Below are 53497 nucleotides of genomic sequence, written 5' to 3' on the forward strand. Positions count from 1 at the left end.
TAACGGCGCGATGATTGCTTATGCTGGTATGCAACGTTTGAAAAATCATGAGTTAATGGATCTTGGGGTGAAGGTTTACCCTCGTTGGCCTATCGATCAATTACAACCTATTGCTTAATAGTGATTATGTGTTGATCCGAATAAAAAGCGAGAATATATATTCTCGCTTTTTTTGTGTTTTTTCTGCATTTTCATTACTTTTCATTGCTTTTACGAGCAAATTTTCGCCATATTTTTTTTTCGTCACCATCGAGTAAACGACGAATGTTATCTTGATGACGAAAGAGAATTAAGCAAGAAAGCATGGCAACTGGCATGGTGTATTCGGGTTTTATCATCCATGTCATTAATGGTGCGATAAGTGCTGTGATTAATGATGCGAGTGATGAATACCCCGTGAGTGTTAACGCTAATATCCAAATAATAATTAAACTACCACTAAGATCCCAGCCGATTGGAGCTAATGCGCCAAGTGCTGTTGCTACCCCTTTCCCGCCTTGAAAATGAAAGAAAATGGGGTAGATATGACCTAGACAAGCGGCGATCCCTATGATGCCTAATAAGAATGGATTTAAGCCAAAAAAATAGCTTAACCACACTGGAATCATCCCTTTTAGAATATCGGCAACTAAAACTAATATTGCGGCAGTTTTACCTCCAAGGCGAAGTACATTTGTCGCACCTGGATTGAGTGAACCATGGGTTCGAGGATCGGGAAAATGGTACAGTTTTGAAATTAATACTGCACTGGAAATAGATCCTAATAAATAGGCCGCAATGATCATCAATAACGCTAATGGTGTCATGCAATATTCCGATTATTTGAAAGATAAGTGCTGCTATTTATTGTTGCTAAATGTTAGCTAGATCTTATCTTTATCAATATTGGTACTGATAAATATCAGCGTGTTTATGGCTGTGATATAGTCACGATTATGGTCAACATTGAGTATGTTGTTGGCCTGTTAGCATTTATCAATGCTAACTAATATAGCCTGATAATACGCGTTTTTGTGTGTATTAGGTATCCGACCTCTAACAAAATTAGCGATTAAATATGGACACGGTATTTATAGAACAACTCGACGTTATCGCCACTATTGGAGTGTATGACTGGGAGCAACAAATTAAACAAAAATTGGTAGTAGATTTAGAGATGGCTCACGATAATCGTCCTGCAGCTATGAGTGATGATGTTAATTTAGCGTTAGATTATTCGACGGTAAGTACTGCTGTTACTGAGCATATTACTCAAGGTCGTTTTTTGTTAGTTGAGCGTGTTGCTGAAGATATTGCTAGTTTGATTATGACGCGTTTTGCTGTGCCGTGGATAAAAGTACGGATCACTAAACCTGGTGCCATTGCTAATGCGCGCGGGGTTGGGGTTCAAATTGAGCGAGGCATTAAGTAGTGATCACCGCTTATATCAGCATTGGCAGCAATATTGATCGTGAATATTATTTACCAGCTGGCGTAAAAGCAGTTGCACAATTGGCCAGTTCATGGCGAATGTCACGTGTGTTTGAAGCTGAACCGGTTGGTTTTGACGGTGATAATTTTTTTAATAGTGTTATTGAAATAAAAACGTCATTGTCATTAGCTACTTTGCAGCTGTCATTGAAAAACATTGAGCGTCAACTGGGTCGACCTGAAAATACTCAAAAAAATCAAAGCCGTACCATTGATCTTGATATTTTATTGTATGGTGATGTTATCTGTGAGTGCTCACCAACAATACCGCGTTCTGATCTGTATAAATTTGCTTTTGTACTCTGGCCGATGAATGAGTTATGTCCTGAGTTAGTTATTCCCGGACAACAACAGACGATTGCTGAGTTATGGCAACATTTTTCACCTCAACAGTCATTATGGCCTGTTGAATAATATCGAGTAAACTATTGCTTGCAGCAATGGATATAACCTAAATTAAGGATAATGAATGAGTCACTTTGAAGCGATCATGCTTGCTCTATTACAGGGATTAACAGAGTTTTTACCTGTATCGAGTTCTGCCCATCTTATTTTACCGTCAGAAATCTTGGGGTGGCCAGATCAAGGGTTGGCATTTGATGTTGCGGTGCATGTGGGTACGTTATTAGCGGTAATGATTTATTTCCGTAAAGAAGTTGTTACGCTTCTTAGCGCATGGATAGCTTCAATTTTTAAGCGTCAACATAATGCTGAATCTAAATTGGCATGGATGATTGTTATTTCAACGATTCCAGCCTGTATTTTTGGCTTGTTGATGAAAGATTTCATTGAGATGTATTTGCGTTCTGCGTGGGTTATTGCTTGTACAACCATTATTTTTGGCTTGCTGTTATGGTGGGTTGATAAGCATGCGAAGCAGACCGATGATGAATATCAGACCACATGGAAAAGTGCAGTTTTAATTGGTTTAGCTCAAGCAGCAGCAATTATTCCGGGCACATCTCGCTCTGGTGCAACCATGACTGCGGCATTATATTTAGGTTTTACACGTGAGGCGGCAGCACGGTTCTCGTTTTTAATGTCGATTCCCATTATTCTGCTTGCGGGTGGGTACTTAGGTCTTAAATTGGTGACGGGGCCTGAATCAATTGATGTTAGTAACCTCAGTATTGGGATCGCGGTTTCATTTGTCAGCGCTTATGCGTGTATTCATGTATTCCTAAAGTTGGTGACCCGTTTAGGTATGATGCCGTTTGTTATCTATCGTTTAATCTTAGGCGTTGGTTTGATCTTGTTTTTATTGTCAAAATAATTTCAGATAAACGAGTGACAAAAAAGCCGACATTATATATGTCGGCTTTTTTGTGGTGACGTATTAGTTTCGAGTGCGTTGTAAATATTCATCAACCGCGAGTGCGCGGGCTTGTGCTAATTGATGTTTGATTTCAACGCCAGTGAACCCGGCTGCAATAATCGGAGCCACGGGGACTGCTTGAGCGATATCAAAAGTGGCGATAGTGATATCAGCTTGTGGATAGGCTGTATCTTCTAAACCTTGACGACCACGCGCATCTGCGCGACAACATATTGCCAGTTGTTCAATACGTTGTGGTTTTCGCCATGCGTCTATTTGATCAAAAATGGTAATAAAGGTGCTAGCTCGCATCTCTTGGGCGTGATGGATTTTAGTATGTTGAGCGCATACTAACAGTGCTAAATCACGATAATCATTGGGCACTTTGATCCGTTGACACAACTGTTTAATCGGTTTGATACCGTCACGACAATGGGTTTTATGATGGGGTAAATCATCTTTAGGGGAGAGTGCTTTGCCAAGATCATGCACTTGGGCTGCAAAACGGATGATTGTATCATCACTAAGTATTGCTGCTTGTTTTGCTACGAGCAGAGTATGAATGCCACAATCTATTTCTGGGTGCCATTTTGTCGGTTGTGGTATGCCAAATAAGGCATCGATTTCAGGCATAATTACCGCTAAAGCACCACATTGGCGTAATACGCTTAAAAAGATCTGTGGATCATTGCTTGAAAGCGATTTGTGCCACTCAAGCCATACTCGCTCTGGGGTTAAGTTGGCTAATTCACCACTGACCACAATTTCTTGCATTAATGCCATCGTTTCTGCGGCAATGGTAAAGCCTAAGTGAGCAAAGCGTGCGGCAAAACGGGCAACGCGTAATACTCGCAATGGATCTTCGCTAAATGCAGGTGAAACATGACGTAAGATCTTATGCTCGAGATCATATTGGCCATGGTAAGGATCGATGAGTTGCCCTTGTTGATCTTGGGCAATCGCATTAATGGTTAAATCACGTCGTAATAGATCTTGTTCGAGGGTAACATCAGCAGCTGCATAACAGCTAAAGCCAGTGTAACCATGGCCTGATTTACGCTCGGTACGTGCAAGGGCATATTCTTGTTTAGTCCGAGGATGTAGAAAAACGGGGAAATCACTGCCAATTTGCTCATAACCTAATTTAAGCATGGCCATTGGCGTCGTGCCAACAATAACCCAGTCTTGATCTGTTATAGGTAAGCCTAATAAAGTGTCGCGAACAGCACCACCGACAAGATAGGTTTGCAATGAAGACTCCTTAATACCACGCGGGCTAATAGTTGTAAGTCACCATTATCATTGCATGATAATGGTGATCGGTATTATTTTATTAACCAATATACACTGGTTTGTTGATGTCATCATGATAGCAAATATCGATCAGTAATGAGAGTTTGTCAGTACTAAGTTTTTTTATATTGTTGATGATGTTATCGATAATTTATTCCTAAATAATGTTAAGTATTAGAGTATAGATATGTACCAAGATTTTTTTGGCATAAACGAAGCGCCATTTTCAATTGTGCCAAGTGCCCGTTTTCTTTACCTCAGTGAGCGTCATCGAGAAGCGTTAACTCACATGTTGTCAGGGTTAACCGATGGCGGTGGTTTTGGGTTACTAACGGGTGAAGTTGGTACCGGGAAAACTACAATATTACGTGCAATGATTTCGCGATTACCGCAACAAGCACAAGTGGCTGTGATCCTCAATCCAGCTTTATCATCCTATGATCTACTGGCCACTATCTGTGATGAACTAGGATTATTTTACCGTGATGGAGCCAGTTTTAAGCAACTAACGGATATTATTTATCGGCATCTTATTGCTAATCATGCAGTGGGTAAGCAAACACTACTATTGGTTGATGAAGCGCAGCATTTAATGCCAGATGTGCTAGAACAATTGCGTTTGTTGACCAATTTGGAAACTGATAGTCGAAAATTATTAAAGGTCGTATTAATTGGTCAACCCGAATTACAGCAATTATTACAACAAGAACGTTTACGCCAATTAGCACAACGGATCACTTCCCGTTACCACTTGCTGCCATTGACCGAAACTGAAGTTAATGAATATATTCATTACCGTCTTAATGCGGTTGATTGTTTATATCCTGTCTTTAATACCAGCATTGTCAGTTATATCGCTAAACAAACTCAAGGTGTACCGCGGTTAATTAACTTGGTGTGCAATAAATCGATGCAGTTAGCGTGTCAGGGCGGCGTTCACAGTGTGACCAAAGCAATGGTGGTTCAAGCCTGTGAAGATATATTGAGTTGGCAAGTACCATCAGTGGCTTCGTCACGTTCACGTTTAACATGGCTGCCATGGACAATAGCAGCGGCACTGTGTGGTGTGATGGCAACGGTGGCATGGCAATATTGGCCTCAAATAAATACTCAGACACAACCTTTAGCCGCCACGTCTTCTTCGCCAGTGGCAACAACGGATACTGCACCGTTAACAACGGCAGTCGTCAATACTGAAACTCGATTAGTGACAGCGATTAATGACAGTCGTAACCAACGTAATGCGATGCAAAGTCTGTATCAATTATGGGGCTTTGATACTGCATTAAATCAGGCAACGTGCGCGACAAGCTCTCGCATTGCATTGACGTGTTTTTCTGGTTCAACGACATTAACGCGATTAGGATTGATTAATCGTCCGGTGATCGTGGCCCTTAATGATGGTAAACAGCAGCCTTTCTATGCGGTTGTGTATGCGATTACGAGTGATCGAATCGAGTTATTATTAGATAAACAACGTATTTCAGTGATGCCAGCATGGTTTGAAGCTCGTTGGAATGGTCACTTTAGTTTGCTATGGCGTCCACCGCTAGGAAATAAAACCACGATTCGTTTTGGTCAAAGTGGCGCGCGAGTCGCATGGTTAAATCAGCAGTTAAATACTTTCTTAGGTGATAATGGTTCACAGATTAGTTACTTTGATCAAACGGTATTGGATAAATTACGTCGTTTTCAACGTGCGCAAGATATTACTGCTGATGGTATTGCTGGCCCCATGACCTTAATGATTCTTGATGCTGCGCTTAATCTTCCTGGACCGACGTTACAACCGGAGCAAATCTAATGTCTCAGTTATTAACGGCTTTAAAACAATCAGATGAAAATAATGTGACTCAATTAAGCCGTGGGAATACTAATGGCGAGACTATGAAAATTGTGCATCCGATGCGTACTGTTAAGGCGCAACAATCGCGAATTAAGTGGGTGATGCCGATAATTATTGCTTTATTACCTGCCGCCTCGATTGTAGCTTATAAGGTTTATCAACAACACTCAGTTATTACAACGGCAGCGCTTAATCATCAACCAGAATTAAAGGCTGTAGCATTAGCTGTATCAACACATTCCGTGTCGCAACCACCGAATAAACAAGCGCTACACTTAACTCAAGCGACGGCGGATACCGATGTAATATTTATGGCATATCCCGATTTGGTTACTGAACCCTTACCGATCAGTGATAGTCTTTATTCTGCTTCTCCTGCCTATTCATTAAATGATGATAGCGAGAGTCAATATGCTGATCTTGGTCCAACGTATGATGATGTAGCCGTACAGTCGCCAGTTAAACATGTTACAAAAGCCGCTGCTATTTCTTATGATCCTTATAAGCTCGATAATCTTGATTTATCTGGTTTATCACCAGATATTGCCGCTAAACTTAAATCAGCAATTGTGGCGACTGATGGCGAACAATATCAAGATAGCGAGGTTGATCGTAGTAACGCTGATCGTAATGCAATCAAGCCTCATTCAACGGTAACTAAGGCACCTAAAAGTAACGTTATTCCAATTGGTTTATTGCCAAATACAGTGCAACGTCTGTTACCGAAAATGAATTTTAATCAACATATTTACTCTTCTACACCGACGAAAAGGTGGGTTAAGGTTAATGGTCATGAGCGCCATCAGGGCGATATCATCGCCCCTGGGGTTAAGTTAGTTAAGATTGAATCTCGCGATGTGATCTTAACGTTTGATGGTTATGAAATTAGTATGCCAGCGCTATCTGAATGGTAATTAACGCGAAGTGAAAATCAAAAAAGGCAGCCAATTGGCTGCCTTTTTTATTGGTATCTGACGTCTTTATAATAACATGCGCTGTTATTTAGGAATGTTTATGCCCAACCATTCGTACGCTTACGGCGACGGGGGGTAATATGGGGTAATAGCAATCCCAATAACAAACCAACCCCCGCTACGAGGCCGCCATAAGTAAACCATTTCATTAATAAATCATCTTTTTGAGTATCAATTTTGGCACGTAGGTTACGCACTTCATCTTGAGCGATGGTTAATTCATTTTGTAATTGGGTATTACGTGTTTCTAATGTACTAATCTGACTATTACGTTGAGCCAAAGCACTATTTAAATCACTGTGTTTATTATCATTCGTAGAGAGTGCTTCTACTAGCTTGGCTTTGACGGTGGTTAATTCTGTTTCAAGTACGGGCAGACGTTCTTGCAATGCAAGATCTGTTGAGATGAACTTGGATTCAATCCAGCCAGTACGACCTTTAGTATCTGTAATACGACTATAACCGTTATCTTTTTCTAATAGTGTAACGGGCGAGCCTGCATTAACACTACCGACAATACGGTATTGACTGCCCGGACCTTTTAATAGGTAAGTAAATAAGTTGTCAGAAATATAATGGGTTTGTTCAGCATTAGCTATCGGGCTAATTAGTGTAAAACATAACAAAAAAAAGCTTATGAGGTGCTTCACTATCGAATCCTTGATGAACCTGAAATGGTTAGAGGTCGAGGATAGTAAGGGCTTTGTAGGAAGGGAGCAAGAAAAGAGAGAGGGGATACCTCTCTCTTTGAACTCTGCCACTCTTTAACTAAATACTGCTTGTATAATGTAGAAGAAGATGATGGCAAGTAAAGCACCTGCCGGCAAAGTCACAATCCACGATGCAACGATGTTGCGAACAACACCAAGGTTAAGAGCCGCAATGCCGCGAGCAAAACCAACACCCAATACCGCACCAACAAGTGTTTGTGTGGTTGAGATTGGTAAACCCGTGCCTGATGCTAGTACAACAGTCGAAGCTGTTGCTAACTGAGCAGCGAAACCACGGCTCGGTGTTAACTCAGTGATGCCTGTACCTACGGTAGCCATTACTTTATGACCAAGAGTAGCTAAACCGATGACGATACCAACACCACCTAGTGGAAGGATCCACCATGCGATTTGGCTTTGAGTTGCAATTTGTCCAGAGTTCTCAATAGTTGAAACAACTGCTGATAGTGGACCAATTGCATTTGCTACGTCGTTTGAACCATGGGCAAATGCCATCGCACACGCAGTAACAACCATCAATACGCTAAATACACTTTCAACGCCAGCATAGCCATTACTATCCACTAGATCGTCATCAGTATATTTATGCTGAATGTAGAAGTAACCTACTATCATAACGATAAATGAAATAGCAATTGATGCAATCCAAGCTTCACCTGTCGTCAAATGCAAACCTATATGTTTCAAACCCTTCTTAATTGTTACCAATGCAATGACCATCGCTGTGATAAACATATAAACAGGAACGAAACGCTTTGCATTTGCCATCGGGTTATCAGTATCAAAGATTAGCCTTTGAGCACTGATGAAAATCAGATATGCAAATATACCAGCAATGAATGGTGTAACTAACCAGCTACCCACAATACCTTGGATTGAATGCCAATCCACTGCATTGGTGCCAACTGACACACAAGCAAAACCGATGATAGCACCGATAATTGAGTGAGTTGTTGAAACAGGCCAGCCCATAAAAGAAGCGACAAGTAGCCATGTACCAGCAGCAAGAAGCGCTGACATCATGCCAAAAACTAGGGTTTCAGGGTGAGCTGCATATAGAGAAGTTTCGATAACACCCTTGCGAATAGTATCAGTAACTTCACCACCTGCAAGATAAGCACCTGCAAATTCAAAAATCATCGCAATGATGATCGCTTGTTTTACTGTAAGTGCTTTTGAACCAACTGAAGTGCCCATGGCATTGGCAACATCATTTGCACCAATACCAATCGCCATCAAAAGACCAAAAAAAGCTGCCACTCCAATTAATAGAGTGCCGTAGTTAGCCAGGATTTCCATTGTAAAACCTTGTTTTGTTAAATTCCCGTTATTAAGAACGCGAGAGCATAATTTCTAAACGTGAGCCGACCCGCTGTGCTTGATCAGCAATTGCGCCTACCCACTCGAGAATTTTGTACAGGAACATGACATCCACCGGGCTGTGTTGGTCTTCGATGGACATTAATTGTTGACGTAAGATTATCTGCATAGCATCGGTATCGTCTTCGATAACATCTAGCTGATTAATCATTTCGGCAACAAGCGTCACTTCTCTGCCTTTGAAACCAGTTTCGAGTAATTCATCCAATTCATTGATTACACGACGAGCTTGATCAGCTGCGTCTAAACAACGTTGAATGTATGCCACGAAGTCTGGGTACATGATAGCAGGCATTTTTAGCTTACGTCCTAAGACTCGACCAGCGATGTCTTTAGAGATGTTAGCGAGTTTGTCCTGCTGAGTTAACAGTCCTAACATATCAGTACGATCTACTGGCATGAAAAGACCACGAGGAAGCTTCAGACGGATCTCACGCTTGAGTACATCCGCATCTTTTTCAAGTTGCGATATCTGTTCGCGTAAAACGGCCGCCTTTTCCCAATCTCCAGCATTACATGCCTCGAAGAACGGGATAAGCAGATCACAACATTCAGTTACGCGAATAACATGACGTTGTAGTGGTTTGATTGGGGATTTTGCAAAGAGCCCCATTATTGTATTTACTGGCATAGCCGATCAACCTAAAGAGCGCCCGAATAAGGCTAAATCTTGAGCGATGGTCATTGAATCGCGCATTTTAACGTATTAAATAGTATAGTGGAACTAGTTTTGATCAAGGTTTTATTGATATTTCTCACTTGCTCTGGAGTGAATAAGCAAATATCCTTGGTTTGCCACCGTTTATAGGTATAACTATGGAAACCGAGATAGAACTGAAGTTTTTTGTTTTACCAGAATTTTCAACTCAGCTAGTGGATAAAATTTCTGCGGCTAAAATTCTGCAACAGAGCTGTCGAGAGTTAGGTAATGTCTACTTTGACACGCCTGATCAAGTATTGCGCCAGCATGATATAGGTTTACGTATTCGTCGTTTTGATGATGTGTTTGTACAAACATTAAAAACGGCAGGTCGTGTTGTTGCTGGATTGCACCAGCGCCCTGAATACAATGTTGAAGTTAATAGTACTAAACCGAGTTTAGCGCTTCATCCCGTAGATGCTTGGCCTCACGACTTTGATGTTATTGCTGTTCAGCAGCAAATACAGCCATTATTTAGTACCGATTTTACACGTCAACAATGGTTAGTGGCGATGCCTGATGGCAGTCAAATTGAGTTAGCATTTGATCATGGTGAAGTGAGCGTTGATGATAAACGCTCGCCAATTTGTGAAGTAGAACTAGAGCTGAAGTCGGGTCAAACCGATGCTTTATTCACTTTAGCGCGCGAATTATGCGTTGATGGTGGAATGCGATTAGGTAATCTTAGTAAGGCTGCTCGTGGTTACCGACTTGCTGCTGATTATCAAGGCGATCCTATCAAGCCATTAGTTTTTGTTGATACAATCTTGCAAGATTCAGTTGAATCAACGTTTATTAAAACGCTTGAGCATGCATTAGATCATTGGTTGTACCATGAGCAAATTTACGTGGAACGCCAAGATCCACAAGCACTGGTACAAATATCACAAGCGTTGAGCCTATTGCGTCAAACATTTGCTACTTTTGGTGGCATTATTCCGCGTCGTGCCAGTGCCTTATTGCGCCAAGAATTACAATGGTTAGACGGTGAGCTTGATTGGCTAGAAGAAGCCAATAGTATTCAAGCGCTGAGTGACGATAAAGCTTATGTATTACGTAAGCTTCATGCTCGTAAAGAATTACAACAGCAATTAGATCTACGTTATCAGGAACTCCCTAATAGTGACGCGATGATCCAATTAATGCGTTCAGCACGTTATTGTGGTTTGTTGCTTGATTTAAGTCGTTGGATTTTAAGTCGCGGTTGGCAGCCATTTCTTGATGATAAGTCACGTACTAAGCTCGCTGCCCCCGTAAAAACCTTTGCCGATAATATGTTGACCCGTTCATGGTCTGAATTACTTGATGTATTCCCTGCTGAGCGTCAACTGAATCGGATTGATTATCTTGATCAAAAACCGCGTTTATTACGTAATTTGATGAGCGGTATCGCTTTTGCTGGTTTATATGATGAAGATCGTCGTATTTCTTTTAGAATGCCGTGGTTAGATTTATTACAAGGCTTAGAGGATTTACGTGAGTTAGAACCGATTCGACAGTTATTACCGTTATTTGAAGCGGATGACTTAGCGCAAATTGAAAAGTGGTTACAGCGCCAAGAAGAATCCTTATTACACGCCATGAGTCAGACTCGGCAGATCAGTATTGAGCTAACGCCTTATTGGCCATAATCGTAATACGTTATATGCAACAAGTTGGTATTAAATATTAACGCCTCGCTTTATGCGGGGCGTTGTCGTTTTTATAAGACAAATTATAGTATGCGGCGCAGATCATATTTTGAGGTGTCTTTTTTATTGAGGGCTAAATATTTAACGGTAAATGTCGATAAGCAATGAAAGAGAATAGAGCAATGATGCTTATTGATGAGATTACTGGCTTGCGGATGACACCTTCACGTTAAATGTGAATGGGTTAAGCGTTAGCGATATGGAGATAATAAATGGCAACACTAGAGTTTAAACCTTGGGAAAAGTGGTTAACGAACCTGAAATTAAGACCCAAACTTATTTTACTGATGGTGTTTAGTACATTATTATTAATTGGTAAACAGCTGTGGGATGCTGAATTATTTTACCAGTCTGTTATCGTGACTCAGCAAGATAAAGTCCAGCAATTAGCCCAGTCTAATGCTTTGATGCTGACGAGCTTAGCCACTACAAATCCTCCATTTTCAGCTTTAAATTCCCCTCAATTATCCACGGAATTGATTAATCATAGTGTGTATGTTGTTGAGTATCGCAACGACAACATGCTGGAAAAATCCAAAATAAATCAGGTTATTAATCTTAAACAGCCGCTGGAAAAAGGGCAAACACTGAGTCAACTTCTGCATGATACAAAGCTCAATAATCAGGCATTTACGCGACAAGATAATGACGGTTATGGATATATAGTCAAACTACCCGCGTTACAGTTAGCGGTTATTAGCTATCAATCAAATGCATTGGCCGCTGGTTATTATCAACAGTATTTAGTGCAAATTGTATGGCAAACATCATTAATGGTGGTGATTTTTGTGGTGGTGTTATTGCTCGCATCGCGGATTATGTTGCGTCAAATTGGTGGCTTAAAGCAAAGTATTCAGGCATTCGCTAATAATGATTTGTCACAGCCAATAGCCATGGCGTGTCGTGATGAGTTCGGTGAGTTAAGCCGTGAGCTTGAACAAAGTCGTTGTCAGCTAAAAGCGATATTTATTGCTCAGCGTCAGGCCGCCAGCGCACTGTCACAATCAGCGGAAATGATGTCATTAATGATGGAGCAAACGAAAGAATCGTCTCAAGAAGAGTTTGCTGAAATCGATCAACTTGCGTCAGCTATGGCTGAGATGACTTCGACAGTACAAACCGTTGCTGGTCATGCGCGTGATGCATCAAATGCGACCCTTAACACCTCAGAACAAGCAGCAACTGGGCAGCGGTTTGTCAGTCGAACCATGGTCACTATTAATCAATTATCGGATGATATTACCCAATCAGCGGCTGCTGTTAACCAAGTAGAAACCCGCGTCGATAAAATAAGTTCGGTGATTGTGACCATTCAAAGCATTTCTGAACAAACGAATTTATTGGCACTCAATGCGGCAATTGAAGCCGCACGTGCTGGGGATGCTGGGCGTGGATTCGCTGTTGTAGCTGATGAAGTCCGTAATCTCGCTCAGCGTACTCAAACCGCAACGGTTGAAATTCAAGATATGATCGCTCAATTACAGCAAAGTGCTCAGCAAGCGGTTAATTTAATGGAACGCAGTGTTATTGAAGCTGATGAAGGGGTTGATTTGGTTACTAATGCTGGTGGTGAGTTAAATAAAATTGTTGAACAAATTCAAGCGATTAATGACATGAATTTTCATATTGCAGCCGCAGCGGAACAGCAAAGTGCAGTGGCAGATGAGATGAATCTTAATCTGACGAATGTACGAGAGTTGGTTGATGGCTCGGTTGGTGTTGTTACTGAGTTAGCGCAAACATCAATTGATATGCAGCATCAAGCCAGTGATTTAGAAGCCAAAATAGACGCATTTAAAGTGTAAATAAAACGCCTTATATTGAATGGAATAAAATTATAACGCCCATCGTTTGATGGGCGTTTTTGTATGCTAAATTAGAGTTCTTTATCGAATTACTTGTTCAAGGACAGCGCATGGCGACCGAAAAATCACAACCTTATCCAAGCATTGATCATTGTAGTGATGTAGTAGCTGCTGCAAATTTAGCATGGGGAAAATTAGCCGATAAGCACCCACAACGATTGGCGTTATGGCAAGGTGAAGCCAAGCAAGAATTACATGTCATGTTGGGGCTGAGTGATTTTATTAGCACTTCTTTACAACAAGATTCGACGTTATTGGAATGGCTATTTGAGCAGCGAGAGTGCTGCTTAGAGATTGATTACCGTGAGTTATTGAGTCAGCAGCTAACACAAGTAACCGATGAACCGTGTTTAATGCGTAATTTGCGTCACTTTAGACGTCGCTACATGACGTTAATTGCGTGGCAAGATTTTAGTTATCGCGTACCTTTACAACACAGCCTCGCTAGTTTATCGCAATTGGCAGAAGCCTTGATCATGGAAGCATACCATTGGCTTTATCGGCAGTGTTGCACTGAGTGGGGCACGCCGATGAATGACCACGGTGAACCACAACCGATGCTGATTTTGGGTATGGGTAAGTTGGGGGGCGGAGAGCTGAATTTCTCGTCAGATATTGATCTTATTTTTACTTATCCTGAAAACGGTGAAACGGTTGGCGGTCGACGTAGCCTTGCAAATGCCCAGTTTTTTACTCGCTTAGGGCAGCGATTGATCAAAGCGCTAGATCAAGTCACCTTTGATGGTTTTTGTTATCGGGTTGATATGCGGTTGCGTCCTTTTGGCGACAGCGGACCGTTAGTGATGAGTTATGCCGCATTAGAAGATTATTACCAAGAACAAGGCCGTGATTGGGAACGCTATGCGATGATCAAAGCACGAGTGATGGGCAAAGAAAGTTTTAGCCAATATCAAGGCTTGCGCCAAATGCTTCGACCGTTTGTATTTCGACGTTATATCGACTTTAGTGCGGTTCAATCATTGCGACGCATGAAAGCGATGATTGGTAGTGAAGTTCGACGTCGAGGTCTTACTAATAACATTAAATTGGGGGCCGGGGGGATTCGTGAGGTTGAATTTATCGCACAATCGTTCCAATTAATTCGTGGTGGTCGAGAGCCGAGTTTACGTGGTCGCGGTTTATTACCGACTCTTGCAGCAATTAAAGAGTTAGCGTTATTACCGCCAGCGGATGTTGATACTTTAACGGCGGGGTATTGTCATTTACGTCGCTTAGAAAATCTATTGCAAGCGATTGACGATAAGCAAACTCAAACTCTGCCAGATAAAGCCCTTGATCAAGCGCGGTTAGCGTGCGCAATGGCTGAGCATGATTGGGCGGCATTAGTCATAACGACCGAACAACATATGGCTGCTATTCATGCTATTTTCGACGATATTATTGGTCATGATGATCAAGATAATCAGCAAGATGTTGCGACGCAATACCATGAAATGTGGTCAATGGTGACCAATGAGGATGTATTGCTCAGTATTCTGGCTGAATTAGAGGCGCCGGAGCAACATTTACAAGCTCAGAACTTAGCGGCTTTTAAGCATGAATTATCGAAACGTACCTTAGGTCCTCGTGGGCGTGAGGCGTTAGCCACCTTAATGCCTGAAGTTTTAGCGCAAGTGGTGTTACGTGATGATGCGGTACAGTTGTTACCGCGATTGACGAAATTGATTATTCGTATCGCGACGCGTACCACTTATCTTGAATTATTAACCGAACATCCCGTTGCACTAAAACAACTGATTCGATTATGTGCTGCCAGTCCAATGGTGGCAGATCAATTGGCTTTGTATCCATTATTGCTTGATGAATTGTTGGATCCGCAGCATTTATATCAACCAACACAACTCACGAGTTACCAAGATGAATTGCGTGAATATCTGGCACGTATTCCTGAAGAGGATATGGAGCAACAGATGGAGGCGATTCGCCAGTTTAAGCAAACCCAATTATTGCGTATTGCTGCCGCTGATATTGCAGGTGTACTACCTATAATGAAAGTAAGTGATCACTTAACGTATCTTGCAGAAGCGATTATTGCGGCGGTGGTCAATCAGGCATGGTTACAGATTGTAGCTAAATATGGTGAACCGAGTCATTTATCTGAACGTGAAAGTAAAGGCTTTGCGGTGATTGGTTATGGCAAAGTGGGAGGTTGGGAGTTGGGATATGGCTCTGATCTTGATTTGGTTTTTATTCATGATTGCCCAGATAATGTTTATACCACTGGCAGTAAAGAAATTGATGGTCGTCAGTTTTATTTACGGTTAGCCCAACGCATCATTCATTTATTTTCAACCAGAACCGCATCGGGGGTGTTATATGAGGTTGATATGCGGCTACGACCTTCTGGTGCTTCTGGATTATTAGTGACGACAATCAATGCGTTTGGTGAGTATCAGCAGCAACAAGCATGGACATGGGAGCATCAAGCTTTGGTTCGTGCGCGAATGGTGTATGGGGATGTGATATTACAAACCGCATTTGCCGATGTTCGTCAGCAAGTGTTAACTGTCGCTCGTGATCAGGCGCAATTAGCTAACGATGTTGTGACGATGCGCCACAAAATGCGTGCCCATCTCGGTAAGAAAAAAGCGGGTATGTTTGGTCTTAAACAAGACCAAGGAGGCATCACCGATATTGAATTTTTAGCACAATATTTAGTGTTGGCTTATGCCCATCAACAACCAGCTTTAACGCGTTGGTCTGATAATGTGCGTATTTTTGACTTGATGGCCAATTATGACATTATCGATAGCGCCACTGTGGCTCAATTACAACAAGCTTATTGTGATATGCGTAATGCCATTCATCGATTAAGTTTATTGGGGCTACCCGCTTATGTTGATCAGCAGCAATTTATTGGAATGCGACAGACGGTGGAACAGGTATGGCAGCAATGGCTTGAACCTTGTCAGGTTTAGTTGTGATCCCGATGCCCCTTGATTTTAGTTTATGCTAGTATTCGAACGTTGCCATATTCCCGGAGAAAGAAATGAAACTGACGCTGCCTGATTATAACCAAGCAGAGGTATTGATTGTTGGTGATGTAATGCTCGATCGATACTGGACCGGACCCACTGAACGTATTTCACCAGAAGCGCCGGTACCAGTGGTTAAAGTTGATCAGATTGAAGAGCGCCCTGGTGGTGCTGCGAACGTAGCGATGAATATTGCAGCGTTAGGCGGTCATGCTAAATTGATTGGCTTAACCGGTATGGATGAGCCAGCACGCGCATTGACTGAAAAATTGTCGTCATTGAATGTGAATAGTGATTTTGTCGCATTGGCACAATATCCAACGATTACTAAATTACGTGTGATGAGCCGTGGTCAGCAATTAATTAGGTTAGATTTTGAAGAGGGCTTTCAGGATGTTGATCCTGCATTAATACTTGAACGAATGCAGCCAGCACTAGCGAAGGCTAAAGCGGTTATTTTGTCTGATTATGCCAAAGGCGCGTTGGTACATGTGCAGGCGATGATTCAATTGGCGCGTGCGGCAAAATTACCGGTGTTAATTGATCCTAAAGGGGCCGACTTTGAACGATACCGTGGCGCGACGTTATTGACGCCTAATTTGTCTGAATTTAAAGCTGTTGTTGGCTGCGTGAACTCAGAGCAAGAATTAGTTGAAAAAGGCATGGCATTGATCGAAAAATTTGATTTTGAAGCCTTGCTGGTTACTCGTTCTGAACATGGTATGACCTTATTAGAGAAAGGTTGTGAGCCGTTACACATGCCTACCCTTGCGCAAGAAGTTTATGACGTAACAGGTGCTGGTGATACGGTTATTTCAGTTTTGGCTGCATCATTGTCAGCCGGAAAATCATTATCTGATTCATGTAAACTTGCGAATGCCGCTGCGGGTGTCGTGGTGGCGAAGTTAGGTACATCAACCTTATCGACGATTGAATTAACCGAAGCAATTCATGGTAGCCAAGACAGTGGTTTTGGGGTTATTTCTGAGTCAGCATTAATTGATGCGGTGAAAGCGGCGCGTGCACGTGGTGAAACCGTAGTAATGACTAACGGTTGTTTTGATATTTTGCATGCTGGCCATGTTGCCTACTTAACCGAAGCCGCGAAATTGGGTGATCGACTAATTGTTGCGGTTAATTCTGATGATTCAGTTAAAGGTTTAAAAGGCCCTGGACGTCCAGTGAATCCAGAAGATCGTCGTATGGCAGTATTAGCTGGATTAGGTGCTGTGGACTGGGTAGTACCGTTTACAGAAGAGACACCACAACGATTGATCAGCGAAGTGTTGCCAAGCATTTTAGTTAAAGGTGGAGATTACACCCCAGAACAAATTGCAGGTGGTAAAGAAGTGATCGCAGCTGGTGGAAAAGTGTTAGTGCTTAATTTTGAAGATGGTTGTTCAACCTCTAAAATTATTGAAGCCATTCGTGGTGGACGTGGTTAATCTTTGAATTATCGCCTACAAAAAAAGCGCCGTTAGGCGCTTTTTTTATATTGATATTAATGGTTTATTTAGTTTGTACTAAACCTGAATTAATATCTAACACATCTTGTTCGTTAAGTGTGCCTACCGCTTGCTTTAGTTGTAATTGTGCAAGAATGTAATCATAACGTGCATTTGCAAGTTCACTATTAGCAGAATACAAACTACGGGTTGAGTCTAATACGTCAACAATAGTACGTGTACCTACATCAAAACCTGCTTCCGTTGCCTCTAAAGCAGATTTCGCAGAAACAACAGATTGCTTATATGCATTGATTGAACCAATTGTCGCATTAATGTTGTTATAGTAATTACGTACATTTTTAACGATTAATCGGTATTGCGCTTCAAGATTTTCACTTGCCGATACATATTTATATTGGGCTTGTTTTACCTGAGAGGTGGTATTACCGCCACTATAAACAGGTAAGTCAATTTTAATACCAGCGGTTAGGTTACCTTGATCGGGTTTCATTTGACTACTGGTATCATCATATTGATAACCGGACTCAAACGATAATGTTGGTAGGTGACCCGAATCTGCTAATGAAATCTTATCACGAGCAATATCTTGACCAATACGCGACGTTAATAAGGTCAGATTTTCTGTTTCAGCATCTTTAACTAGGCTGTCAGCCGCTTGTTTTGGCTTACTGGCTGAGAAACTAGCAGTATTTAATGGATCTAATGATGAATAAGCATGACCAGTAATTTCACGTAATTCTTCATAGTTATTAGCAAGGGTATTTTTCTTTACAATATTTGATGCTAATACCGTGTCGTATTGTGCTTGAGCGTCATAAACATCAGTGATCGCCGATAGACCTACTTCAAAACGTTGTTTCATTTGTTCTAATTGACGACCAACCGCTGCTTTTTCTGCTTCACCAAATTTCAGGTCATCTTGTGCTTTTAATACATTAAAATATGCAGAAGATACGCGTAAAATAAGGCCTTGTTGAGAAACTGCGTAAGTGGCATCGCTTTGACGTGCTGTTTTTTCAGCAATATCAAGGCCAACCCAACTCGCACGATTATATAATGATTGGCTTAATGTAACACCCGCATTAAAACCGTTATCTTTGCTATCTTTGGCATCAAGGTAATAAGTATTGTAGCCTGCAGAAAGGTTAATTTGAGGCAAAAGCGTACTACGAGAAGAATTGATTGCTTCAAAAGCTGCATCTTTATCGGCCGCGGCTTTTAGAAGTTGTGGATCATTTTGCTTGGCTTGCTGATAAATCTGAGCGAGATCGTCAGCCGATGCTGATTGACTAATTGAGCCAATTGCAAGGCTAATAATGATTGGAAGCAATTTTTTCATGGATGCCTTTCCTGGTCTTGCTGACAAAAATGGGAATGTATAAATAGTGCAAGCGGCAGTTTACCTGAAGCAGGCTTGCTTGAAACTGATCATTACGTAGTTTTACTTAATGACTGTATTCTAACATTCAATAATAAACTTATTGTAATCGATTTAATAAACAGCGTGTCAAAAAGATACGTGATATTTAATTGTTTAAACACTAAAAGTGAAATATTACACTTAAAGTATGAGTGAAAGGAATATAACTTAATTTTGGTACTATCTCTTTGGGGATTGGTTAACTTTTAATTGGTATTTAGTGTCGATGGAGAAAAAGAATGGAGAAAAAATTAGACTGTTTACCTGTGTCTTCCGCTTTTAATGGTAACGATGTTGAGGTTTTATCAACTAAAACGGTGTATGACGGTTTTTTTAAAATGGTTAAATATCGTTTACGGCATAAGTTGTTTGCTGGTGGTTGGAGTGGTGAGTTTGAGCGTGAATTGTTTGAACGTGGACATGCCGCTGCGGTTTTACCTTATGATCCGGTACTGGATCAAGTGGTATTAATTGAGCAATTTCGTATTGGTGCACTGGCGGCTAATTGTCAGCCATGGCAGTTAGAAATTGTGGCAGGTATGCTTGATCATGAGAATGAGTCTCCAGAACAAGTGATACGCCGAGAAGCAACGGAAGAGTCGGGATTAGTTCTAGGTAAAACCGAAAAAATCTCCCGTTATTTATCCAGTTCAGGTGGTTGTTCTGAAATCCTTGATATTTTTATTAGTGAAGTTGATAGTCGTTTAGCCCAAGGGATACACGGGGTTGCGAGTGAATCCGAAGATATTCGAGTACATGTTGTTTCAAGAAATCAGGCTTACCAATGGTTAGAATCTGGTAAAATTGAAAATGCAGCGACAATTATCGCATTACAATGGCTGCAATTACATCATCAACGTTTGCGACAGGTATAAAATAAAGTATTGTATAATCCTAGGGGAATGATTTGAATAAAAGGTATACTGTTGATTTGACAAGCCTAATGCGCTTGTATGAAACTAATTATGCTAAACTCTTACCGCTATTGCCACGTAGTGATATGGTTGGGGATATGCTTGTATACCTCGTGTGTGATGATGTGTATCAGTTGGAAATTATTGAATCAACACGTTATACCACCGTAATAACCTTAGGTTTGCTTGAGAGTGAAAAGGTAGCTGATTATTTATCTCCCTTATTAACGGTACGGTTATATCATGATGCTAGGGTAGCAGAAGTGTGTGCTGTACAGCAGATTTCTCGACTCAAGCCAATATATGATTACCCAAACTTGCGTATGCACCAAAAAAATGAGAAACATCAAGTCAACCTTTTCTTAGGTGACTGGTTGAAGCATTGTTTACGCCACGGGCTTAGTAAACAATCCGTTTGTTAATTGAACTTAATTGCTCAGAATAGACAAGGTTTTTGACGTTTTGCAGACCTATTCGCTGCCGCAGACCAACCCCGAAAGTGTGGTTCTTCTGCAAATTACCGACACTCATTTGTTTGCCAATGGTTCAGGCACTTTGCTTGGCGTGGCAACCAAAGACAGTTTTCATGCCGTGCTTGCAGGGGTAGATATTGCCGCGCGTCATTTTGACGCCATCGTAGCTACTGGTGATATTTCTCAAGATCACACCCCTTATTCTTATCAGCGTTTTGCTGATGGTATTTCACGTTGGTCACAACCGTGTTTCTGGCTACCCGGTAATCATGATTTTCAACCAACAATGCAGTCCATTTTACCGAGTGAGCAGATTAAGCCACAACAACAGGTATTAGTGGGTGAGCATTGGCAAATGATTTTATTGGATAGCCAAGTAAAAGGTGTACCGCATGGTGAGCTAGATGAGGCTCAGTTAGTATTATTAGATACAGCTCTTGCTTGTTATCCTGAACGACATGCGCTAGTTTTATTACACCATCATCCACTTGAAGCTGGCAGTGCGTGGTTGGATCAACACAAACTACATGACAATAGTGGTTTATGGAATGTGATTGATCGCTATCCGCAAGTGAAAGCGATATTATGTGGTCATATTCATCAGGATTTAGATCGTACTTATCATGGTGTACGTGTGTTGGCGACACCATCAACGTGCATCCAATTTATGCCTGATTCTGATGATTTTGCTTTAGATCATAACAATCCTGGTTGGCGTTATTTAGAATTAACTAAAGACGGTCGAATAATCACTAGCGTTCATCGTATTAGCGGTGATCAATTTAAACCTAAACTTGATGCTGAAGGGTACTGATGCCATCGTTATTGATTTATTTACATGGCTTTAATAGTTCACCATCATCATTGAAAGCCCAACAAATGATAACCTATTGCCGTGAACATCGACCGGATATTAAGGTTATAGCACCGCAATTACCGAGTTATCCTGCAAAAGCGAGTCAATATCTGGCGCAATTGATTGAGCAATATAACGACCGTTATACCATCGGTGTTGTCGGTAGTTCTTTGGGGGGCTATTTAAGTGCCTGGCTCAGTGAGCATTATCAGTTGCCAGCAGTGTTAGTTAACCCTGCTGTTAAGCCTTATCAACTGCTAGTTGACTATCTTGGGCCACAACAGAATCCTTATAGTGGTGAAAATTATGTGTTGGAAATACAACACATTGATGAGTTAAAAGCTCTCGAAGTGATCAATATTACTCAACCACAACGGTTGTGGGTGCTATTACAGCAAGGTGATGAGGTACTTGATTATCGCCAAGCAGCATTAAAATATGCACACTGTAAGCTGACAATAGAAGCTAATGGTGATCATGGTTTTTGTGATTTTGAACGTTTTCCCGCCACCATTCTTCAATTCTTAGGGTTATAACCTGACTTATCTGTTCATTGAGTAATGAGATAGGCTACCCTATAAATCAAGTTATGCGTATTAGCATAAAATAGATACCTTGTTTACGCCTCTTTTTCATTATAAGAAAAGAGAGGCTACTCACTAATTGTGAGTTTCCGCTGGCTCTCGCTTGGCAACAACGCGAGGGTTACTGACTTTTTTTGCAAAATTTTCCCGTAAATTTCCGTGATATGACAGATCAAAGCTATAACGCTGGAGCCATTGAGGTTCTAAATGGCCTTGAGCCAGTACGCCGCCGTCCAGGTATGTATACCGATACGGTAAGACCTAACCACCTTGGCCAAGAAGTTATCGATAATAGTGTCGATGAAGCCTTGGCTGGACATGCCCGTAAAATAGAAGTCATTCTTTATGCCGATCAATCATTAGAAGTGATTGATGATGGCCGTGGTATGCCAGTAGATATTCATCCAGAAGAAGGTGTTTCTGGTGTTGAACTTATTCTTTGTAAATTGCATGCCGGAGGTAAATTCTCGGGCAAAAGCTACCAATTTTCAGGTGGTTTGCATGGGGTAGGTATTTCAGTTGTTAACGCCCTTTCTGATCGCGTAGAAGTGACCGTCAAACGTGACGGTCAGGTATATCAAATCGCGTTTGAAAACGGTGAGAAAGTCTCTGAATTAGAAGTAATTGGCACTTGTGGTCGCCGTGCTAAAGGCACCAAAGTCCATTTTTGGCCAAATCCAAAATATTTTGATAGTGCTAAGTTTTCAGTTACCCGTCTTAAAAGTAACTTGAAAGCAAAAGCGGTATTATGCCCTGGTTTAGAAGTTGTTTTCACTAATAAAATCACTGATGAAACAATAACCTGGTGCTATGAGGATGGTCTTAATGATTATTTAGCCGAAGGTGTTAAAGGCTATACCTTACTGCCAGAAGAACCGTTTACAGGTGTCTTTAGTGGTGCGACAGAAGCGGCTGATTGGGCGTTATTGTGGCTACCTGAAGGTGGCGAACTGATCACTGAAAGTTACGTTAACCTGATTCCAACTGCGCAAGGTGGTACGCATGTTAATGGCCTGCGCCAAGGTTTACTTGATGCGATGCGTGAGTTCTGTGAATTCCGTAATTTGTTACCGCGTGGAGTAAAACTTACCGCTGATGACATCTGGGATCGTTGTGCATACGTACTATCTGTTAAAATGCAGGATCCACAATTTGCAGGTCAAACCAAAGAACGCTTATCGTCACGTCAATGTGCGGCATTTGTTTCTGGTGTAGTAAAAGATGCCTTTAGTTTATGGCTTAATGAGCGTCCACAACTTGCTGAATTATTGGCAGAAGTTTGTATTGCTAATGCCCATCGTCGTATGCGAGCCAGTAAAAAAGTTGTTCGTAAAAAGATAGCTTCAGGCCCTGCATTGCCGGGTAAATTAGCTGACTGTTCCCAACAAGACTTAAATCGTACTGAATTATTCTTGGTAGAAGGTGACTCGGCGGGCGGTTCGGCAAAACAAGCCCGTGATCGTATGTTCCAAGCGATTATGCCGTTACGCGGTAAAATATTGAATACATGGGAAGTGTCATCTGATCAAGTACTTGCATCAGAAGAAGTCCATAATATTTCAATCGCATTGGGTATTGATCCTGATAGTGATGATTTAAGTGGTCTACGTTACGGTAAAATCTGTGTTCTTGCCGATGCGGACTCCGATGGCTTACACATTGCAACGTTGTTGTGTGCCTTATTTATGAAGCACTTTGAAGCCTTAGTACGAGCTGGACATATCTTTATTGCTATGCCACCCCTTTACCGTATCGATTTGGGTAAAGAAGTTTTTTATGCACTAGATGAAGCTGAAAAAAATGCCATTCTGGAGCGTTTAAAAGGCAAGCGCGGTAAGATCAACGTGCAGCGCTTTAAAGGTCTGGGTGAAATGAACCCACTGCAATTACGTGAAACTACCATGGATCCTAATACCCGTCGTTTGGTACAACTTACTATTGACGATGATAGTAAAACCAATGAAATGATGGATATGTTACTCGGTAAAAAACGCGCAGAAGATCGTCGCCATTGGCTACAAAGCAAAGGCGATATGGCGGAAGTATAATTCATCCCCACGTATATCATTTTTAAATCGGCAAACGTTATGTTTGCCGAATCGCATTATTTAAGACGGATTATCTCACGATGACTGATGTCTCTATGGATGGCGTTGAACAGCTTCCACTTAGAAAGTTTACTGAAGACGCTTATTTAAACTATTCCATGTATGTAATCATGGATCGTGCGTTGCCTTTTATTGGTGACGGCTTAAAACCAGTACAACGTCGTATTATTTATGCGATGTCAGAGTTAGGTTTGAGTGCTACTGCAAAATATAAAAAATCAGCACGTACTGTTGGTGACGTATTAGGTAAATTCCATCCACACGGCGATTCTGCGTGTTATGAAGCGATGGTACTTATGGCACAGCCATTCTCTTACCGTTATCCATTAGTGGATGGCCAAGGTAACTGGGGTGCGCCTGATGATCCAAAATCTTTTGCTGCAATGCGTTATACCGAATCACGTTTATCGCGTTTTTCAGAAGTATTATTAGCTGAAATAAATCAAGGCACAGCTGATTGGGTACCTAACTTTGACGGTACTATGCTTGAGCCTAAAATACTGCCGGCACGTTTACCTCATATCTTATTAAACGGTATTACAGGTATTGCGGTGGGTATGGCGACGGATATTCCGCCGCATAACGTGCGTGAAGTGGCTAATGCTGCTGTGCACATGATTGATAATCCCAATGCTGACCTTGAACAATTAATGGAATTTGTGCAAGGTCCTGATTATCCGACTGAAGCTGAAATTATTACTTCAAAATCTGATTTGAAGAAGATGTACGCCACTGGGCGTGGTAGCGTCAAAATGCGCGCTATTTGGCATAAAGAAAACGGTGATATTGTTATTACCGCGTTGCCTCATCAAACATCAGGTGCCAAATTATTGGAGCAAATTGCGGCGCAAATGCGTGCCAAAAAGCTGCCAATGGTAGAAGACTTACGTGATGAATCAGATCATGAAAATCCAACTCGAATCGTGATTGTACCGCGTACAAATCGTATTGATTGCGATCAGTTGATGAATCACTTATTTGTCTCGACAGATTTAGAAAAAAGCTTTCGTGCAAATATCAATATGTTGGGTCTAGATGGTCGTCCACAAGTTAAAGGCTTGGTGACAATCATTAAAGAATGGCTTGAATATCGCCGTAATACGGTACGTCGTCGTTTGCAGTATCGTTTAGATAAAGTGATTGCTCGATTACATATTTTAGAAGGTTTATTAGCGGCGTATTTAAACATTGATGAAGTGATTGAGATCATTCGTAGTGAAGATGATCCTAAAGCGGAATTAATGTCACGCTTTGCTTTGAGTATGACTCAAGCGGATGCAATTTTAGAAATAAAACTGCGTCAGTTAGCCAAACTTGAAGAAATTAAGATCCGTGGTGAATTAGACGAATTAGCTAAAGAACGTGAGCAGCTTGAAACGCTATTAGGTTCTGAACGTCGTTTAAATACCTTGATCAAAAAAGAAATGATCGCTGATGCTGAAAAGTATGGTGATGATCGTCGTTCTCCATTGGTTGAGCGCGCAGAAGCCAAAGCAATGACTGAGCGTGATTTAATTCCAAGCGAAACGATCACTGTTGTATTGTCTGAAAAAGGTTGGATCCGCCATGCGAAAGGGCATGACGTTGATCCTAATACGCTTAATTATAAATCAGGCGATAACTATCTTGCCCATGCGCGAGGTAAGAGTAATCAACCTGCGATATTCTTAGGTTCAGATGGTCGTAGTTATGCACTTGAATCTCATAGTTTACCGTCAGCACGTAGTCAAGGTGAGCCGATTACTGGCCGTTTAAATCTGACTCCGGGCACTCATATGCGTCAGGTTATGATGGCTGATGATGATCAGTTATGGTTGATGGCATCAGATGCAGGTTATGGTTTTATTTGTAAGAGCAGCGATATGGTATCAAAAAATAAGAGCGGTAAAGCCTTATTAACCGTACCTGAAAAATCACTAGTACTGCCACCTCAACCGATTGCTGATATTAACAAAGATCAGATTATGGCCATTACCAATGAAGGCCGAATGTTATTATTCCCAATTAAAGATTTGCCACAACTCGGCAAAGGCAAGGGTAATAAGATCATTAATATTCCATCAGCACGCGCAAAAGCGCGTGAAGAATTCTTATCTTACTTAACGGTTATCACCGCAGATAGCCATGTCACCTTGTATGCTGGTAAACGTAAGTTAGGTTTGAAACCAAGTGATCTTGAAAACTTCCGAGGTGAACGAGGGCGTAGAGGTTCAATGTTGCCTCGTGGCTTGCAACGAGTGACAGATATTGAAATTGATTCGCCACAGACAGCGACTGATGATCAATTAACTGACCGTTAATGTTGATGATATATACAATAAAGCCCTCATATTTATGAGGGCTTTTTAAATGATTTATATGCGTTAATTATGTTGCTAACGATAGCATTATGGTTACACATAACGAGTGTGATTTATTTATATTTACCCACACTTGAACGCTGAGGAGTATTGGAATGATTTATATTTTACGCATGATTGCGATTGCAATTTTTGCGATTGTAACTTTTGTCTTTGGTTGTGGTTATTGCTTATTTAGTCCACGTAATCCTAAACATGTTTATACTTTTGGACGACTTTTTAGCAAGATGTCACGCGTGGTCGGAATTAAGCTTGAAATCCGTTACGCTGAAGGTGCGGATCAAGTAGGTCCAGCGGTTTATATTGCTAACCACCAAAATACTTATGATTTATTTACTGTATCTGGTGCGATTATGCAGCGTACAGTAACGGTAGGTAAAAAAAGTTTAGTCTGGATCCCACTGTTTGGGCAACTATACTGGATCACAGGAAATATTTTAATTGATCGTGCTAATCGTAGTAAAGCGGTAGGTACAATTGGTCAAGTTGTCGATAAAATTAAGAAAAATAAAGTCTCAGTGTGGATGTTCCCTGAAGGTACACGTTCTCGTGGCCGTGGTTTACTACCGTTTAAAACGGGTGCATTTCATGCCGCCATCGGTGCTCAAGTTCCTGTTGTGCCAATTGTATGTAGTTCAACCGATAAGGTAAAACTCAATCGTTGGGATAATGGTATTGTAATTGTCGAAGTTATGAAGCCGATTGCGACGGTTGGTTTGGGTAAAGAAGATGTTCGTAACTTATTAACCCAAAGTCGTGATCTAATGGCAGTGAAGCTAGCAGAATTAGATCAAGAGGTTGCTCAGCGTAACAAACATTAATCGTATTTATTTAAACGTTTAATAATCATAGCTAAAAGATATAATATGAGCATCATTAACAAGGACATGTTTTATAAACATGTCCTTGTTTTGTTTTATTGTTACTCAATAACGATGAACAATATTTTGAGATAAGAGTAGAAGATAATCATGACTGAAGAATATGTTGTATTGGTAGATGAGCAAGGCCATGAACTTGGCTTACAAGAAAAAATGCAAGCTCACCGTGAGGGCGTATTGCATTTGGCTTTTTCAGTATTACTTTATCGTGATACTCCTTCTGGGCGTGAATACCTGTTACATCAACGCGCATTAGAGAAGTATCATAGTGGTGGTTTATGGACCAATACTTGTTGTTCCCATCCTCGTCAAGATGAGTCGTTTAGCCAAGCTGGCATTCGTCGCTTACAAGAAGAAATGGGCATTACGTTGTCGACTAAGTTAACCGATGTCGGTCAGTTTTGTTATTACGCAGAATTGGATAATCAGTTAATTGAACACGAGTTAGATCATGTGCTGATAGCTAATGGTGATGGATTGGTGTTTACGCCTAATGTTGCGGAAGTAATGGCTTATCGTTGGTGGTCTACGGCGGAGTTGAAATTACAATTACAGCAAGCGCCACAGCTTTTTTCTGCGTGGTTTGCGCAAGTATTAGCAGTAGTGGAACAATCGTAATTCTTGTTACGATGAAGAACAAAAAGCGATCACTGATTTCAGTCTCGTGATCGCTTTTTTGACGATTATTTACGTACTGCAATCGCTTCAATTTCAATTTTTACATCTTTAGGTAGACGCGCAACTTCAACACAAGAGCGAGCAGGGTAAGGCGCATTGTGTTCATCGAAAAATGCACCGTAAACTTCATTTACTGCACCAAAATCATTTAGATCTTTAACAAATACAGTCATCTTCACGATATCAGCAACACATAAGCCTGATGCTTCAACAACCGCTTTAACATTATCTAATGATTGACGTGTTTGAGCTGCAATGTCTTCTGCAACTTCACCTGTTAGTGGATTAACCGGGATCTGACCTGATGTTAGTACCATGCTACCAAGATCAACACCTTGTACGTAAGGACCGATTGCCGCTGGTGCTTGCTCTGTATGAAGAATTTTTGTCATGATTTATCCTATTTTATGATCATTAAAAGGCAAAATAATAGCCTTTAAGTGTTAATTAATATGGGGGCAATAACGCTTATATTCAACTAATGATCATCGTTATCAATAGCTATTTCAGCCCTAAGCGTTGTTTTACTACCTGTAGGCATTCGTTAATTCGAGTAATATCTTTTGGCGCAACCATGATGGTATCGTTACCGCCAATCGTCCCTAAAATATCCACATGGGGCTGCATGTCAATTAACCGTGCCACTAATTGTGCACTACCTGGGTGGGTTTTTATAACAACCACTAACTGGTTATGGCTGATAAATTCAACTTGTGACGCAATAGAAGCGTTAATTTTAATTGGCTCATTCTCTGCTGTAAGGCAATAAATTTTTTTCCCCGCAGCATTGGGTACTTTGGCTACCCCGAGTCGCAATAATAACCGTGACACTGTTGATTGACTGATATCGTGAAAGCCTAATTCAATTAACTGATACCGAATATCATCTTGCGTTGTAAAACTTTGCTGTTGTAATAAGCGTTTACATGCTGATGTCATATTATCATTACAATAATTATGGTCGATTGATGGGGGTTGGATATCCATTTGAGGTCATTCCTTGGCGAGATATGGATCAATAACGGATTAGACGATATAGGTCATCTTTAATGCGCACGTATGCATATTGATAATAGCAATTATAATATAGTGTAGATATGACCATTATCACCAAATAACAAACGTTATATGAAGTTACTCTAGTGAATGATAATAATGTGATGGGGGTTAACGTTATAGATTGTGTTGAGTTAACCGTTTCTTGAATGCAGATAAAAATACCCAGCGCATACTTATTATTCTTTCTCATTGAAAGTGTATTTGCTGGGTAGATACGTTACTTATCGACTTTTTAGTGATTACATTCAGTCACGATTTGACGTGAGAATACTTTTTCGCAGTATTTACATTTTAATTGAATATCTGCTTTTTTAGTCAGTACCTTAAAGCCACTATTAACGGGTTCACCATGTGAAATACAGTTACTGTTGGGGCATTTAAAAATAGCGCTGATAAATTCAGGCAGTGATAAATTAAGCTTTTTAACCACTTCGTAGTTTTCAATTTGATTAACAGTTGCTTTTGGTGCATAGAGCGCTAATTGATTGGCTTGATCTTCAGTGACAAACACATTTTCAATTTTGATTAGATCTTTAGTACCTAATGCTGAAGAGGGTAAATTAAGACCAATAGTGACGCGTTCATTCGTTCCTTTGATATTAAATAATTTAAGGATTTTAATGCCGACATTAGCCGGAATATGATCGATAACTGTGCCGTTTTTAATTGCTTCAACTTTAAGTTGGGTTTCCTTAACCATGATTGTCACGCCTCTTCTATAGGTTTTCATTAAGTACAAGAGCAAGTAGCGCTTGACGCGCATAAACACCATTTTCTGCCTGTTGGAAGAAGTAAGCATATTTGGTTTTATCTACATCAACGGTGATCTCATCAACGCGTGGTAGTGGATGCAAGACTTTTAGATTGTCGCGTGCACTTTCCAACATGTTAGCTGTTAGGATATAAGCTGCTTTCATATGTACATATTCAGATTCATCAAAACGTTCTTTTTGAACCCGTGTCATATAAAGAATATCTAATTCAGGAATAACATCTTCCATGTTGTTGTGCAGGCTATAACTGATACCTGCGTCATCTAACTCTTCGCAAATATAATCAGGCATTGCCAGTACTTCAGGGGCAATAAAGAAGAATTTAACATCATTAAACTTTGATAATGCTTGGGTTAATGAATGTACGGTACGGCCATATTTTAAATCACCAACAAAAGCGATATTAATGCCATCAAGTCGACCTTGAGTTTCATGGATCGTAAACAGATCGAGCAAGGTTTGGGTTGGATGTTGATTAGCACCATCACCGCCATTGATCACTGGAACACCATTAGAAAACTCAGAGGCTAAACGTGCAGCCCCTTCTTGTGGGTGACGCATAACGAATGCATCGACATAAGAGGTGATCACTTGGACTGAATCTGACAGTGTTTCACCTTTATTGGCTAATGATGTATTTCCTGGTGAATCAAACCCTACCACTGTACCGCCTAAGCGCTGAATGGCAGTCTCAAAAGAAAGACGGGTACGGGTTGATGGTTCAAAGAAGCAACTTGCGACGACTTTATTTTTAAGTAAGGTCGGGTTAGGTTCGGCTTTTAGTCTCGCAGCAGTGTCAATAATAAGCTCTAATTCAGCGCGATTAAGCTCGGAGATGGAAATAATATGCTTTTTAAACAGCGAATTAGCCATGGCTTCTTTCCCTATGATGGTTAAATTAAATTAAAAAACGGTTGTTATCATTGTGTTTGCCAAATTTTAGGCAAAAAAAAGCCCCCTATTAAAAGGAGGCTTTTTTTTGAAAAAGAATAAAAATAAAACAACAAACCATTATCAACGGATGATTACAGCGAATCAATTTGGTATTTATGATTAGGTTCATTTTTTATCTCTTGCTAGGCAAATTGGAAGGATTATACCGTCTATTTTTTGTTACGCAAGCGTTTGCGTTAACTATTTAATGTGCGGATTTTTATGCAATTTTAGGAATGACAGATTTTTGTGTTTCTATTTTTAGTATTTTGAAAAATAAAGTTTTTATATTATTTTTAATTTTATAGCTGCAATAATATGCAACTGCCGCTCTAATAAGCGGCAGAAGAATTAAAGGATATCGTAATTAGGTTGGTGGTTTAATTACCTAATGTAGCAACCATTACTGCTTTGATGGTGTGCATGCGGTTTTCTGCTTCATCAAACACGATTGAGTGGTCTGATTCAATCACTTCATCGGTTACTTCCACCCCTTTAGATAACATTGGGTAAGCTTGAGCAAGCTCTTTTCCAATAGTGGTATCTTCGCCATGAAAAGCGGGTAAACAGTGCATAAATTTCACATGCGGATTACCTGTTGCTTGTAACATTGCCATGTTTACTTGGTATGGCAACATTAAATTGATTCGCTCTGCCCATGCTTCTTTGGCTTCACCCATTGAAACCCAAACATCGGTATAAAGGAAATCACAGCCTTGAACTCCTTCTTGAACATCATCGGTCATGGTGATTTTAGCCCCAGTTTCAGCTGCAATTTCACGGCATTGAGCGACAAGTTCAGCATCAGGCCAGAAAGCTTTTGGTGCGACGAGGCGAATATCCATCCCCATTTTCGCTGCGCCAACCATCAATGAGTTACCCATGTTATTACGCGCATCACCAAGGTAAGCAAATGATATTTGATGTAATGCTTTACCACGGCCATGCTCTTGCATGGTTAAGAAGTCAGCTAAAATTTGAGTAGGGTGGAATTCATTTGTTAGACCATTCCATACTGGAACCCCTGCGTATGCGCCAAGTTCTTCAACAATATTTTGTCCAAAACCGCGGTATTCAATACCATCATACATACGGCCTAATACGCGAGCGGTGTCTTTCATTGATTCTTTATGGCCAATTTGAGAGCCAGAAGGGCCTAAATAAGAAACTTGAGCGCCTTGGTCAAAAGCGGCAACTTCAAATGCGCAACGAGTACGGGTTGATGTTTTTTCAAAGATCAGTGCAATATTTTTACCTTTAAGGCGTGGTTGCTCATAACCATTGTATTTCGCTTTTTTTAATTCAGCTGAAAGCTCAAGTAAATGTTGAATCTCACGAGGAGTGAAATCAAGTAATTTTAGGAAGTTGCGATTACGAAGATTAAAAGCCATGATGTATCCCTCTTAAGGTTCAGTATCTCTTCGACTGAATCTTGTTATGTTATGGTTTAGTTGCTCAATAATATTAAATGTTAATAATATGTGTATCTTATTTTTTGTTATTTGTGAATAAATATTCTACTTATCCGCAATAATATTTGTTCCAGCTTGGCCTTTTAGAATCTCTAATCCATCATGTAGCGCGCCGATACCGACAAATTTCCCACCTTGCTTGATAAATTCACATGATGCTTCAATCTTGGGTCCCATCGATCCAGCGTCAAAGCTGTACTGTGATAATGCGCGTGGGGTGGTACTGGTGATCGCTTTCTGGGTTGCTTTACCCCAATCGAGATAAACCGCATCAGTATCAGTTAAAATAAGTAACGCATCGGCATTTAATTGCTTGGCGAGATAAGCGGCTGACATGTCTTTATCGATTACTGCTTCGACACCGATAAGTTTGTTGTTTTCACGTTTAACGGGAATACCGCCACCGCCAGTACAAATAACCAAGTGATTGCGTTTAATTAGGGTTTCGATAGCATCGCATTCAATAATTCCAATTGGTTGTGGGCTTGGTACTACACGGCGGAAATATTGACCGTCAGCTTTAACTGTCCATTGAAATTTCTCGGCTAATTCACGCGCTTCAGCTTCTTGATATACAGGGCCAATAGGCTTAGTTGGATCAGCAAATGCTGGGTCTTGCGGATCAACGAGCATTTGAGTAAGCATGCAAGAGACATCTAGCTCTGGTAGTAAATTCTTAAGTTCTTGCATTAAAATGTAGCCGATCATGCCTTGTGTTTCTGATCCCAATACATCTAATGGGTAAGGCATCACTTTTTTATATTCCAATCCTTGAAGTGCCAGTAATCCTACTTGCGGGCCGTTACCATGAACGAGTACGACATTATATTGCAGTGCAATTTCCGCGATGGTTTTTGCCGCTGTCGCAATATTTTGACGTTGAATGCTAGCTTCTAAAGGCTCACCGCGACGTAGTAAGGCATTACCACCTAGGGCAACAACAACTGTTTGTTTCGTCATAGCCGTGTATCTCCTCGTTTATTAGAGGCTGGTCGATAGTCGCACCAGCCCTTTTTTATTGGGTTAAATACCATCACGCTCAATTGGGCAGCTCATGCAGCGTGCGCCGCCACGACCACGACCAAGTTCATCACCAGGGATAGGTAAAACAGTGATGCCTGCTTTATCATATTTTTCATTGGTATAAGTGTTACGCTCATAACCAATAACCACCCCAGGGCTAACAGTTAATACGTTGTTAGCATCGTTCCATTGTTCACGTTCTGCTTCAAATCCATCACCGCCAGTAGTAACTAGATTAAGTTGATCAACGCCCAAGGCTTTTTCGATAGCGTGAACAAAATAACTTTCTTCTTTAGCTTTAACGTTGCCATAAGCATCGCCCGTTAAGCTCCAGCATTGGACGTCTTTACGAATAACTTCTGGGTAAACAGAGAAGGTATCTTCACGCATATGTGTCATTACGGTATCAAGGTGCATGCATGAACGGTGCTTTGGTAATTCCATTGCAATGACTTGCTTGGCTTGACCGTGTTTAAATAGGCTGGCTGCTAACGCTTCAACCCCTTGTGGTGTGGTGCGTTCTGACATGCCGATTAACACGCTGCCTTTACCTAGCACTAAAACATCACCGCCTTCGATGGTAGATTTGTCATAAGCATTTTGCTCATCGCCAAAGTACTTAATGAAGTCTTGGCCTGCAAAAGTTGGATGCCAACGATAAATTGCCCGTAAATGGTTTGTTTCACGTTGACGTGCTTCTTTTGCCATTGGGTTGATAGAAACACCGCCATACACCCAACATGAGGTATCACGAGTAAATAGATGATTAGGTAATGGCTTGATAATAAAATCACAAGGCGAATGCATTTTTTGCATAATCGATGATGATTGCAGTGGCAATTCTGCGTAACTTAAACCACCTAATAAAATTGAAGCGAGTTCAGTATGCGGAAGGTCAGCCAAGAAACAGCGAATATCATTAGCAAAGGTATCACCAAAACGGTAATTTGATATCTGAGTTGATAGCAACCAATCTTTTGCTTCTGGAATAGCCAATGTTTCGCTTAACATATTTTGTAATAATAAAACTTCAACACCTTGTTGGCGTAAAGTATTAGCAAATACATCATGTTCTTGACCTGCTTTTTCAACAGATAAAACATCATCAAATAATAAATCTTGGCAGTTTGATGGTGTTAGATTATTTAAAGCCCGCTCTGGACGATGAATAAGTACGCGGCGTAGTTGACCTATTTCCGAACCCACATAAAAGTTACCCATAATAGTATCCCTCTATTTTTATGCCTATTAATGATGGCTATGTTTAAAGTTACGAAGCGTTAAATAAGTATTGGGTGTTGTTTATGTAATTGATTCTACGTGGTTAGTTTTATTTGTATAAGATCATTATCACACTTTAATTATTAATGACTTAGTTATGCGGTAGTGGTTTTTTACGAAAAATAATAATAAAAAAATAATGATATTTACTGATTTATTATGTAGTTGTCATGTTTTTTTAAGAAAAATCTTGTTTTTATATCATTGTTTTTAAAGTATATTTTATTTTGATATGAAATCTTATGCATTTTGTTTTTTAAATTAAGTTTTAATCGTGGCGAATATTATTCAAATAAGATGCGTAGATATATTAAATAACAAGTGTTTTTATTTTTTTTATAATGTCTTTAAGTGTTTTTTGTGATGGCTGTTTATTTTGTTATTTTGTTATTTTTTAAATTTAAATATGTTTTAAATTATATTTATTTGATGATTTTAAATATAATTTCTGTTTTATTAGAAGATTAGAAGATTAGAAGATTAGAAGATTAGAAGATTAGAAGATTAGAAGATTAGAAAAATAAATAAGGTTTAAAAAATAATTCTAAGTATTAATTAACCCATAAGATAAATAACCATGACGTTATTATTATTGCTAATAAAAATGTGACTATGTTTATAATAAGTAATAAAAAACCGCCCGTAGGCGGTTTTAATAAAGGATATAGATTTATAGGTTAAATTAGCGAGTTACACTAATATTACGCCAATACTTAAAACCACCATCGTAAATACAATAATAATGCCTAATAATGGTGCGACCCATTTTAGCCAACGGATATAAGGTACGCGAGCGATGGCTAATCCACCCATTACAACAGCTGAAGTTGGTGTGATTAGGTTGACTACGCCAGAAGCAGATTGGTAAGCCGTAACAACGAGTTCGCGTCCGACGCCTGAAAAATCAGCTAATGGAGCCATAATTGGCATGGTCAGCACGGCTAACCCTGAGGTTGATGGAACTAAAAATGACAGTAGTATTTCTAATATATACATCACATTGATAAACACGACCGCTGAAAGTCCGGTAACGATGTGCTCGGCTGAATTTAAAATAGTATCGGTGATCATACCGCGATCCATTATCACCACAATACCGCGCGCAATACCGATAATTAACGCGACTCCAAGCAGATCTCGCGCACCATCAATAAAGCTGGTTGAAAAATCTTCCTCACTCATTCGTGACACGAAGCCAATGAGAATAGAAACGCCAAGGAACATGGCTGATATTTGTGGCATCCACCAACCAGCAATAGCAACCCCATAAATCATTACCGCAAACGATAGTCCAAAGATAGTCAGAATAACTTTACGAGTGGTAGTGAATTCAAGCATTTGGTCCGATTGATTACTTAAAAAATGTACTTTATTTTGTTCATATTGGTCATACACAATTGATTTGGTTTTATCGTCACGCACCATTTTTGCATAACGCATGACATAACCGACACAGATTAACCAACCGACGGTTAGGATGATAATCCGTAACATAATGCCATCAGTGAACGGTATTCCTGCAGCGTTAGAAGCAATAACTGTCGCAAATGGGTTTATTGTCGAGCCCAATGTACCAATACCTGCTCCTAGTAACACCGTTGCCGCGGCGACGAGAGGATCAAACCGTGCCGCCATCATTACAGGTACTAATAAGGTATAAAAAGGTAATGATTCTTCTGCCATACCATAAATGGTACCGCCCGCGGCAAACAGACCCATCAGAATAGGGATCATTAACTCTTCTTTACCATGCAGGCGAGCGGTGACACGCTCAATACCAGCATCAATGGCACCTGTTTTTGTTACTAGCCCTAAAAATCCACCGATAATTAAGATAAATAATGACACATCAATAGCGGCGGCTTCATAAGATTCATGGTTATAAAAACCATCTATTGGTGCGAGTAATACATCAACAACGCCTTGGGGATTACTCTCAACTGGTTTATAAGTGCCTGTAATTGGAACTTCTTTACCGAGTTCAGCATTCATTTCACGATCGTATTGCCCCGCAGGTACAACCCATGTGAGGGCGGCAACAAAAGCAATTAACATAAATAAAATGGTATAAGCAGAAGGAAATTTTAATTGGGAAAAAAAGCTTTTCTTTTCGGTTTTAATCTCAGAGTGTGTCGTCATGGTTATCTCCTGCACCGTCGGTTAGTGACAACCATAAGGTGTGTTTGTCTGCATGAGTGAGAATGATCACTTATGAAAAAAGAGGGGCACAAACAATAAATGTAACTAATTGAAAAATAGTGCTACTTAATATCACGGTGGTAGATAGGTCATAAATAGTCTCATTGGGCTATGGGGCACAATGATTCTAAAGTGGAATTTGATTACTAACTCAACGATTGTTCACAAATTGTTTGCATTTATATTGAGTGATGAAAGTGCCATTTTAAAACGCGGGATATTAGTGTAAAAAAACTGGGTGTCTATGCGAATAATATTACAAAAGATTAATATATAGCGCAGAATTGCGGTTATCGCAGCATAGTCGGTATTATCGTGGTGGAATATTATGCATAGCGATGAGTACATTAGGCGTTGGCGTTAATGACTTAAGTATTGATTAAGATCAATTTAGACTAGGCTTGCGCGTAAGATATGGTAATTGAGTGCAAACCATGCGATATTTGCCAGCAAATTTATTCCATAGGTAGAGTGATACTATGTCTTACGCAGAATTGATTGCAGAGCAAAAAGAAGAAACTCGCGAAATTATTGCCGCGTTACTTGAAGATGGCAGTGAGCCAGAGGCGCTTTATACTATTGAGCACCACTTTTCTGCAGACACATTTGAAGAACTAGAAGCTGCTGCCGCTGAAGCATTTAAACTTGGTTTTAATGTTTTAGAAGCAGAAGAGCTAGAACTTGATCCTGAAGACGGCGGTGGCAAGGTTGTATGTTTTGATGCCGTAATGGAATCAGCTCTAAATGCCGAATTAATTGATGAACAAGCTGAAAAGTTAATGATATTGGCTGAAAAGTACAGCATCGATTATGACGGTTGGGGTACTTATTTCGAGTCAGATGAAGATGATGAAGAAGAGAGTGAAGACGAAGAATAAATCGTCATAACACAACTCTGTTCTAAAAAGCCGGCATTTTGCTGGCTTTTTCTACTTTTTGGCTGTGGTATCAAGCTTTGATATTGATGACATAATAGAAATTTACCCGTGATCACTGTCTGTAATCACAACGCGTGTAAATCTTTCCATTTATCCTCACACATTTAAATAATACTGAATATATTCAGTATTGGAGTGATTGATGACAATCTCACTTAATGGCCAGTGGTTGCTTGCGTGTGTTCAACGTACAGCAATTCAAGACCTTCATATTGATTTGCCGGGTGATGTTCATTCGGCATTATATGCAGCCGGAGAGATCCCTGATCCTTATTGGGCAACCAATGAAAAAAAAGTTCAGTGGGTCGGTGAGTGCGACTGGATTGTCAGCCGCCACTTTGAGTTAACTGCCGAACAACTGACGTGTAATGCCATGGACTTGGTATTAGATCAGCTTGATACGGTAGCTGAAATTCGTATTAATGGTCATACCGTTGCCGATTTTAATAATATGTTCATGCGCCATAAGGTGGATGTATTAAGTTGTTTACAAGTGGGCACTAATCGCATTGAAATTGTGTTACATCGTGCTGATCTAGCCGCTAAAAACCGTGCAGATAAATTACCGTTCCCAGTACCGTGGGCAAAGGGTAATAACCAAATTCCATTTATGAATACGCTGCGTAAACCACAGTTTCATAGTGGTTGGGATTGGAGTATTTGTCTGTCTGTTTTGGGCGTCTATGGTGATATTGTGCTACAGCCAATTGAGCATGTACGTATTAGTCATCTAGAAACTAAACAGAAATGGCACCAGCAAGAATGTGAGTTAGCGGTTACTTTACATTATGAAGTTGTTTCTGAAAAAGGACTGGCTAGTGCGTCGGTTACTTTTGATGGGCAAACCTTTTGTCTTACTCTCGATCGAGAGGCAACCAAAGCCAGTGTTATTTTCCGTATTGATAATCCTCGCCATTGGTGGCCTGCGGGTTATGGTAAGCAGCGGTTATATAAATTAGCGTTAGAAGCTGATGGCGTTGCGATAACTAAACAGATTGGTTTACGCAAGTTAGAATTAGTTACTGAAGATGACGATCATGGCCAAAGTATGGTGGTAATGGTCAATGATGTGCCTATCTCTGTTCGTGGTGCTAACTGGATCCCTCTGGATGCGATGCCTGCACGTATGAGTGAGCAACGTTACCGTAATTTAGTTACTGATGCTGCCGCTGCTAATATGAACATGCTGCGAGTGTGGGGCGGTGGAATGTATGAAAAAGACATTTTTTATAATCTTTGTGATGAATTAGGCTTACTCGTTTGGCAAGATTTGATGTTTGCCAATGCATTGTATCCATCAACCCCTGATTTTATTGCAGAAGTTGAACAAGAAGTTGAATACCAAGTTAGACGCTTAAAAGATCATCCAAGTTTAGTGCTATGGTGCGGTGATAATGAGGTGCTGGGGGCGATTGATCGTGATCCTGAATCGCGTCAGCATCGTGAAAAGCATCTGATTAATTATGATCGGCTTAATCGTGCATTAGCTGACGTCGTTGAACGTGAAGATCCCTCGCGTCGCTTTTGGGCTAGCTCACCGTGTAATGGTGAATTAAATATTATCGATACTTGGCATCATGATCCTCAACGAGGTGATATGCACTGCTGGGATGTATGGGATAGTGGTAAAGAATTTGATTCTTATCTGCAAGTAACCCCCCGTTTTTGCTCAGAATTTGGTTTTCAATCTTGGCCGTCATTACCGACGATAAAGAGTTATTTGCCTGAACAAGATTGGAATATTAGCTCGCCAAGTTTTGAAAGCCATCAAAAAAGCAGTAATGGCAATTCGATCATTACCGAAATGTTTACCCGTTACTTTCGGTTTCCGAATGGGTTTGTCAATATGTTGTATTTATCACAAGTACAACAAGCATTAGCGGTCAAAACAGCGGCTGAATATTGGCGTACTCAAAAACCGACTAATCGTGGCATGCTTTTCTGGCAATTAAATGACTGTTGGCCGGTAAGTTCATGGTCATCATTAGAATACAGCGGCCGGTGGAAACAATTGCATTACCATGCGCGTCGCTTCTTTGCGCCGCAAATTGCTACTTTTACTCGTGATCAACATGGGCTTAAATTACATCTTGTGAATGATGGCCGTAAAAATACCGAGTTAAAAGGTGAAGTGGTATGGCAAAGCTGGGAAGGGGAAATTCTTTATCGTGAGCCGATTGCGCAATATTTAGAAGCTGACTCAACCAAGATCGTATGGGAATGGTTGAATGAAGATTTAGAGGGTCATGAACAAGATGGCTTTTTCCATGTGCATTTGCATAGTGGTCAGCAATTAATTGAAAATACGTGGTTTCCAGCACGCCCTAAATACTGTGAGCTAGCTTGTCCTGATTTACGTTTTGAAGTTGCAGAGCACAATAATGAGATAGTGGTAATGCTAAGTAGCAGTAAACCCGCCTTCTTTGTGCATTTGGAATTTGAAGGCGAAGGGCGATTTGAAGATTCAAGTTTTACGCTTGTGCCTGAGCATCAACGTCAAATTAAATATATTGGTTCAGCGACCTATGCTGAAGTTGCTCAAGGTTTACGGGTTTATCACCTTAAACAAAGTTATTAGTCGCCTGTTTATTAATAAGTAATATTATTAGTAACTCATAATACAAGTAAATAAACCCTGTTTGTTATTGATGTAATGTCATTTAATAAGCAGGGTTTTTTGTCATCTTAATGATGTAAACAAACCATCATTGACATCAATTGTTGAGGCGGATTTTGATGGTGTTGTTTTTTTTGCCACACTCGCTCGTGAAGGTAATAAGCCAAGGTATTAATTGTTGGTTCGATCATCGCCATTGTGCCACCAATCAGTAAATCACCAGTTAGTAAATACACGACAGTAAAAGCGACACTAAAATGCAATATAGCGAAACTGATTGTCTTTTTACTTGGAGAGGAATGTTGGGTTTGAACGAGCTTTTTGGTTTGCCATACTTTCTCATGGAAGTAGAAAGCAACAGTATTGACCATGGGCTCGATTAAAGCGATTAAGCCACCAATCAAAAGGTTTCCCGTTAAGAGAAATGCCAAACTAAAAGCAACGGTAAAATGGATAATGGCAAAACTAAGGGTCTTCTTCATAAGGTTAATCTCATTAATTTGATGTAATGAGTATTACAAACTTAGTTCAATAGGTAAATTCGGTATTTTATATATCACCAATAGTTAAAAGCTATTATTAGTAAGTGTTTTTATCTTTGTCTGAGTGCTATGAATTTTAGAATAAAAAAAACCGACGTCGAAACGTCGGTTTTTATTGATATGATTAACGATTACTTATAGCGCGGCAATAGTTGCTTTTTGCTCGGTAAGTTTAACCAGTGTTTCTTCATAACCCGCTAGTTTTTCACGTTCTTTAGTAATTACGATTTCAGGCGCTTTAGCAACGAAACCTTCGTTACTTAGTTTGCCCGCAGTACGTTTGATTTCGCCTGTCATTTTCGCAATTTCTTTATCTAAACGTGCAAGTTCAGCATCTTTATCAATCAGACCCGCCATTGGGATCATTAACTCAGATTTACCTACAAGTGCTGTTGCACAAGCAGGTGTCGCTTCACCGTCAGCCAATACTTTAACTTCTTCAAGTTTAGCCAGAGATTTAAGTACTGTTAGGTTTGCTTCAACACGAGTTGCATCGTTAGCATCTGCGACTTTCAGCATTACTGATAGTGGCTTGCTTGGCGCGATATCGTATTCTGCACGTAAGTTACGAATACTAGTGATAAATGCTTTAACAAACTCAATGTCAGTAATTGCAGCTTGATTGAATTGCGCTTCATCAAACTGAGGCAATGCCTGATTCATGATGGTTTCACCTTCAACACCGTCAACCAGTGGCTTAACGCTCTGCCAGATTGATTCAGTGATGTAAGGTAATACTGGATGCGCAAGACGTAATGTCTTCTCAAGTACTGTGATTAAGGTATGACGCGTTGCACGTTGTTGTGCTTCAGTGCCTTTCCATAGAACTGGTTTTGTTAGCTCTAGGTACCAGTCACAGAATTGGTTCCAGATGAACTCATAAAGTACACCTGCAGCCATATCGAGACGGAAGTTATCAATGTGAGTATTAAAATCTTTCGCAGCTAGTTGGAATTGTGATTCAATCCACTTGTCAGCCGCTGAGTACTCAAGAATGCTATCGGCAGCAAAACCACAATCTTGATCTTCTGTGTTCATTAGTACGTAACGGCTTGCGTTCCATAGCTTGTTACAGAAGTTACGGTAGCCTTCAAGACGCTTCATGTCCCAGTTGATGTCACGGCCAGTCGAAGCCATTGCAGCAAGGGTGAAACGTAGTGCATCGGTGCCGTAAGGTTCAATACCTGCTTCAAATGTCTTACGGGTCGCTTTTTCGATCTTCGCGGCTAGTTGAGGTTGCATCATGTTGCCACAACGTTTCTCTACTAGAGACTCAAGATCAATACCATCGATCATGTCGATAGGGTCGATTACGTTACCCTTAGACTTAGACATTTTATCGCCGTTTTCGTCACGGATAAGACCGGTTATGTAAACAGTTTTAAACGGTACTTGTGCTTTGCCGTCTTCATCTTTACAGAAGTGCATGGTCATCATGATCATACGCGCAACCCAGAAGAAGATGATGTCAAAACCGGTTACCAACACATCAGATGGGTGGAAGGTTTGAAGATCAGGGGTGTTTTCTGGCCAGCCTTGCGTACCAAATGTCCATAGCGCTGAAGAGAACCATGTATCAAGTACGTCGTTGTCTTGGTTTAGTACCACAACTGGCGCTAGATTGTGTTTCTCACGTACTTCATCTTCGTTACGACCAACGTAAACATTACCGTCGTTATCGTACCAAGCTGGAATGCGGTGACCCCACCAAAGTTGACGAGAAATACACCAATCTTGAATATCACGCATCCAAGAGAAGTACATGTTTTCGTACTGCTTAGGGACAAATTGGATATCACCATTTTCAACGGCTTGAATCGCAGGTTCAGCTAATGGTGCCGCGCGAACGTACCATTGTGCGGTTAGCATTGGTTCGATAACTACGCCACCACGATCACCATAAGGAATAGTAAGATCGTGATCTTTAATTTCTTCTAGTAGACCAAGCTCGTCAAATTCAGCAACGATAGCTTTACGCGCTGCAAAACGCTCCATACCTTGGTATTTGGCTGGAATCTCAGTGCTGTAAACATCACTTTCTTCACCATTGGTGGTGAATACTTCCGCCGCATCACGAATATCAGCATTGAAAGTTAGGATGTTGATCATCGGTAGGCTATGACGCTTGCCTACTTCGTAGTCATTGAAATCGTGCGCAGGGGTGATTTTTACACAACCTGTACCTTTATCTATGTCCGCATGCTCATCACCTAAAATAGGGATGCGACGGCCAATGATAGGTAGAATGATTTCTTTGCCGATCAGATCTTTGTAACGTGGATCTTCAGGGTTTACTGCAACACCTGTATCACCCAGCATGGTTTCTGGACGGGTTGTTGCAACGACAATGTAGTCTTTACCATCTGCTGTTTGTACACCATCAGCAAGTGGGTAACGGAAGTGCCACATGTGGCCTTTAACATCTTTGTTTTCAACTTCGATGTCAGAGATCGCTGTGTGCAATTTTGGATCCCAGTTAACCAAACGTTTACCACGGTAAAGCAGGTCTTCTTGGTAAAGGCGAACGAAAACTTCTTGAACAGCATTTGATAGACCGTCATCCATCGTGAAGCGCTCACGATCCCAGTCTACTGATGCGCCAAGGCGACGAAGCTGTTTGGTGATAGTGCCACCAGATTCGTTTTTCCATTCCCAGATCTTATCGATGAAAGCATCACGGCCGTAGTCGTGTTTAGTTTTGCCTTCTTCAGCAGCGATCTTACGCTCCACAACCATCTGGGTAGCAATACCTGCGTGGTCTGTACCAACCTGCCATAAGGTATTTTTACCTTTCATACGCTCACAACGGATCAGGGTATCCATAATGGTATCCTGGAACGCGTGGCCCATATGTAGGCTACCTGTGACGTTTGGTGGCGGGATCATAATGCTGTAAGCATCTTTAGATGTATCACCATGAGGCTTAAAGTAACCAGCCTCTTCCCAGCGCTGATAAAGCGCTTGTTCAATTGATTGTGGGTTGTATGTCTTTTCCATAGCGCTCTTAGAAGGATTCTATGTGGATTTAAGGCGTCTCAAGCAGCCGTAGTCGTTATTTGAATACCAGCAAGGCGATAAGCCTTGTAGCGTTCACGAGCTTGCTGCTTGAGCATTTCATCGCAAGGGACAAAGTCTACCACTTGTGCAAAGCTAACCGCAAAATTTGCGACAATTTCGGCTAAATTAATTAATACTGCGCGGTGTCCGCTATAGCGTAAACCGGGCCAACCAATTTCAACCGGTGATCCTCCTCTAGGTCCTTCGCCAATTAAATTATGCGGGACAAAATTATCGGGATCTTGTTGCCATAGATATTCATCTATTTGTTCTGCTTGTTGTTTGTTTGCTGCAAGTAAGAAAACACGGAGTCCCTGACGGTAACTCATGGCTGCGCAATGACAAGCAAAATGGCACTGAAAATCACTATTAGCGCCAGCTTGATTATCATCTAATATATAAAACGTAGCATGAGTCATAAATTATGTCCTAAAAGAAAAGGGCCAAAGGCCCTTTTCTGAATGTCTTATTCGACAATCTCTTGGCCTGCTCGATTGAGAAGAAATTGGACTAACAAGGGCACCGGACGTCCGGTCGAGCCTTTCGCTGCTCCACCTTTCCAAGCCGTACCCGCTATATCAAGGTGAGCCCAATTATATTTCTTAGTAAAGCGAGATAAGAAACAGGCAGCAGTAATAGTGCCTGCACCGGGTGAGCCTAAGTTTGCCATATCAGCAAATGGGCTAGCAATTTGCTCTTGGTACTCATCACTCATCGGTAGACGCCAAGCGCGATCGCCCGCTTGTTCTGACGCATTAATAAGTTCATGTGCTAATGGATTATGATTGCCCATTAAGCCACTAATATGATGACCAAGTGCTACTACACATGCGCCAGTTAATGTGGCAACATCAACCACACACTCTGGCTCAAAACGTTCAACGTAAGTTAATGCATCACATAATACCAAACGGCCTTCGGCATCGGTATTTAACACTTCAACCGTTTGACCTGACATGGTGGTTAAAATATCACCAGGACGGTAAGCGCCGCCACCAGGCATATTTTCACAACCAGCAAGTACACCGACAACATTAATCGGTAGATTCAGTTTTGCTAACGCTTTCATGGTACCAAATACAGATGCTGCGCCACACATGTCGTATTTCATTTCGTCCATTTGAGCACTAGGCTTGATAGAAATACCGCCTGAATCAAATGTTAAGCCTTTACCGATAAGAACAATGGGTTTGGTGTCTGGATCCGGGTGACCTTTATATTCAATTACTGACATCATAGCTTCATTTTTAGAGCCTTGACCGACAGCAAGGTATGATGTCATACCTAAGGTTGCCATTTCTTGTTCACCAATAATCTTGGTACTCACTGTCTCAAAATCATCTGCTAAACGACGTGCCTGTGAGGCTAAATAAGCAGGATTTGCGACATTAGGTGGCATATTACCGAGATCTTTACTGGCTTTAACACCAGAAGATATTGCAAGACCATGCGCAATAGCACGTTCGCCTAAAGAAAGCTCACGGCGAGTGGGTACATTAAAAACTAATTTGCGTAGTGGACGTCGCGTCTCTGGCTTGTTACTTTTAAACTGATCAAAGGTATAAAGGCTATCTTTGGTTGTTTCTACTGCTTGACGTACTTTCCAGTAGGTATCACGGCCTTTAACATGCAGCTCTGTTAGGAAGCAAACGGCTTCCATTGAACCTGTTTCATTGAGCGTGCTGATGGTTTTTTTGATGATTTGCTTATACTGACGTTCATCAAGTTCACGCTCTTTACCACAACCAACAAGTAATACTCGTTCTGACAATACGTTTGGAACATGATGTAATAACAACATCTGTCCTGGTTTACCTTCAAGGTCGCCACGACGTAATAATGAGCTAATATAGCCATCACTAATTTTGTCTAGCTGTTCCGCGATTGGAGAGAGACGACGTGGTTCAAATACGCCCACGACAATACACGCACTGCGCTGTTTTTCGGGGCTACCGCTTTTGACACTGAACTCCATGCGTACTCCTAACATCCTATAAAGACAATTAACGCTAAATGTTAGATAATACCACACTTGCTTGCTCTGCCGAGATTTCGGTATAGGCTTAAAAGCGTGGACTTACATTCAGCCGAAAGATAAAAAAATAACTAATTTAACCAAAAACTATAGTGATTCCATCAAAAAAACAAGTTTTCTATGGGAATATAACGCGTGATTATTGTTAGGTATTTGACGAGAGAGACAGTAAAAAGCCAATTAGCAGTACTTTTTGTGCTTTTTCTTGTCTTTATTAGCCAAAAGTTCATTCGCATTTTAGCACAAGCGACTGATGGTTCGATCCCGAGTGATCTCATCATTACTTTAATGGGGCTTTCTATTCCAGCAATGGCATTGCTGATGTTACCACTGAGTTTATATATTGGTATTTTGCTAACTTTTGGGCGTTTATACGCTGAAAGTGAAATTACTGTTATGAGTGCTACCGGTATGGGGAATAAGTTTCTTATTCGTGCGGCATTAGCGTTAGCTTTAATTACGGGCTCTATAGCAACGGCCAATGCATTATGGGTTGCACCATGGGCTCAATATAAAATTGAACAAATTACAGACCAAGCTAAAGCTGATCCCGGTTTAAATATGTTGGTTAAAGGCACCTTCCAAATGGCGCCTAATGGATCAGGCGTGGTATTTGTTAATAACATTACCGATAAAGGCTCCAAATTACATAATGTGTTTATTGCTCAATTAAAAGCCCAAGATACATTGCAGCCTAGTGTTATGGTGGCAAAACAAGGTTTTGTTACCGAGCTGGCAGATGGTCGCCAAATGTTAGATTTACAGCAAGGTACTCGTTATGAAGGTGTACCAACGCAGCTTAATTATGGGATCACCCATTTTGATGATTACCAAGCGTTAATTGGGCAACGTAAAGTAAAACAAAGTGATCGTGATTGGGAAGCGAAAACGACCGCTGAATTATTAAAAGATCCAAGTTTAGCGGCAACAGCAGAAATGCAATGGCGGTTATCGTTAATTTTATGTATTCCATTATTGGTGATGATTGTGGTGCCGTTGTCGGCTGTTAATCCACGCCAAGGTCGATTTGCGAAATTAGCGCCAGCAGTATTAATTTATTTAGCGTATTTCTTAGCTATATCATCCGCAAAATCTGCGATTGAAGATGGTTTTATTCCTGGGTGGATGGGAATGTGGCCGATTAATATTGGCGCACTATTGATTGCGATAGGTTTAAATAGCTGGGATAGCTTACCGGTTCGACGCATTAAAGATAAATTACGGAGACGCGGTTAATGTTTAAAATTCTCGACTGGTATATTGGCCGAACTATTATCGCAACATCAGCATTAACCTTATCAACCTTGGTGGGGCTTTCTGCCATTATTAAGTATGTTGAGCAGCTACGTAAAGTCGGTCAAGGTAGTTATGATTTACTGAAAGCATTGTATTTTGTGTTGTTATCGATGCCACAAGATATCGTTACATTTTTTCCTATGGCAGTATTACTCGGCGCATTAATTGGCTTAGGTATGTTAGCTTCAAGCTCTGAGTTGGTGGTGATGCAAGCAGCAGGTTTTTCTAAGCTAGATATTGGTTTATCTACTCTAAAAACCGCAGTGCCATTAATGATCATTGTGACTTTATTAGGGCAATGGGGTGCACCACAGGCACAAAAATCAGCCCGAGAGTTACGTGCGTTATGGACCAGTGGCGGCAGTATGTTATCGGTTCAAAGTGGTGTGTGGGCAAAAGATGATAATGACTTTATTTATCTTGGCCGCGAGCATGATAAAAATCAGATTGATGTGGTGAATATTTGGCAATTTAATGGCCAAGATAAACTACTTGATGTGTTATCAGCAAAAACGGCAACTTATGACGCGAAGCTTGGCTGGACGATGCAGAATGTTACTGTGACCAATATGACTAATCCTGCCAAGATTACAAATATTCATTACGATACCAAAAAATGGCAAACGACTTTAACCCCTGATAAGTTAGCGGTCGTTACTGTAAAACCAGAAGAGTTATCACTTTCTGGATTATATGATTATGTTGGTTATCTGAAAGAATCTAAGCAAGATGCAATGCGTTATGAACTCGCATTTTGGCGAAAAGCACTGCAACCTGTATCCATTGCGGTAATGATGTTATTAGCATTATCATTTGTCTTTGGGCCGTTACGTTCGGTGACGATGGGTGCTCGGGTGTTATCTGGGGTTATCTTTGGATTTGCATTTTATATCTCTAATGAAGTGTTTGGACCGATGAGCTTAGTCTATAATTTACCTCCGATAGTCGGTGCGCTTGCACCAAGTCTGGTGTTTTTAGCCATTACTATCTATTTACTCCGACGTAAATTATAGCGATTAAAAAAGGAGCCTAATGGCTCCTTTTTTATTGGGATATTTTTTTATCATGAGTACATTCTAGTGTACTTTTTCAGTCACGATCATTTCGCATTCCGCCATGATATCTTGCATTGAACGGCGCGTATTATTAAATGCCATCAAGTTACCTAAACCAAATGCTGAGGTGGCAATTCGAATAAGCGCCTGAGTGATTTTAATGCGAGATCCATCCGTATTTTGAAGTTTTAGTTTCCATGCGCGCATGCCTAATGTTTGTCCTGCTTGAGTCCAAAAATAACTATAAAAACCAATAATAATAATTGCAAGATAGGCACTATATAATGTGCTTGCGGTTGGATTTGATATTAAGTAATTACTGGCGTCTTGGTAGTTACCTAACGTTAGTACACCAACATGAAGGAGTGCCGCCACCATTGCCATCGCAAGCGATCCTGCAACCATTAAAATCGCCACGACGATAAGCATATCGTAGAACCAAGCCCCTAAACGACGAAACAAGTTTGGGTATTGGTGTGAAGGTATTGCATGTTGTGGTTTGGTTTTCTTCATGATGGTTCCGATATCAATGATAGTTGAATAAATCCTTATAGTGGCAGTGTAGCAGTAAACGAAATTTAGATGAATGAACTAAATTGCTACAAAATATATTCATGGATCACATTACATAGTGGTTTGATTATCATCAATAAAATTATTTCAGATTAAAAAAACAACGCCTGAGTCTTTATTCGAAAAATGTTCTCGATTATTGCTTGCACATCAACGTGATATACGTATAATGACCGCCATAAGCCCGAGTGGTGAAATTGGTATACACGACGGATTCAAAATCCGTTTCCTTCGGGAGTGTCGGTTCAAGTCCGACCTCGGGCACCAAATTTCAGAAAAAAGCCTCAATCGCAAGATTGAGGCTTTTTTTGTGTCTCATCTCCATGCTAAATTTCTTAAGTTCGCTTTTCACCTTGTCATCAATCAAAGGAAAGCGGGTTTAAGTCCCCAAGTTATTCCTTTTCTGATTATCTTTATTTATTGATTAAATTTAAAAATGTGACTATAGCGGTTGTCGTTAAATTAATAACCAACACTTTTTGTTTTATGTTATTGTTTTTAAAGTGATATATTATATATTTAAGCTCGTTTTTTTCTGAGCTGGTTTTATAGTTAGCGGGTCAGCTAATAAATAACCACTCATCAATACTTGTTAAAAATTTTCAGCTAGCGATAATGCGATATTATAAATAAGTATATTCCCAGTTACTGACAAATGTAGGTGTAATGAAGATTCCTCCACGATTACAACCCCTCGTTGAAGATGGTCTTGTTGATGACGTTTTATCTCAACTGATGAGCGGTAAAGAAGCCTCTGTGTATGTTGTTCGCAGTGGTGGCAAAATTTGTTGTGCCAAAGTCTATAAAGAAATTGATCAACGTAGCTTTAAAAAAGCGGTGACTTACCGTGAAGGGCGAAAAGTACGTAATAGTCGTCGTGCTCGAGCCATGGAAAAAGGCTCTAAATTTGGCCGTGATGAACAAGAAAAAGTGTGGCAGCAGGCAGAAGTTGATGCTTTATCATTATTGCTAAAAGCTGATGTGCGTGCTCCTATTCCTTACGGCTGTTTTGACGGCGTGTTGTTAATGGAATTGATCACCGATGAGGATGGTGCTGTCGCGCCTCGTCTAAATGATATTACATTAACCAAAGAAGAAGCCTTACGAGATCATGCGTTAATGATGAAATATATCAAGCGTATGTTATGTATTGGTCTTATTCATGGTGATTTATCTGAATTTAATGTGTTAGTGGACGGGCACGGTCCGGTGATTATTGACTTACCTCAAGCGGTTGATGCTTCAGCAAATAATAATGCTAAGTGGATGTTTGAGCGTGATGTGAATAACATGGCTAATTATTATGGTTGTTATGCACCAGAGTTACTTGAAACGCAATATGGCAAAGAAATGTGGGCATTATTTCAAGCGGGTACACTAACGCCTGATACCGAATTAACGGGTGTTTATATTGAAAGCGAAGTTGATGCTGATATTGATGGCCTAATGGCAGAAATTAATGCGGTTATGGCTGAGGCTGAATTACGTCGTGCTCGATTAATGGGTATTGATGAAGAAGAAAGTGAGTAGTCACTCTTATGATGTAGCTTTAGAATAGCTAATGTAGAGTAGAGTGGTGCCACCTAGAAAGCCTCAATCTTTGGTTGAGGCTTTTTTATGTGTACTATTTAGTAAAAGAATAATGAGCAATAACCGCTTTGGTTTGACCATTATTATTAACTGCTGCGATCCCAATCCCTAGTGCTTTAAAATTTACAGGGTGAAATTTATCACCGTAATTTGTCATAAACTGGGTGAGTTTTTGATGATCCGTTTGTGGCAGTAAAGTGATATGAGGTTCAAAGTTAGTGAATACATTTGGACTCCCGTAACGTTGGAATGCTGCCAGTTTTTCTGGGTAGTGACTAACCCATGTTGGTACTTTAGGATCCATTGCACGCAGTGGTGCGATAGTTATTGCGGCTGTGTCAGCTAAGCGCTGGAGTTCTGGAGTATTACTGACCTTAAGCATCAGCCAATCTCCTTTAGTCGACTCAATATTGTTAAGTGTTAAATTAAAACTGTGCCACTGGCTCGCAAGTTGTTGGGCTTGTTGTTTCAGTGATTTGAGGTTTTGGGTCGGATATTCGGTTAAATAAAGGGTGATATGGGGTAGGTAACCTTGGCTATAAAGAGACGATAAGTGTTGTTTTTTTAGTTGGTGACTGATCGTTGAAACTGTTTTATCAACATTATGGCTCGGGATCAGAAACAGGTTATAACTGGTTGTGGGTGATGCAAGTGATGGTAAAGGGGTAGCAATAACTGCGGGACTAATACAGAGGCATGTTAAGGCTAATAGATGTTGTTTAAACATTTCAATATGCTGCTTTAAAGTCAGTGATACGGCACTTTATACCTTTTTAGAATGATATTTTGTTAGAGTGATAACAATAATCAACGAATAGATAAAAGTAGAGGTGTTTCTACTTTTATTGAGTTATAAAAAAGCCTCACTTTGAAGTGAGGCTTTTTATTGAGTGGTGTTTTAATTAGTGACCATTGTGGCCATTGATTCGGTGTTTCGTAACAAAACCAACCAATACACACATAACAAACACAGCAGCATAAAGAGCATTCGCGGTAACTAAAGCAGCATGTGTGCCATAGTTTTTAACGATAGGGCTCGTTACCACGAAAGTTAACATTGTACCAATTGTGCCGCATAGCAGAATAAAGTTAACCAATTTTGGTGAGGATACTTTAGTTTGCTGTGAGCCTAAGGTAATAATAGTGGTATAAATTGCACTACTGATAAAGCCAAGTGCTGAAATTATGTAGATAAGATTATGTGGGTCAGTATCTTTATTAAATAGATACATTAGTACTGTTGCCAAGCCTGATAAAACAACCACAAAATAATGAAGGTCGAATTTCTTTAGCAAGACACTGAAAATCCACATACCAATCATATAAGCACCCCAGAAGTAACTTACTAATTGGCTTGCACTACTAATAGATAAGCCTAATTTGTTAGTTGCGTATTCAGGGATCCAAGAAATAAAGCCAAGTTGACCTAAGATGTAACATAAAGCTGCAATCGCTAAGAATAGAACACCCAATCCCCATTTTTCTTTTGGTTCATTGGTTGCCGCTTCTTGAGGTGCGTCTTTTCCTAATACAGGGAATGTAGACATCAAAGTTAAGATGAAAATAGCAAGGTAGATAATACCAATTGCAGCGTAGACCCAATACCATTGCATATGATGTGCTAATACTGCTGCAGAAATGATAGGGAAAACCATACCTGCCATACTGAAAAATGAATCAGTAAATAGCAAACGTGAACCTCGTTCTTTACCATCATAAATATGAGTGATTAAGTAAGTACCAATCGACATGGTGATACCACTGACAACACCAAGAACGAACATACAGCCAGAGAAAATAGCAATATTATGACCAAAAATAAGGCCAAGGATTGCTAATAACATAAGAATGAAACCAAAAATGAGCTGACGTTTTAGTGGAACAATTTCCATTAACCAGACATTAAGGAAAATAGAAATTAAAATACCAGTATTAAGGAAAGTGAATGTGTTGCTCATGCTTGATATTGGTAAATCAAAATATTTAGCAATATCTCCCATAACGATACCGGTAACGATAATCAGAGATCCAGTTAGGGCATAGGATAAGAAACTTATCCACGTCAGAAGAATGCGATTCTGGTTTGTCATAGCAAATCCTGTATAACTTTCGATTATAATTAAAGAGGCAAATGAAATGCCAATTAATGAAAGGGCTGAATCCTAACATAAGGATTAGCTGTATTTGTGATATATCTCACTATTATATGGCATGGGGGAATTTATCATACCAATAAGATATGAATAATCATGATTTATAAGCTGAATTTTTATTACTATTTGTTTTTATTGTTTTTATTTTTGTGTGAATTTAAGTTTTTTAACAATATTTTGTCGTTATTTATGTTTAGTTGCTCTTATTTGTAAATATCTTGATATTTTTGTTCTATCTATAGGGTTTTAATTCTCCTTCATTACAAGGAGGTCGATTACTATTGATTAGTATAAAGATATAAAACATGCCAGTTAGTGATGAATTTTGAATCGAATTTAAACTATTTGGTCACTGTTTATACTTGGTTGCATTTTTTTTGAGAATTAAGGTAATTAATACTTGCTAATGTGATCTAAGTCTCTATAATCCGACCTCACTGACACGGAGCAAGCCATTGGCTAGCAACGAAATCAGTATGTTCTTTAACAATTTGACCATGCAATCTGTGTGGGCACTCACTGAATAGTTAAGTCGAAAGATTTATCAATAAACTGAGTGACCAATACAAAATGACCCAATCTATTTATAGAGAAGATTATTTTGGCACAGTTATTTAATTATCATTTTTTAAATGATAAAAAGCTTTAATTTACTACGGTATTTAAAGTCAGTATTTATTGAGCCGGTCGAAAGACCAACAAAACTTTAATTGAAGAGTTTGATCATGGCTCAGATTGAACGCTGGCGGCAGGCCTAACACATGCAAGTCGAGCGGTAACAGATTGATAGCTTGCTATCAATGCTGACGAGCGGCGGACGGGTGAGTAATGCCTGGGAATATACCCTGATGTGGGGGATAACTATTGGAAACGATAGCTAATACCGCATAATCTCTT

Annotated in this window: 44 protein-coding genes, 1 tRNA gene and 1 rRNA gene (1 of these 46 running past the window's edge); 25 read left to right on the forward strand and 21 right to left on the reverse strand. The window is 40.3% G+C overall.

The window, feature by feature from the left end:
• Positions 1-118 carry the 3' end of a tRNA (adenosine(37)-N6)-threonylcarbamoyltransferase complex transferase subunit TsaD gene (gene tsaD, locus CIK00_RS12765; RefSeq protein ID WP_101769226.1) on the forward strand. It extends 899 nt beyond the left edge of the window, so the window shows 118 of its 1017 coding nt (coding positions 900-1017); its start codon lies beyond the left edge, outside the window; it ends in the stop codon at positions 116-118.
• A 76-nt stretch (positions 119-194) separates the two neighbouring features.
• Here the strand turns inward: tsaD and plsY are convergent, their stop codons facing one another.
• Positions 195-806, reverse strand: coding sequence for a glycerol-3-phosphate 1-O-acyltransferase PlsY (gene plsY, locus CIK00_RS12770; RefSeq protein WP_101769227.1), 612 nt, complete (start codon positions 804-806; stop codon positions 195-197).
• 251 nt (positions 807-1057) lie between these two features.
• Here plsY and folB point away from each other — a divergent pair, with 251 nt between their 5' ends.
• From folB to CIK00_RS12785, 3 genes are read left to right on the forward strand one after another with little or no spacing between them, the layout of a single operon-like run.
• A complete protein-coding gene (gene folB / locus CIK00_RS12775) occupies positions 1058-1411 on the forward strand; it encodes a dihydroneopterin aldolase (RefSeq protein WP_101769228.1) in 354 nt (117 codons plus the stop codon).
• Entirely contained in the window at positions 1411-1884 is a 474-nt protein-coding gene (gene folK, locus CIK00_RS12780) for a 2-amino-4-hydroxy-6-hydroxymethyldihydropteridine diphosphokinase (RefSeq protein ID WP_101769229.1), read from the forward strand. Before folB ends, folK begins: the two co-directional genes overlap by 1 nt.
• Before the next feature lie 55 nt (positions 1885-1939).
• Entirely contained in the window at positions 1940-2743 is an 804-nt protein-coding gene (locus CIK00_RS12785; RefSeq protein WP_101769230.1) for an undecaprenyl-diphosphate phosphatase, read from the forward strand.
• Between the two features lie 63 nt (positions 2744-2806).
• On the opposite strand, the gene CIK00_RS12790 is transcribed toward CIK00_RS12785, so the two are convergent.
• A complete protein-coding gene (locus CIK00_RS12790) occupies positions 2807-4036 on the reverse strand; it encodes a multifunctional CCA addition/repair protein (protein ID WP_101769231.1) in 1230 nt (409 codons plus the stop codon).
• 229 nt (positions 4037-4265) lie between these two features.
• On the opposite strand from CIK00_RS12790, the gene CIK00_RS12795 reads away from it, so the two are divergent.
• Both CIK00_RS12795 and CIK00_RS12800 read left to right on the forward strand, forming a co-directional pair.
• Positions 4266-5882, forward strand: a complete 1617-nt coding sequence (locus CIK00_RS12795; RefSeq protein WP_167388554.1) for an ExeA family protein — start codon at positions 4266-4268, stop codon at positions 5880-5882.
• The gene (locus tag CIK00_RS12800) at positions 5882-6838 is read left to right on the forward strand and encodes a general secretion pathway protein GspB (RefSeq protein WP_101769232.1); all 957 of its coding nucleotides are present in this window, start codon (positions 5882-5884) and stop codon (positions 6836-6838) included. The genes CIK00_RS12795 and CIK00_RS12800 overlap by 1 nt, the downstream gene beginning before the upstream one ends.
• 98 nt (positions 6839-6936) lie before the next feature.
• Here CIK00_RS12800 and CIK00_RS12805 read toward each other — a convergent pair whose 3' ends face one another.
• The 3 genes from CIK00_RS12805 to CIK00_RS12815 all read right to left on the reverse strand — a co-directional run bounded on the left by CIK00_RS12805 (position 6937) and on the right by CIK00_RS12815 (position 9640).
• Positions 6937-7548, reverse strand: a complete 612-nt coding sequence (locus CIK00_RS12805; RefSeq protein WP_101769233.1) for a TIGR04211 family SH3 domain-containing protein — start codon at positions 7546-7548, stop codon at positions 6937-6939.
• 114 nt (positions 7549-7662) lie between these two features.
• Entirely contained in the window at positions 7663-8928 is a 1266-nt protein-coding gene (locus CIK00_RS12810) for an inorganic phosphate transporter (RefSeq protein WP_101769234.1), read from the reverse strand.
• 31 nt (positions 8929-8959) lie between these two features.
• Positions 8960-9640: a TIGR00153 family protein gene (locus CIK00_RS12815; RefSeq protein ID WP_101769235.1), complete on the reverse strand. Its 681-nt coding sequence runs from the start codon at positions 9638-9640 to the stop codon at positions 8960-8962.
• A 185-nt stretch (positions 9641-9825) separates the two neighbouring features.
• On the opposite strand from CIK00_RS12815, the gene CIK00_RS12820 reads away from it, so the two are divergent.
• The 4 genes from CIK00_RS12820 to hldE all read left to right on the forward strand — a co-directional run bounded on the left by CIK00_RS12820 (position 9826) and on the right by hldE (position 17706).
• Positions 9826-11340, forward strand: coding sequence for a CYTH and CHAD domain-containing protein (locus CIK00_RS12820; protein ID WP_101769236.1), 1515 nt, complete (start codon positions 9826-9828; stop codon positions 11338-11340).
• Positions 11341-11612: 272 nt separating this feature from the next.
• Positions 11613-13205, forward strand: coding sequence for a methyl-accepting chemotaxis protein (locus CIK00_RS12825; RefSeq protein WP_101769237.1), 1593 nt, complete (start codon positions 11613-11615; stop codon positions 13203-13205).
• 110 nt (positions 13206-13315) lie between these two features.
• The gene (gene glnE, locus CIK00_RS12830; protein ID WP_101769238.1) at positions 13316-16204 is read left to right on the forward strand and encodes a bifunctional [glutamate--ammonia ligase]-adenylyl-L-tyrosine phosphorylase/[glutamate--ammonia-ligase] adenylyltransferase; all 2889 of its coding nucleotides are present in this window, start codon (positions 13316-13318) and stop codon (positions 16202-16204) included.
• A gap of 71 nt (positions 16205-16275) precedes the next feature.
• Positions 16276-17706 carry a bifunctional D-glycero-beta-D-manno-heptose-7-phosphate kinase/D-glycero-beta-D-manno-heptose 1-phosphate adenylyltransferase HldE gene (gene hldE, locus CIK00_RS12835; protein WP_101769239.1) on the forward strand — a complete coding sequence of 477 codons (1431 nt, stop codon included), beginning with the start codon at positions 16276-16278 and terminating at the stop codon, positions 17704-17706.
• A gap of 64 nt (positions 17707-17770) precedes the next feature.
• On the opposite strand, the gene tolC is transcribed toward hldE, so the two are convergent.
• Positions 17771-19069: an outer membrane channel protein TolC gene (gene tolC, locus CIK00_RS12840; protein WP_101769240.1), complete on the reverse strand. Its 1299-nt coding sequence runs from the start codon at positions 19067-19069 to the stop codon at positions 17771-17773.
• A gap of 320 nt (positions 19070-19389) precedes the next feature.
• On the opposite strand from tolC, the gene nudF reads away from it, so the two are divergent.
• From nudF to idi, 8 genes are all read left to right on the forward strand, one after another.
• On the forward strand, positions 19390-20025 hold the full coding sequence (gene nudF / locus CIK00_RS12845; protein WP_101769241.1) for an ADP-ribose diphosphatase: 636 nt from the start codon (positions 19390-19392) through the stop codon (positions 20023-20025).
• A 32-nt stretch (positions 20026-20057) separates the two neighbouring features.
• Positions 20058-20486, forward strand: a complete 429-nt coding sequence (locus CIK00_RS12850) for a DUF1249 family protein (protein WP_101769242.1) — start codon at positions 20058-20060, stop codon at positions 20484-20486.
• Between the two features lie 40 nt (positions 20487-20526).
• On the forward strand, positions 20527-21351 hold the full coding sequence (gene cpdA, locus CIK00_RS12855; RefSeq protein WP_101769243.1) for a 3',5'-cyclic-AMP phosphodiesterase: 825 nt from the start codon (positions 20527-20529) through the stop codon (positions 21349-21351).
• Positions 21351-21929 (forward strand): esterase YqiA, encoded by a 579-nt coding sequence (gene yqiA / locus CIK00_RS12860; protein ID WP_101769244.1) that lies wholly within the window; start codon positions 21351-21353, stop codon positions 21927-21929. The genes cpdA and yqiA overlap by 1 nt, the downstream gene beginning before the upstream one ends.
• Positions 21930-22141: 212 nt before the next feature.
• On the forward strand, positions 22142-24025 hold the full coding sequence (gene parE, locus CIK00_RS12865; protein WP_101769272.1) for a DNA topoisomerase IV subunit B: 1884 nt from the start codon (positions 22142-22144) through the stop codon (positions 24023-24025).
• A gap of 80 nt (positions 24026-24105) precedes the next feature.
• Positions 24106-26385, forward strand: coding sequence for a DNA topoisomerase IV subunit A (gene parC / locus CIK00_RS12870; RefSeq protein WP_101769245.1), 2280 nt, complete (start codon positions 24106-24108; stop codon positions 26383-26385).
• Positions 26386-26540: 155 nt separating this feature from the next.
• The gene (locus tag CIK00_RS12875) at positions 26541-27266 is read left to right on the forward strand and encodes a 1-acylglycerol-3-phosphate O-acyltransferase (protein WP_101769246.1); all 726 of its coding nucleotides are present in this window, start codon (positions 26541-26543) and stop codon (positions 27264-27266) included.
• 150 nt (positions 27267-27416) lie between these two features.
• Positions 27417-27944, forward strand: coding sequence for an isopentenyl-diphosphate Delta-isomerase (gene idi / locus CIK00_RS12880; protein WP_101769247.1), 528 nt, complete (start codon positions 27417-27419; stop codon positions 27942-27944).
• A gap of 65 nt (positions 27945-28009) precedes the next feature.
• Here the strand turns inward: idi and CIK00_RS12885 are convergent, their stop codons facing one another.
• The 8 genes from CIK00_RS12885 to CIK00_RS12920 all read right to left on the reverse strand — a co-directional run bounded on the left by CIK00_RS12885 (position 28010) and on the right by CIK00_RS12920 (position 36684).
• Positions 28010-28396: a Rid family detoxifying hydrolase gene (locus CIK00_RS12885; protein WP_101769248.1), complete on the reverse strand. Its 387-nt coding sequence runs from the start codon at positions 28394-28396 to the stop codon at positions 28010-28012.
• A gap of 109 nt (positions 28397-28505) precedes the next feature.
• Complete coding sequence (locus tag CIK00_RS12890; RefSeq protein ID WP_101769249.1) at positions 28506-28991, reverse strand: arginine repressor; 486 nt, start codon at positions 28989-28991, stop codon at positions 28506-28508.
• 304 nt (positions 28992-29295) lie between these two features.
• Positions 29296-29763 (reverse strand): aspartate carbamoyltransferase regulatory subunit, encoded by a 468-nt coding sequence (pyrI, locus tag CIK00_RS12895; RefSeq protein ID WP_101769250.1) that lies wholly within the window; start codon positions 29761-29763, stop codon positions 29296-29298.
• A 16-nt stretch (positions 29764-29779) separates the two neighbouring features.
• Positions 29780-30709, reverse strand: a complete 930-nt coding sequence (gene pyrB, locus CIK00_RS12900) for an aspartate carbamoyltransferase (protein WP_101769251.1) — start codon at positions 30707-30709, stop codon at positions 29780-29782.
• Between the two features lie 440 nt (positions 30710-31149).
• Positions 31150-32160, reverse strand: a complete 1011-nt coding sequence (locus tag CIK00_RS12905) for an ornithine carbamoyltransferase (RefSeq protein ID WP_101769252.1) — start codon at positions 32158-32160, stop codon at positions 31150-31152.
• 126 nt (positions 32161-32286) lie between these two features.
• On the reverse strand, positions 32287-33201 hold the full coding sequence (arcC, locus tag CIK00_RS12910) for a carbamate kinase (RefSeq protein WP_101769253.1): 915 nt from the start codon (positions 33199-33201) through the stop codon (positions 32287-32289).
• A gap of 63 nt (positions 33202-33264) precedes the next feature.
• Positions 33265-34485 carry an arginine deiminase gene (arcA, locus tag CIK00_RS12915; protein WP_101769254.1) on the reverse strand — a complete coding sequence of 407 codons (1221 nt, stop codon included), beginning with the start codon at positions 34483-34485 and terminating at the stop codon, positions 33265-33267.
• Between the two features lie 750 nt (positions 34486-35235).
• Positions 35236-36684: a YfcC family protein gene (locus tag CIK00_RS12920; RefSeq protein ID WP_101769255.1), complete on the reverse strand. Its 1449-nt coding sequence runs from the start codon at positions 36682-36684 to the stop codon at positions 35236-35238.
• A gap of 539 nt (positions 36685-37223) precedes the next feature.
• Here CIK00_RS12920 and rraB point away from each other — a divergent pair.
• Together rraB and CIK00_RS12930 are read left to right on the forward strand one after the other, a co-directional pair.
• Positions 37224-37622, forward strand: a complete 399-nt coding sequence (gene rraB / locus CIK00_RS12925; protein ID WP_101769256.1) for a ribonuclease E inhibitor RraB — start codon at positions 37224-37226, stop codon at positions 37620-37622.
• 202 nt (positions 37623-37824) lie between these two features.
• A complete protein-coding gene (locus CIK00_RS12930) occupies positions 37825-40260 on the forward strand; it encodes a beta-mannosidase (RefSeq protein ID WP_101769257.1) in 2436 nt (811 codons plus the stop codon).
• Positions 40261-40367: 107 nt separating this feature from the next.
• Here the strand turns inward: CIK00_RS12930 and CIK00_RS12935 are convergent, their stop codons facing one another.
• The 4 genes from CIK00_RS12935 to pepA all read right to left on the reverse strand — a co-directional run bounded on the left by CIK00_RS12935 (position 40368) and on the right by pepA (position 45873).
• The gene (locus CIK00_RS12935; protein WP_101769258.1) at positions 40368-40781 is read right to left on the reverse strand and encodes a DUF2061 domain-containing protein; all 414 of its coding nucleotides are present in this window, start codon (positions 40779-40781) and stop codon (positions 40368-40370) included.
• A gap of 195 nt (positions 40782-40976) precedes the next feature.
• Positions 40977-43838 carry a valine--tRNA ligase gene (locus tag CIK00_RS12940; RefSeq protein ID WP_101769259.1) on the reverse strand — a complete coding sequence of 954 codons (2862 nt, stop codon included), beginning with the start codon at positions 43836-43838 and terminating at the stop codon, positions 40977-40979.
• A 38-nt stretch (positions 43839-43876) separates the two neighbouring features.
• Positions 43877-44317 carry a DNA polymerase III subunit chi gene (locus CIK00_RS12945; RefSeq protein WP_101769260.1) on the reverse strand — a complete coding sequence of 147 codons (441 nt, stop codon included), beginning with the start codon at positions 44315-44317 and terminating at the stop codon, positions 43877-43879.
• 47 nt (positions 44318-44364) lie between these two features.
• The gene (pepA, locus tag CIK00_RS12950; RefSeq protein WP_101769261.1) at positions 44365-45873 is read right to left on the reverse strand and encodes a leucyl aminopeptidase; all 1509 of its coding nucleotides are present in this window, start codon (positions 45871-45873) and stop codon (positions 44365-44367) included.
• 195 nt (positions 45874-46068) lie between these two features.
• Here pepA and lptF point away from each other — a divergent pair, with 195 nt between their 5' ends.
• Complete coding sequence (gene lptF, locus CIK00_RS12955; RefSeq protein WP_101769262.1) at positions 46069-47169, forward strand: LPS export ABC transporter permease LptF; 1101 nt, start codon at positions 46069-46071, stop codon at positions 47167-47169.
• Positions 47169-48242 (forward strand): LPS export ABC transporter permease LptG, encoded by a 1074-nt coding sequence (gene lptG, locus CIK00_RS12960; RefSeq protein ID WP_101769263.1) that lies wholly within the window; start codon positions 47169-47171, stop codon positions 48240-48242. Before lptF ends, lptG begins: the two co-directional genes overlap by 1 nt.
• A 63-nt stretch (positions 48243-48305) precedes the next feature.
• On the opposite strand, the gene CIK00_RS12965 is transcribed toward lptG, so the two are convergent.
• A complete protein-coding gene (locus CIK00_RS12965; RefSeq protein WP_193435470.1) occupies positions 48306-48797 on the reverse strand; it encodes an RDD family protein in 492 nt (163 codons plus the stop codon).
• Between the two features lie 242 nt (positions 48798-49039).
• Between CIK00_RS12965 and CIK00_RS12970 the strand changes: the two genes are divergently transcribed.
• Both CIK00_RS12970 and CIK00_RS12975 read left to right on the forward strand, forming a co-directional pair.
• Positions 49040-49124: transfer RNA gene (locus CIK00_RS12970), tRNA-Leu, on the forward strand.
• A gap of 399 nt (positions 49125-49523) precedes the next feature.
• Complete coding sequence (locus tag CIK00_RS12975; RefSeq protein ID WP_101769265.1) at positions 49524-50387, forward strand: PA4780 family RIO1-like protein kinase; 864 nt, start codon at positions 49524-49526, stop codon at positions 50385-50387.
• A 94-nt stretch (positions 50388-50481) separates the two neighbouring features.
• Here the strand turns inward: CIK00_RS12975 and CIK00_RS12980 are convergent, their stop codons facing one another.
• Complete coding sequence (locus CIK00_RS12980; RefSeq protein WP_101769266.1) at positions 50482-51174, reverse strand: 2'-5' RNA ligase family protein; 693 nt, start codon at positions 51172-51174, stop codon at positions 50482-50484.
• A 175-nt stretch (positions 51175-51349) separates the two neighbouring features.
• Positions 51350-52537, reverse strand: a complete 1188-nt coding sequence (gene tsgA / locus CIK00_RS12985; RefSeq protein ID WP_101769267.1) for an MFS transporter TsgA — start codon at positions 52535-52537, stop codon at positions 51350-51352.
• A gap of 770 nt (positions 52538-53307) precedes the next feature.
• On the opposite strand from tsgA, the gene CIK00_RS12990 reads away from it, so the two are divergent.
• A 16S ribosomal RNA gene (locus tag CIK00_RS12990) occupies positions 53308-53497 on the forward strand; the annotation flags it as partial.

Source organism: Photobacterium carnosum (assembly GCF_002849605.1).
GTDB lineage: Bacteria > Pseudomonadota > Gammaproteobacteria > Enterobacterales > Vibrionaceae > Photobacterium > Photobacterium carnosum.

What these genes read in the sequence shown, in the direction of transcription:
- plsY (WP_101769227.1), bottom strand. Translation starts at nt 806, where the DNA reads ATGACACCATTAGCGTTATTGATGATCATTGCGGCCTATTTATTAGGA.
- pyrB (WP_101769251.1), bottom strand. Translation starts at nt 30,709, where the DNA reads ATGGCTAATTCGCTGTTTAAAAAGCATATTATTTCCATCTCCGAGCTT.
- lptG (WP_101769263.1), top strand. Translation starts at nt 47,169, where the DNA reads ATGTTTAAAATTCTCGACTGGTATATTGGCCGAACTATTATCGCAACA.
- CIK00_RS12935 (WP_101769258.1), bottom strand. Translation starts at nt 40,781, where the DNA reads ATGAAGAAGACCCTTAGTTTTGCCATTATCCATTTTACCGTTGCTTTT.
- rraB (WP_101769256.1), top strand. Translation starts at nt 37,224, where the DNA reads ATGTCTTACGCAGAATTGATTGCAGAGCAAAAAGAAGAAACTCGCGAA.
- tsgA (WP_101769267.1), bottom strand. Translation starts at nt 52,537, where the DNA reads ATGACAAACCAGAATCGCATTCTTCTGACGTGGATAAGTTTCTTATCC.
- tolC (WP_101769240.1), bottom strand. Translation starts at nt 19,069, where the DNA reads ATGAAAAAATTGCTTCCAATCATTATTAGCCTTGCAATTGGCTCAATT.
- CIK00_RS12930 (WP_101769257.1), top strand. Translation starts at nt 37,825, where the DNA reads ATGACAATCTCACTTAATGGCCAGTGGTTGCTTGCGTGTGTTCAACGT.
- pepA (WP_101769261.1), bottom strand. Translation starts at nt 45,873, where the DNA reads ATGGAGTTCAGTGTCAAAAGCGGTAGCCCCGAAAAACAGCGCAGTGCG.
- CIK00_RS12965 (WP_193435470.1), bottom strand. Translation starts at nt 48,797, where the DNA reads ATGAAGAAAACCAAACCACAACATGCAATACCTTCACACCAATACCCA.
- CIK00_RS12800 (WP_101769232.1), top strand. Translation starts at nt 5,882, where the DNA reads ATGTCTCAGTTATTAACGGCTTTAAAACAATCAGATGAAAATAATGTG.
- CIK00_RS12890 (WP_101769249.1), bottom strand. Translation starts at nt 28,991, where the DNA reads ATGGATATCCAACCCCCATCAATCGACCATAATTATTGTAATGATAAT.
- arcC (WP_101769253.1), bottom strand. Translation starts at nt 33,201, where the DNA reads ATGACGAAACAAACAGTTGTTGTTGCCCTAGGTGGTAATGCCTTACTA.
- CIK00_RS12875 (WP_101769246.1), top strand. Translation starts at nt 26,541, where the DNA reads ATGATTTATATTTTACGCATGATTGCGATTGCAATTTTTGCGATTGTA.
- CIK00_RS12920 (WP_101769255.1), bottom strand. Translation starts at nt 36,684, where the DNA reads ATGACGACACACTCTGAGATTAAAACCGAAAAGAAAAGCTTTTTTTCC.
- nudF (WP_101769241.1), top strand. Translation starts at nt 19,390, where the DNA reads ATGGAGAAAAAATTAGACTGTTTACCTGTGTCTTCCGCTTTTAATGGT.
- hldE (WP_101769239.1), top strand. Translation starts at nt 16,276, where the DNA reads ATGAAACTGACGCTGCCTGATTATAACCAAGCAGAGGTATTGATTGTT.
- CIK00_RS12795 (WP_167388554.1), top strand. Translation starts at nt 4,266, where the DNA reads ATGTACCAAGATTTTTTTGGCATAAACGAAGCGCCATTTTCAATTGTG.
- glnE (WP_101769238.1), top strand. Translation starts at nt 13,316, where the DNA reads ATGGCGACCGAAAAATCACAACCTTATCCAAGCATTGATCATTGTAGT.
- CIK00_RS12905 (WP_101769252.1), bottom strand. Translation starts at nt 32,160, where the DNA reads ATGGCTTTTAATCTTCGTAATCGCAACTTCCTAAAATTACTTGATTTC.
- CIK00_RS12810 (WP_101769234.1), bottom strand. Translation starts at nt 8,928, where the DNA reads ATGGAAATCCTGGCTAACTACGGCACTCTATTAATTGGAGTGGCAGCT.
- CIK00_RS12980 (WP_101769266.1), bottom strand. Translation starts at nt 51,174, where the DNA reads ATGTTTAAACAACATCTATTAGCCTTAACATGCCTCTGTATTAGTCCC.
- CIK00_RS12820 (WP_101769236.1), top strand. Translation starts at nt 9,826, where the DNA reads ATGGAAACCGAGATAGAACTGAAGTTTTTTGTTTTACCAGAATTTTCA.
- CIK00_RS12975 (WP_101769265.1), top strand. Translation starts at nt 49,524, where the DNA reads ATGAAGATTCCTCCACGATTACAACCCCTCGTTGAAGATGGTCTTGTT.
- arcA (WP_101769254.1), bottom strand. Translation starts at nt 34,485, where the DNA reads ATGGGTAACTTTTATGTGGGTTCGGAAATAGGTCAACTACGCCGCGTA.
- CIK00_RS12945 (WP_101769260.1), bottom strand. Translation starts at nt 44,317, where the DNA reads ATGACTCATGCTACGTTTTATATATTAGATGATAATCAAGCTGGCGCT.
- parE (WP_101769272.1), top strand. Translation starts at nt 22,142, where the DNA reads ATGACAGATCAAAGCTATAACGCTGGAGCCATTGAGGTTCTAAATGGC.
- CIK00_RS12940 (WP_101769259.1), bottom strand. Translation starts at nt 43,838, where the DNA reads ATGGAAAAGACATACAACCCACAATCAATTGAACAAGCGCTTTATCAG.
- CIK00_RS12785 (WP_101769230.1), top strand. Translation starts at nt 1,940, where the DNA reads ATGAGTCACTTTGAAGCGATCATGCTTGCTCTATTACAGGGATTAACA.
- parC (WP_101769245.1), top strand. Translation starts at nt 24,106, where the DNA reads ATGACTGATGTCTCTATGGATGGCGTTGAACAGCTTCCACTTAGAAAG.
- CIK00_RS12885 (WP_101769248.1), bottom strand. Translation starts at nt 28,396, where the DNA reads ATGACAAAAATTCTTCATACAGAGCAAGCACCAGCGGCAATCGGTCCT.
- yqiA (WP_101769244.1), top strand. Translation starts at nt 21,351, where the DNA reads ATGCCATCGTTATTGATTTATTTACATGGCTTTAATAGTTCACCATCA.
- CIK00_RS12825 (WP_101769237.1), top strand. Translation starts at nt 11,613, where the DNA reads ATGGCAACACTAGAGTTTAAACCTTGGGAAAAGTGGTTAACGAACCTG.
- pyrI (WP_101769250.1), bottom strand. Translation starts at nt 29,763, where the DNA reads ATGGTTAAGGAAACCCAACTTAAAGTTGAAGCAATTAAAAACGGCACA.
- CIK00_RS12815 (WP_101769235.1), bottom strand. Translation starts at nt 9,640, where the DNA reads ATGCCAGTAAATACAATAATGGGGCTCTTTGCAAAATCCCCAATCAAA.
- idi (WP_101769247.1), top strand. Translation starts at nt 27,417, where the DNA reads ATGACTGAAGAATATGTTGTATTGGTAGATGAGCAAGGCCATGAACTT.
- folB (WP_101769228.1), top strand. Translation starts at nt 1,058, where the DNA reads ATGGACACGGTATTTATAGAACAACTCGACGTTATCGCCACTATTGGA.